Raw genomic sequence first — 57,671 nt, 5'->3', positions numbered from 1 at the left:
GCGCGTACGACTTTCTAGAAAAACCGTTTTCAACGGAACAGCTCATGAAATCGCTCAACAATGCCAGCGATAAACTGAACTTGTTGCAAGAAAACATCTGGCTTAAGAAAGAGCTCGACATGCAAACTCATGTTGGTCCGAAAATGATTGGTCACAGTAAGGCCATGGTGAGCATTCGTCGCGCCTTGATCAGTGCGCCCACAAGCCAGCCGCTCATTTTTGTAGGTCAAGATGGTACGGGTCGGCGACTCGCTGCACAATTTGCCCACGATATACATGCAACACCGGATAGTGAGCTAATCGCCGCTTCTGGTGAAGACCTCTATGAGCTTTCATTAGAAGCGCTCGACAAAGCCATACACCGCTTAAGTGAAGGAAAACGCCACTGCAGTTTGTACTTACATAGCGCAGAGCATGTATCATTTGAGCAATGGGAATACTTATTCAAGCACCCAAAACTTGAGCGTGTTTTTGGCGCGACCACCCAAGCCGAGCCACCTCTAAAATCCCTGGCGACTCTAATTCACTTACCGACGCTCGATGAAAGAAAGGAAGATATAGGGCCTTTATACAAGCACTTTGTGCGCCACACCGCGAGTCGATATCAGTTACAGCCGCCACATATCAGCCTAGAAGAGGTCAAACACCTCACCAGTCTCGAATGGCCAGAAAACGTTAAGCAGCTACGCCAATTTGCTGAACTTCGTGCCCTCAAGCCAGATACTTTTAGAATGGAAGATTGGAACAGTGAGAAAAGTCTTGAAATTCAGAGTATGACTCAGCGCACAGAATACTTTGAATATTGCTTGTTATTCGATGCATTGCAAAGACATCGCGGCAGACTCAAAGAGGTTCAACTAGAATTACAGGTATCACGCAAAACCTTGTACGACAAACTAAAAAAACATCAGTTGGATAAAGCCAAGTTCAAGGCGTAATAGCTATACTCCGGCGCTAATTATGCTTTTGTTTGATTTAGAAAGTGTAAGAAAGCTCATTTGAAGAGAGAATAACCCTCTTCTCATATTTTATTAGCCGAGCATGCTGACATGATCGGTTAATAATAATAAGATCAAAAAGATAATCCGTAATTATATAAGCAGGGACTGTGATGAGCCGAGATAACTACAACAAACTCAACGATGAAGAGTTGGATTTTGTTGATGACAAAACTGCAGCATTGCTCCTCAATACCCCCAACAGCGCGCGTTTTATGCTCTGGGTTATGGTGCTATTTTTCATTGCAGCAATAGGTTGGGCATCTTGGGCTGAAATCGACAAAGTCACGGTTGGTCAAGGCAAAGTGATTCCCTCCTCACAGATACAAGTAGTCCAAAACTTAGAAGGTGGCTTAGTCAAAGAAATCTTGGTCAAAGAAGGCCAGTTGGTTGAAAAAGGCCAACAGTTACTGCTTATCGACGACACCCGCTTTCGCTCAGATTTTCGTGAACGTGAGCAACAAGTTGCCAACCTTACCGCATCTGTGCTGCAACTATCCGCTTCTATTAACAGTGTTGCCGTTAATCGTGATTTTGAAACGGAAAACTGGCGTCAAAGTGTACTACTTGATTACGGTAAACTGACCTTCCCACCAACCTTGGAAGAGACTCGACCTCAACTCACACAGCGTCAAAAAGCAGAATATCGCGAAGATCTAGATAATTTACGCAACCAACTTTCTGTTATTGACCAACAAGTGCAGCAAAAGCAGCAGGACTTGGTAGAGATCCAAGCACGAGTAAGGAACTTGCGTCAAAGCTACCAATACGCGAAAAAAGAACTCGATATCACCAAACCTTTGGCAGACGAGGGCGTTGTTCCTCGTATTGAACTGCTCAAATTACAGCGCCAAGTCAACGATACCCGTCGTGAAATGACGTCCAGTGAGCTCAAGATTCCCGTATTGCAATCAGCGATTCGAGAATCCATGCTCAACCGTATTGATGTTGCACTCAAATTCCGCTCTGAACAGCAAGAGAAACTCAACAGCGCCCAAGACCAGTTATCTGCTTTGGTTGAATCAGCGGTGGGCTTGGAAGATAGAGTAAACCGAACGGTTGTGAATTCGCCAGTAACAGGCAAAATCAAAACACTGAACATCAATACTGTCGGTGGTGTTATCCAACCTGGTATAGATATCGTCGAGATCGTACCAACAGAAGACACACTATTGGTAGAGGCGAAAATTGCGCCAAAAGACATCGCATTTTTACGCCCAGATCTTCATGCTATCGTGAAATTTACAGCTTACGACTTCACAAAGTACGGCGGTTTAGAGGGAGAGTTGGAACATATCAGCGCGGATACCACTCAAGATGAAGAAGGCAACAGCTTCTACATTGTTCGTGTACGCACCGAAAAAACAAACTTTGGTCAAGATGCAGATTTACCAATCATTCCAGGAATGACAGCATCGGTCGATATCATCACAGGGAAGCGAACCGTTTTGGAATATCTACTTAAACCGATTTTAAGTGCCAAAACGAACGCCTTGAAGGAGTAAACCACATTAAGATACTCGCGATAGGGAGTATTGAGCGATAAGTGATTAAATAAAAAGCACTTATTTCTCACTGACGAACTCTCTAGAAGAGTATACTTGTGATACGAGTCGAATATGCGATCCAATTTGCAGCGTAAAGTTACATTATTAATCAGCTTAAGTTGTTTGTCGTTCCAACTTGGTGCGCTGAACAGTAAAGAACAACGATGGGTCAATACGGTCACAGCGGTGTACGGCGAACGTGCGGGATTGCGCGTAAATACATGGCGAAAGAACCTCGACTTATTTAAACAATTAGAGACTCATGAACAGCTCGCTGGCGTTAACGACTTTTTTAATCAGCTGTATTTCGTTGACGACATAAAACTGTGGGGAAAGACAGATTATTGGGCTACGCCACTCGAATTTTTAGGGAGTAACGCAGGAGACTGTGAAGATTTCACTATTGCTAAGTACTTCTCTTTACTCGAGCTAGGAATACCAGATTCAAAGATGCGTTTAATATACGTAAAAGCCATCGAACTGAATCAGTTTCACATGGTATTAGCTTACTACCCTACCCCAAGTTCTGAGCCGCTCATTCTCGATAATATCAATCCTGACATTGTCCGAGCCTCTAAGCGTAGCGACTTGCTACCGATATACAGTTTTAATGGTACAAACCTGTGGTTGATGAAGTCATCTGCTAGCACTGGAGAGCTAGCAGGGAAAGCATCACGGTTGAGCCTTTGGAATGACTTACGCTCGCGCGAACGTAAGTTGCAGTTAAATAAACCTAAAATTAACTATGACGAGTGAGAAACATGACCCTATATAAGAAGCTTGTGGTGGGGATGGTTACGGTCTTTATACTCTTGTTGGCATCAGTATTCGTAATCCAATTCAACACGACTCGAGACAGCTTGGAGCAACAGCAACGTTCAGAGGTCAACAACACTATTAACACCGTAGGTTTGGCACTGGCTCCTTACCTAAAGGACAAAGATAAAGTCGCGGTTGAGTCCGTGATTAATGCTCTATTTGACGGCAGCACCTACTCCGTTGTTCGTCTTACAGCATTAGATTCTGACTACCAGATCGTGCGTACTTACCCAGTTAAACCAAGTACGGTGCCACAATGGTTTATCGACATGAATCTATTTAAAGCGATTCACGATAAGCGTGTTGTGACCAGTGGTTGGATGCAGCTCGCCGAAGTAGAAATCATTAGTCACCCAGGCGCAGCTTACGAGCAGCTCTGGCAAGGTTTTATTGGCTTGCTGTCTGTATTCAGTGTTATTTTTCTAGCTGGTTTAGTGGCAATTTCATACATCCTACGTCGCTCGCTAAAACCATTAACGGCCATCGTAAATAAAATGCATGAAATCGCGAATAACCAATTTGGTGAACCGCTTGCTCGTCCAAGAACCAAAGATCTTATCGCGGTGGTAGATGGCATTAACATGATGTCTGCTCAAATCGAGCTATCATTCAAAGAGCAAGCCAAAGAGGCGCAACGTCTGCGTGCTCAGGCTTACCTCGATCCTATATCTAAATTGGGTAACCGCTCATTCTACATCAACCAAATCGACCAATGGCTTGCAGAGCAAACGCAAGGGGGTATCGCGCTACTCCATGCTGAATACATTGGGGACATTTACGAGACCAAAGATTACCAACGCGCAGATGCCCACGTTAAAGAACTGTCTCAACGTTTGAAAAACACCATTGATGTACCGGGTGCCACTATTGCTCGCTTGTCTAGTGATGAGTTCGGCTTGCTTTTCCCTCATATGGATGAGAGCGAGTTACGCATTTTATCGGACAGCATCGTCAATTGTGTGAACGGCCTAAATACTGACCCAACAGGCTTAGCAAAACCTAAAGCGTCACTAGGGGTTGCACACAGCAAAGATCAGAAAACGCGTTCTGAAATCCTCTCGATGGTGGACAACGCACTATCGAAAGCCAAAGCGCAACCAGACAAGCCATACGGCTTCATTGGCAGTGATACACCTTCTAGTTTGATGGGTAAACAGCAATGGAAAGCGTTGGTTGAAGAAGCCATTCATAGTGATTGGGTTAAATTCCGTTTCCAAGCTGCGAAAAACACATGGGGTAAAGTATTCCACAACGAAGTATTTTCAAGCATCGAAAAAGATGGTGAAACGTATCGTGCGAATCAATACCTATTCGCACTAGAACAGTTAGACGCCACCAACATCTTTGACCAGTATGTCATTGAATCAATGATTAAGATGCTAGAAAATGGTGAACTTAATGACCCAGTCGCGATTAACATCGCGCAAAGCAGCTTGTCTCAACCATCGTTTATTCGCTGGACAACTAGCATGCTAGAGAAACACGCCAAAGTGGCCTCTAAGCTACATTTTGAAATTCCAGAGGAATGCTTTATCGATCAGCCTCACCACACAGCACTGTTATGTAATGCCATTCGCCAATCAGGTGCTGAGTTCGGCGTAGATAACTACGGACGTAACTTCCAATCTTTGGAATACATCCAAGAGTTCCGCCCGAACTATGTGAAGCTCGATTACCTATTCACACACAACTTGCACGACGAAAAACAGAAATTCACGCTAACGTCGATCTCTCGTACTGCCCACAACCTTGGTATTACGACTATCGCATCGCGTATCGAAACTCAGATCCAGTTGGATTTCCTCACTGAACATTTTGTTGAGGTATTCCAAGGATTCATCGTCGACAAGGAATAAAAAGGTTTATCAACGATGAAAGACCCTTTACTGAATTCGCTCATCTACGTTAGCCGTTACTATGGGTTAGCTAACTCGCCAGAAGCGCTAGTCAACGGACTACCGCTATCTGACGGTAAACTGACCCCATTTTTGCTACCAAGAGCAGCGGAAAGGGCCGGATTGGTTGCCAAGGAAAACCGCGCAGAGCTGGAGAGCATCTCCAGCCTAATTCTGCCGGCAATCTTAGTTCTTAAAGGCGGTGACTCTTGCGTTCTCAACAGCATCAATATGGAGAAACGCGAGGCCGAAGTCACCACCCTAGAAAGTGGAATGGTGCCGATCTCTATTCCATTAGAAGACCTACTTGAGCAATACACTGGTCGGTACTTTTTAGTTAAAAAGCAATTCCGTTTCGATGAGCGCTCTCCCGAAGTGCTCAAAACCAACGAAGGCCACTGGTTCTGGTCAACCTTGTGGCAGTCAAAACGCATCTACCGTGATGTTTTAATCGCATCACTTCTCATCAACCTCTTTGCGGTTGCCGCTCCGCTATTCACTCGCTTGGTGTACGACAAAGTGGTTCCGAATCTTGCGTTTGAAACCCTATGGGTACTAGCAAGTGGCATCTTTGTCGTGTTCCTGTTCGACTTCATTCTCAAGTCGCTGAGAAATTACTTCATTGATGTGGCGGGCAAGAAGTCTGACATTCTGATTTCATCCAAACTGTTCAGCAAAGTGATGGGGATTAGAATGGAATCGAAGCCGCCTTCGGTCGGTGCCTTCGCTCGCCATTTACAAGAATTCGAATCTATTCGAGAGTTTTTTACTTCAGCGACCGTCAGTGCTCTCATTGATTTGCCTTTTGCCATTCTGTTCTTAGTGATTATATGGCTAATGGCTGGCGATCTTGTGTATGTTCCAATGGTGGGCGTGGTCATTTTGATTATTCATTCGCTACTGATACAAGGGCCGCTGCGCCGCTCCATTGAGGAGGGTTCACGCCTAGCATCGCAAAAATATGCCAATTTGATAGAGAGCTTGGCTGGGTTAGAAACCGTAAAAATGCTCAGTGCGCAAAGCCAATTCCAATACCGCTGGGAAGAGGCAGTTGCACACATGGCGAACTGGAATATAAAAAGCCGCCGAATTACGGATAGCATTCAAAACGCAGCAGGTTTTGTGCAGCAAAGTAGTAACGTAGGGATGATCATCCTAGGCGTTTACTTGATTGCAGAGGGCGACTTAACCATGGGTGGTTTGATTGCCGCAACCATGCTTAGCGGCCGCGCGATTGGTCCTTTGGTTCAGTTATCCTTACTCTCTACGCGCTACAACCAAGCGAAGTCTTCTATGACAATTATCAATCAAGTCATGGAAATGCCGGATGAACAAGAAGAAGGTAAACGTTACATTCACCGTCCAATAGTACAAGGCAAAATTGAACTTGAACGCGTGACCTTCCACTACCCAGATTCACCGGTGGCGTCGATTCGAGATTTGAGCTTGACCATTAGCCCAGGCGAAAAAGTAGCGATCATAGGCCGTATCGGTTCGGGTAAAACCACGTTAGAGCGTCTCATCATGGGCTTGTATCAGCCGACGGAAGGTCATGTTCGCATTGATGATACCGACATCGCACAGCTGCATCATGTCGACATTCGCCGTAATATTGGTTGTGTGCCGCAAGATTCGAATCTGTTCTTTGGTTCTATCCGCGACAACATTACGCTAGGCCGCCCATTAACCGATGACCGTGACGTACTAGACGCAGCGAATCGTGCCGGTGTTACTGCGTTTACGCAATCTGACCCAGCGGGCTTAGAACGCCAAGTTGGTGAAGGTGGTGCAATGCTTTCGGGGGGTCAACGTCAAGCAGTCACGATCGCTCGTGCATTTTTGGGTCGTCCTCCTGTTCTACTAATGGATGAACCAACCAGTGCGATGGATAATCGCTCAGAGATGCACATTAAACATCAATTAGCACAGTTGAAACCTAGTGAAACGCTGATTCTGATTACGCACAAAACGTCTATGCTCGACATCGTTGATCGCGTAATTGTGATGGAGAAAGGCAGCATCATCGCAGATGGCCCTAAAGCGCAAGTGCTGAACGATTTGAAACAAGGCAAAGTGCGTGCGGTTAGCTAGCCTGAATTCACATTGATAAAAGACAAGGGCCCCGTTTAACTTGTGTTTAACGGGGCTTATTTTATTGGGAGCCCGAGATAATTAAGTTCTTCAAGCGCGACCCAAACGAGTACAAGGCCAACAATCACGAATAAAATCATAATCGCCTTTTCATCTTCTTCCATTTTTCAACGCCCTAAAAGCTATTTCAATTAATACACCTTAGGTTATCAGGACAAAAGTCATATTCAGCTCGTTTATGAGGAACTAGCATCATAGAATGTCGGATATGGGATACAGCTCAAAGATTGCTCTATTCAAAATCACGTCAGCTTTGGTTGAATATAAGTAATAAAGCCAAAGAGTTCGCAATGCTCACTAAGTCTTTGATTAACCAATATAGTACTCTGTGGTACCTCAACACAGAGACAAATGGTGTAAAGAAAAATTGTGATTACTTACAGCAAAAAATCAGCTATAAAAGCCGCTTTCTAGATATCGTCGAGATGAAGAAATGAATGATTGGATCCAATTAGAGCAAGTGAGCCAGTATTTCACTACGGGCTCCCTCGGTTACAAACTATTGATGGGCATTTTTGTCCTGATCGCGTATCGCATCCTGAAGAGGATTGTAAATAGAGCCATCCTAAATTTGGCAACAACGAAAGGTGTAAAAAAGGCTCGTTTGAGTTTTATTCAGCGCTGTTTCAATGTCGCGCTGCTATTTTTGACCGCCTCTATTTTTGCCATTATCACAGGTATTGGCTATGGCGATGTGTCTTTGTTCCTATCGTCCATTTTTGCCGTATTAGGTGTGGCGTTTATTGCGCAGTGGTCAATTCTGAGCAACATCACTGCCAGCTTTTTGATCTTTTTTGTCTTCCCATACCGAGTGGGTGACCGAATTAAAGTCGTAGACAAAGATGAAGACATCTGCGGTGAGATTCAAGAAATCAGCATGTTTCACGTGTTAATTAAGCACGACAACGGTAACTTGATCACTTACCCAAACAACCAGATTTTGCAAAAAGCAGTGCTAAAGCTGGCAAAAAACAAGCCAGAGCCAAGTAAAGCAAAATCTCGGATTTATACTCGCAGAAAGAAATAACCCACTAAAAAGCCGATGTATCTACATCGGCTTTTTTAATGCACTTCTTTTTAAGTTTTAGTGTTGACCTCAACTTATCTTGAGGTTTTAGCCTTAGTCGCACGATTAAAAATCAACAATGAAAAAAGGAACCATTGTGTCCAAAATTGCGATTATTTATTTCTCTAAAACCGACGTTACTGGTCAGCTTGCTCGCGCGATTGCCGCAGGTGTTGAACAACAAGGCATTAAGCAGCAAGATGAATGTGAAATCCTCTCTCACCGAATTGAAGGCAGTGAGATTATTGAGGGACGTTTTGTGAACCCTAAACTAATGGATGAACTTGCTGAGTGTGATGCGATTATCTTTGGCTCACCGACCTATATGGGCGGTGTAGCAGCGCAGTTTAAAGCATTTGCAGATGCAAGCAGTGAATCTTGGTATTACCAAAAATGGGCGAGCAAAATCGCGGCTGGCTTTACCAGTGGTGGGGCAATGAATGGCGACCAATCTTGCACATTACAATATCTACAAACGCTCGCTAACCAACACGGCATGATGTGGGTCGGGTTGGATAAGATCAGCAATTCTGGGGAGCAAAACCTGAATCGTTATGGTGTACAAGGTGGTATTGTTGCACAAGGTGGTGAAGGTGGTCAGTTGCATGCTTCTGATGTTGCAACGGCGGAGTATCTTGGCAAACGAGTCGCTATGCTCGTGAATAAGCTCTCCACTCGCTAACAATAAAAAGAAGCCCCGTAAGATACATCTTCGGGGCTTCATATTTATCGCTTGTTTTGAGCGCTACTTCTTGATGTAGAGGTCTTTCGAGTAGATACGACCTTCTACGTTGTTCTTGGCAAAACCGCCAACCGTAGGACGAACCAAACGCGCTTGCATGTAGTAGTAAATCGGTGCGATTGGCATATCCGCCGCCAACAATTGCTCGGCTTGATCATAGAAACCTTGGCGTGCTTTCTCATTGGTTGCAGCCAATGCACTGTTCATCGCGTTGTCGTACGCTTCACTGCTGTAACGTGCAAAGTTACCCGAGGAACCTGAGCGAAGTAAGCTCAGGAAAGTAGACGCTTCATTGTAATCACCACACCAGGAAGCGCGCATCACATCGAAATTGCCTTGTTTACGCGCCACTAAGTACGACTTCCACTCTTGGTTTTCTAACTCCACGTTTGCACCGAGATTTTTTTGTAGCATCGACGCTATCGCAACCGCGATCGATTTGTTTGCCTCACTGGTGTTGTACAGCAATTTAAAATCGAGCGGCTTGTCTTGGCTGTAACCCGCTTCTTTTAACAACTGACGCGCTTTCTCGTCACGTTGTTGCTGACTCCACTTACTGTATTCAGGCGGCGTCGCATCAAACCCTGCGGTGTACTGATGCGCAAAAGTATAAGCAGGAAGGTTGCCCACTTGCGTGACACCATTCGTAATCACATCGCGCATGATGGAGTACGACACCGCTTGACGCACTCGCACATCATCAAATGGCGGACGAGTGGTATTGAACGCGTAGTAATACGTACACAATAATGGCACCACCGTGTAAGCCTGCTTGTAATCTTGTTTAAGCTTCTGCGCCATATGAGTCGGCACATCTGACGTGATATCCAGCTCTCCTGCCGCAAAGCGATTGATAGACGCGTTTTGGTTTTCAAACGGAATGTAAGTCACTCTGTTTAGATGCGTATCTGCGCTGTCCCAGTAACTTGGACTCTTAACCAGTTCAATGCGTTCATTCACGACCCACTTATCCAATGTGAATGCACCGTTGCTAACAAATTGGTCTGGATCGCTCCACGGCTTGTCGCGGTTTTCCACTGTCGCTTGATGCACTGGCATCATGGACGTGTGCCCAGTCATAGCAACAAAGTACGGCACTTGACTGTCCAACTCAAAACGTAGGGTGTATTTATCCACTGCCTTGATACCGAGATCGTCCAAAGGCTTTTTGCCCTCTGCTACATCGGCGATGTTTTTGATCTTGGTGAGTTTGAGATACCAAACATTTGGAGAAGCGGTCTTCGGGTCCACCGCTCGGCGCAGTGAATAGACAAAATCATCCGCTGTCACAGGCTCGCCATTCGACCATTTCGCGTCTTTGCGCAAGTGAAAAGTAAAGGTTTGGTTATCCTTGGTTTCCCATGATTCTGCCACACCGGGAATAATGTTTCCGTCACGATCTTGAATCACAAGCCCTTCAAATAAGTCACGAATCACATGCATTTCTGGCAGACCTTCGGCTTTCGCTGGGTCAAGTGTCGCCGCCTCTGCGTCATTCGCACGTACTAAATGCTGTTCTGCGGCAAGTTGAATGCCTTTAGGTAAGGTCTCCGCAGCAACTGATGTAGCAAGAAAAGGGGTGAATAAAGAGGAAATCAGCAACGCCGTTGAATGTTTTTTAAAATCCATATCGTTTTTCGTTCTCCTAACGCGTCTTGTGAAGCAAGTGCCACAATTAACATTTCAACCGTTGACGAGTTTAAACGGTTCAGTTTAGCTAGGTGTAATTAGCTTAGATATTGATACTACTTCATCAATCAGGAGATTACGGTGAGTCTAATTCCAAGAACGGAAAGAGCGGCATTTTTAATTCGGCCAACATCATACGGTCAATCCGTGCTTGGTGCGCCATTACTGTATTTTCCGGCTCAAGTCGAAAGTGCTTCACGAGGTTTGATTTTGGCAGGCACTCACGGGGATGAGACAGCCTCGATTGCAGGTTTGTCCTGCGCGCTAAGAAGCTTGCCTGCTGAAAACTTACGACATGATGTGATTCTGTCAATGAATCCTGACGGCAACCAGCTAGGCACACGCGCAAATGCAAACCAAGTGGACCTCAATCGCGCGTTTCCAACCCAAAATTGGACTGAGCATGGCACAGTGTATCGATGGAGTTCTCACACCCCCGTTCGAGACGTACAGGTGAAAACTGGCACTAAAAATCAACTAGAGCCTGAAGTTAGCGCTTTAATTAACTTGATTGAACTGCGCAAGCCAAAGTTTGTGGTGTCGTTTCATGAACCGCTTGCGTTTGTGGATGATCCCAAACATTCCGACCTTGCCAAATGGCTCCGCGAGCAGTTCCAACTGCCAATTGTAGACGATGTCGACTACGAAACACCCGGCTCATTCGGCACTTGGTGTAGTGAACGTGATTTACCTTGCATCACGTTGGAATTACCCGCGATTTCTGCCGATCTCACCATTGAAAAACATCTCTCCGCTTTTATTGCTTTGCTGAGGCACGATCCGGATCTCTAGTCCGCTGTTAAACAAGCGATCATGTGAGGATCTGTTTGATGTCGGTACTAATATCGCTGATCAACTGACGGGCACTGTCGTCTCTTTGCTGAACCAAGATGATAAACAGCAAATCGGTGATCACGTTTTGCGCGGTACGCGAAGCAATGGATGAGCTGCGATGTTCCGTTTCATTGGCAATCGTATCAAACGTAATATCGGCAATACCGCGCAAGCGACTTCTTCCAGGCGCAGATAACGCAATCACCTTCGCGCCCTGCTCTTTTGCCGCTTCTGCCGCGACGAGAATTTCTTTGCGCTCACCCGAAAACGAGATTGCGATCTGAACATCTTCTGGAGAGAGCGTGCGGGCAACAGCAATCTGCACGTGGCTGTCTTGTTCAGAAAGCGCCGTAATACCAAGTTTAAGCAGTTTAAAGCTTAAATCCTTGGCGGTCAGTGCAGAGCCCCCAATCCCGACCACTTGCACTCGACGCGCTTCACTCAACCATTTCACCGCTTGGTGACACGCTTCGTAAGACAGCGTATTGGTGGTTTGAAACATAGCGTCGGTTTTCGCTTTCACCAGTTTCTGTGAAATTACCGCAATGGGGTCGTCAGCCAAAATATCACTGTGCAGCGGTGTCGACTGCATCGCATGCTTACGGCCAATCTCTTCATTCAGAGCTAACTTAAACTCGCTGTAACCTTTAAAGCCGATACGCTGAGTAAATTTCACAATGCTCGATTGACTCACTTTTACTTGCGCCGCAAGTTCTTGGCTGGTGAGCAGCGCCGCCTTTTCTGCGTTTTCAACAATCCAATCGCCAACCAAACGACCACTTTGCGAAAGCTGAGTACGCCTCGCGACTATCTTATTGATAACTGACACAACAAAAACCTCAAAAACTTTAAATAAATTATTCCAAATCAGAAATAATAGGCGTTTGATTTAACCCCCTGATTATTCTAACCAAGACAGTTAATCCCGGACGTAATAGACGTATATTTTCTCTCATTATTCCAAATTTCTCCTGCATAAAGAATAACCTCAAGTGTGATTTTTATCACCAAACCTGAATATTTTATTCCATAAAATCGCCCTCAGATTGAACATTACGAAGAGTGCAAAACATGAAAATTGATTTAAGCAGATTGGTGACAGAAAGCCGTAACCCAGCCAGTGCCGAGATCGATACGCTTTCGACCATCGAGATGCTGCAAGTCATTAATGAAGAGGATCAAAAAGTCCCGCTCGCGGTAAAAGCGGTGCTACCACAAATTGCAGAGACAGTTGACGCAATTACCCAAGCTTTTGCAAATGGTGGCCGTTTAATTTACATGGGAGCTGGTACATCAGGTCGCTTAGGCATTCTTGATGCAAGCGAGTGTCCTCCTACCTACGGCACGCATCCAGATATGGTGATTGGCTTAATTGCTGGTGGACATCAAGCGATTTTAAAAGCGGTAGAAAACGCAGAAGACAACGCGAAAATGGGTCAAGACGACTTAAAAGCACTTCACCTCACCAAGCATGACGTGGTTGTAGGCATTGCAGCGAGTGGCCGTACACCTTATGTACTAGGTGGTTTGGACTACGCTAAATCCATCGGAGCCACGACCGCATCTATCGCCTGTAATCCAGAATGTGCCATGGCAGAAGCGGCCGACATCGCGATTCTGCCGATAGTTGGCGCAGAGGTTGTCACTGGATCTTCTCGCATGAAAGCCGGCACCGCACAAAAACTGGTGCTAAACATGCTCACGACAGGCGCAATGATTCGTAGCGGTAAGGTATTTGGCAACTTAATGGTGGATGTAGAAGCCACTAACGCCAAGCTCATACAACGCCAAACCAACATTGTTGTGGAAGCAACCGACGCATCAAAAGAAGAAGCAGAGCGAGCATTAAATGCCTGCGGTCGCCACTGCAAAACCGCCATCTTAATGATTTTGGCCGATTTGGATGCCGAACAAGCCAAATCACGCCTCGCCGCGCACAACGGCTTTATTCGCGCAGCACTAAATAATAACTAAATAATCCGAGTTCTGAAGGATAGACCCTATGGCAAAAATAACTTCAAACACAGTATCGCAGTTGCTGTCCGCAGTGGGTGGCAGTAGCAACGTAAGCAAATGTGGTAACTGTATGACGCGTTTGCGTTTATCGCTCGCCAACAATGGCTTGGCTGATCAATCAGTTATCAAGCAAATTCCCGGCGTAATGGGTGTGGTGGAAAGCGATGAGCAGTTTCAGATCATTCTCAGTCCCGGAAAAGCTCAACAAGCGGCTGAGATGATGAATCAATTGATCGACAGCTTAACCTCTGGTGACAGTGAAGAAGCAGATATGCCGCAACAAGATCTTTCTGCCGTCGCAGCCGAGCAGAAAAAACAGATGAAGAGTAAGCAAACCAGTGCGGTTCAGCGTTTTTTAAGCAAGTTTGCCACTATCTTTACGCCGTTGATCCCTGGTTTTATTGCCGCTGGTTTGTTGCTAGGTTTTGCGACGTTATTGGAACAAATGTTTGTTCTCGACCAGACACCAAGCCAGTTTATGTTGGATCTGATCGTCTACATGAAAGTCTTTGGTAAGGGTCTGTTTGCTTTCCTAAGTATTCTGATTGGTTACAACGCGCAGCAAGCATTTGGCGGCTCTGGTGTTAATGGTGCCATTCTCGCCTCTTTGTTTGTGCTGGGTTACAACCCAGAGGCGACATCCGGCATTTACTCTGGCATGAACGAGTTTTTCGGCTTTGCGATTGATCCGCGCGGCAACATTATCGGCGTACTTTTAGCAGCGATCATCGGTGCACAAGTCGAGCGTAAGGTTCGTCAATACATGCCAGATGATCTGGACATGATCTTAACGTCCGTTATCACTCTATTGATCATGGGTGCGGTAACCTTCTTGATCATCATGCCGATCGGCGGCGAGCTGTTTAAAGGGATGTCTTGGTTGTTCCTCAACTTGAACGATAACCCATTAGGCGCTGCAATCTTGGCAGGTTTGTTCTTAATTTCTGTGGTATTTGGCATCCACCAGGGTTTTGTTCCAGTGTACTTCGCATTGATGGAAGCACAGGGCTTTAACTCGCTATTCCCTATCCTGGCGATGGCAGGTGGCGGTCAGGTTGGCGCGTCAATGGCGCTGTATTTCAAAGCCAAAAAAGACGCTCTACTGCGCACCCAAGTTAAAGGCGCTATTATTCCGGGTCTTCTAGGCATTGGCGAACCATTGATTTACGGCGTGACATTACCACGCGTAAAACCATTCGTTACCGCTTGTATTGGTGGTGCTGCGGGCGGCTTCTTTATCGGTTTAGTTTCTTACCTTGGCTTACCAGTTGGTCTTAATACGGTGTTTGGCCCGTCCGGTATCGTGGCGATTCCTCTCATGACATCTGAAAATGGCATCTTCCCAGGCATGATGGTGTTTGTTGCCGGCCTGCTTATCTCTTACATCGTCGGCTTCCTCGCGACTTACTTCTTTGGCTGCAAAGACGTCGATTTAAGCTAAATCATTCTTCCCCTATAGGAATGGACTAGCTCGCGCCCTTGGCAAACAAGGGCGCACCCTCTCTCTACTTCACGACAATTTTTCTTATTCCGTTACTCGGAAGGGGCTTTGTCGTATCTAAAACAATAGAAATGAAAGGTCGTTAATCATGAAAAAGCACATTTTGACTCTACTTCTCCCTACATTGATGGCATCAAACGCAATGGCAGCGCAGCTGTATCAAGCAGAAGATGGGTCAGTTTTAAATATTTACTCTCGTCTTGGTTTCAATGTCACCAGTAAAAATGACGAGCACGGCGATGCAAATGGCGAGTTTGATGGCCGTATTGGTTTAAACGGTTCACAAACCATCAACGAGTACGCGTCGATCATCGGCCAAGCGCAATACCAAGTGGGTGCAGCTGAATACGCAAACCAAGTAAACGACAAACCGTCTCTGACCGCGCGTTATGTATGGGCGGGGATTGATGCGAAAAATTATGGTCGCATTACAGGTGGTCGCGTGGCATCTGGATTGATTATGTTTACCGACATTGGTGATGTATTCGCCTCTTCCGATGTTTCTATGGCGCGCCAAGCGAATAAAGTCGACAAAACCGCGACGCAAGTTTTCCGTCAAGATGGCACGCTGCAATACCAAAACAACCTAGGTAATTTCGATTTTTCTGTCGCGTACATTTTAGGAAACAACACTTCTGAGCTCGACTACGGTTACAACACTGCACTGCGTTATACGCTAGACATGGGAAATTTGGGTACCTTGGCACCAGTGGTGGCGATGCAGAAGAATAAAGGTGATGCACGTGAAAGCAACGACACCGATTACACATTCTGGGGTGCAGGTACGCGTTACTACCTAGGTGATTTGATGTTGGGTGCGTTGTACTCGGAAGATGAACTAGAGGGCTATTACTCACAAACCAGTACCGACAAAGTGATGGAACTAACGGCGGTTTACAGTGTAAATGACAAATGGGTACTGCGTGCTGGTTATCGTTCTTTAGAAAACAGTGATGGTGACGAGCTAGAGCTGAAAGATACAACGCTAGAAGTGCAATACAAACTGACGCCTCGTTCTTCTATCTACACAAACTACGTTGATCGTAACGGCTCGCGTGGCTACAGCAATGGACAAGAAGTCTCGTTTGGCGGTGCGCACGCAGACGAAAGCTACTACCACTTAGGTCTGCGTTACGAGCTGTAAGCACGATACTTAATGTAAGTTAGCTGAATCCATGAGCTTCTTCTGTGTCCGGTCAGTAGTTATTGCCTTTAATGCTGATTTGAAGAAGCTCACCCTCGTAATATGTTTTCTTCGTTACCTGTTTTGACCAACACGCCTGCATCAGGAAAACTGGTGACAGTGTTTTCGCATTCCTTTGCTTCCTCAATTGTTGCTAAGTTTGTTGTCGCTATTCGCCGACAGAATATATGTTCCTAAAGTGTTCGATGAACGCTCGCGTTCTTCTTGGTAAGTGCTCACGTTTTGGGTAAAGCAGATAAAGCGGCAAAATCGCATCCGTTTGCCATTCTGGCAGCAAACTCACGAGTTTTTCTTTTTGTGCAGGGTCGAGTTTAGCCAGTGCAAATTCATCTAACATGGCTACACCACAGCCAGCCAAAGTAGCATCCAACATGGACTGGACAAGATTAAAACTCAGCGTACTTTCTAACTCAATGCTGCACTGCTGTTGAGTTTGCTTATGCGTAAACGTCCACTTGTCTAACACCAAGTCACGACTTTTATAAAGGATGTGCTCTAAGTCACCAAGATCCTCTGGCGTACTTACATTTGGTTTATCAGCTAAATACGAGCGATGAGCGATCGGTTTACAGTGTAAAGTGCGTAGCTGATGGCCGACGTATCCCTCTGGGGGAGTATCGGTAAAGTAGAATGCGATATCAAACCCAGCCTCAATCAAGTCGAGAGGTGTCTCTGTGAAGATCACTTCAACACTCACTTGTGGATGTTGCAATCGAAACTCGATCAATGTTTGGCTGAGTAACGCAGCTCCGAAAGAAGCGGACGCCGCTATTCTCAATTTTCCCGATACGATCTCGTTTGCCATGACTTGCTCATTGATCTGCTCAGCGCCTTCGAGCAGTTGCTTTACCTGCTGATAAAACCGCAAACCATCGTAGGTCAAATTAAACTGGCGCGTAGTTCGCTGAATAAGCTGCACCGACAATATGTCTTCAAGCTGTTTAAGTTGCCGACTTACATGCGCATTCGAACAATTCAGTCGCTTTGCTGCACCAGCAATACTTCGTTCCTCACACAAAGCGACGTAAAGTGGTACGTAGCTGAGCCATTTTATTTCCATACAGTAATTCTGAATCTCTAAAATCAAACTACTGGAAATAATAGAAAGCCTCTAAACTCTGTACAACCTAAATTTGAAAGGATGAGTTATGAGTGTTTTCGACACGTGGTTAAAAGGTCAAGTCATTAAAGATCACATCACTAATCCCAATATCATCGTTGGCGATTACAGCTATTACTCGGGCTTCTATCATCAAAAAAGCTTCGAAGAGCAAGCGGTACGCTACTTGTTGGGTGACCCCGTCACACTTCAAGAATGGCAAAGTAGAGAACCCGATAGCATCGACAAATTAATCATTGGCAAGTTTTGTTCCATCGCTTCTGGAGCCACCTTCATGATGGCAGGAAACCAAGGTCATCGCATTGACTGGATTTCGACCTTCCCCTTCTCTCCTGAAGACTTTGGAGAAGGCGTACAAGACGGTTTCGAGCGTGCCGGAGATACAGTGGTGGGGAACGATGTTTGGATTGGCAGCGAGGCGATGATCATGCCCGGAGTAAACATCGGTGATGGAGCCGTCATCGGAGCACGCACCGTAGTGACGAAAGACGTGCAACCTTATTCGGTAGTGGTTGGAAACAACCAAGTCGTACGTCAACGATTCAGCGATAAAGAGATTGAAACTCTACTCAATATCCAATGGTGGAACTGGCCAATAGAACACATTAAACAAGCAATGAAAGTAATGTGTAGCAGCCAAGTCGGTGCGCTTGCGGACTACTATCAAGAGCACATTGTCGATTTGTAGATAAACAAAAGCCCACACATCTTGTTGCGACGTGTGGGCTCAGTGAGTAAGAAAGCTTAAACCGCAGCGACGTCCTCTTCTTCCAAGTTCGCCGAGACTTTAATTTCGTATTGATTGAAACGGAACGAACAACCGCCATGAGTGCGCTTTGTCGTTACCTGCTCGTCGCCAAACTGCACCGTCACGCGAGTGAAGACACGCTCTTTGGCTTCGACAATATTTTCTTCTAACGCGACTTCAAAGTCGTGTTCCGTTTGTTCTAGCTTTTGCTTTATCGCTTCAAGCTGCTCGTTGTTTTGTGTTTTCATCACAGCAATCTGAGCTTGTTCTTCGTCGGTACGTTCGGCTTTAGGACGTTTCTTAAATTCGAGCTCTTTACGAATCACATCCATCGTTCCTTCTTGAGCGTGTTTGTATTGATCTTTGAGCTCTGCTAATCGCTCCTTAAATGCAGAATAGCGTGCGAACGCTTCTACCTTAGTGGCGGTGTCGCCTTCTACGCCCAATTGTAAGCACACCACTTTGCCACCGACTTTTGCATCTCCGCCGCTGAGCGTGCCGTTCCTACCGTTCGCATCTAGCACCGTCAGATTGCGCCCACAAACAATATCGTTATTCATGCTGTGCACCGCCAACTCAATATTTTCGCCGGCTTGCAAATCACAATATTGGGCGTAGCTGGCACGAATCGAACCTTTGGCTTTGACGTGACAACTCTTTGGCTGGCCATCACTCATGGTGTGGCCAATGATCCCTTTACCAACTTGGATGTCGTCTTGCGCTTGTACGTCAGCCGATTCAATGAAGCCGCCTACAGTAATAGAGCCCGTCGCTTTAACAATCATGCCAGATTCAATGTTGCCACCGATAATCACATTCCCTTTGAATTTCACGTGGCCTGTATTCACGCCAACGCTATTGAGGCAGAGTGCGTTATCAACTTCGATGGTTTTGTCTTTAATCAGAGGCGTACCGGATACCGATGCAATCAATAGGTTTGGGTCTTGCTTGCTTATCTCAGTGCCTTTGCCCGGCTTCATTGGGCTGTCTTTTCCGGCTTGCGGAGGAATCACTCGCCCTTGAACAGTAAAACCAGGCGTGCCTTTGGTCGCAGGCGTGCGGCGCATCACCTCATCGCCTACGCCAACCGCGATAGTTTCACCGAGATTACGTAAATCAATTTTGTCGCTAGCAGATTGGCCGTCTTTGGGTTTGAGGATGCGTTTGGTGATGTCTTTAACAAGAGGAGTAAAAAGAGCGTCTTTGCCTTTGATAGGTTGCTTACCAACCGCTACAGGTTGAGAAAAAGTTTCGCCGGGTTTGAGCTGAGTGCTGACAACCAACACTTTCTTCAAAGCCAGTTTGTTGATGCCTTTCGAAACTCGCGCTTGAGCAAGGGCTTGAACAATCTCGGGGCCACGTAAACCTCGGCCTCCGTACGCGCCGACAACGTTCATACTGGCGAGCATGTCATTATTCGATAATTCAACCTCAACTTGCGCGTTGCGTTTTTCCGCAATGACGATGCCTTCGTAGGCCTCGGCTTTACGTTCTTTGGCGCAGTTAATGAATCTCACGACTTCCCCCTCAACAACAAACATCTTTTCAGCGTTCATTGCGACGAGCTGCTCGTTTAATTCATTTTGATTTAGCTCACCACCGAGGTCCACTTCTCCCGGAAGACGGGCTATCACCTTGGTCTTATCTTCAGATAACTCAAGACACAGCTTCCACATACCCTTACCACTTTGCTTCCCATCAACACTTTCAGTCTACCCAAATCCGTTTTCTGAACAAACCTCGCATTTCTTATTATAGGGCTCACGTCACTAAAGAAAGTAATCCATCAATAACGGTTAAACAGATATTAAGAGAGCATTTCGATTTAACCTAAAGCTCAATCAAAATACACGCCGAAATAAAAAGGAGCTGGATTTACAGTGTAAAATCAGCTCCTAATAATTTCATTTACAGTGTAAATTTCCCTTTAGTGTTTACAGTGTAAATCGTTCCAAATGTGTCTTACTTCGTCCCTTAACTGCTGCTCAACTTGTCTTCTTCCAGGTAAACCAAATTGCTGAGCACATTCAGTCCAACTACGGTTAAGAAAAAGCTTACTGATCATCAAGTCGGAAGCAGAGTTCAAACCTAAGTTAAGTAACCACTGCTGAAGCCAAGCAGACACGGACTCATAACTGTTACCACCATCAGCATAGCATTCAATTAGTAATAACTTAGCGGGATGAAGTGGACTCATTCCCAAAGGTTGCGGTAATAGAGCTCGAAAAATAGAGGCTTCTAATTTTGGATAGACGTCAGCCACATTGTTAGACAACATTTCTTCAAATAGCGCCTGAGATTCATCGACCCAAGCCGTCTGTTGGGAATCACAAGGTTTGACCATCAAGACTGAATAACAACCGCTAGCAGCATCGCGCATTGACCCTAAACGAATTGCACGGAAGTTCGATTGTAGCCAGAAATGGACCAACTCTTCCGTCGCACCGAAACTCGTGGATAAGTAAGCAATGTGTTTAGCCGCCATTTGATCAAGTTGCTGCAGCATTTTTTGACCGATGCCTCTTCCTTGCAATTCCGGATGAACAGCAATTCTCATGACTCGCAGCGTCGATAGATTCGCGACATTCGGAAATCCTAGGTGGTTTGCAATCGTAATGGGCGCTAAGTGTCCTTTAGGACGACGCTTACCAAGCTGAATTTCTTCAACCAATTCAGCGTCAAGCCCACCCTCTTCGACCGCTAATATTACCCCCACAACCGCATTATCTTGCTTAGCAAAATAGAGCTGACTGTTGTCGTCTTGCAAAAGGTGAATCAAATCATTCGGCGAGGTCTGATAATGAGCATTAACCAAAAGAGCGAAGCACTCGCGCAGCAAACTAGGCTGCGATATCAAATCGTCCTTATCGGCTTTAGAAAGGGAAATTGAGTCGACCTGGTTAAGTTGATGGTGCGTTAACTCCGCATCCAACAAAAACGCGTCATAGAGCCATGATTCGAGCGCATCATTCATGCTCCAGCGGATGGGCTGTGTCATGTGCCACGTTTTCATTCCCGAACGCTGTTTCTGAAGCCAATCAACAAATTTAATCGTAAAGCCCCGGCCACAACCTTCATAACCGTGAATAGTCGTAGAAAAAACGAGTCGATGATAATGTTCGATAATGCTTTTGAGCATAGGAACTGGAATTGCAGCCGCTTCATCGACAAGTAACAAATCACATTCAGGTCGACTCAATAATAGTTCATCTGGAGCAATAAATTGAATGGCTCCCTGCCCTGATTCTAATCTGTCCTTCTTAATACGCTGTGCGCTAGGGAGTAAACGTAAAGCATGTTGGTAAACAGGCTCAACGGCTTTTATAGATGGTGCCGTAATTAAGATTCTAAGCGGCTTCTGCTGTAATAAGCTCGCACACGCAATTCCGAGGGCACTTGTTTTTCCACGTCCACGATCAGCGGTCAAAATTAATGGTCGCTTTCGATGTCCAGTTACCACCTTTTCAATTAGAGAAATGGCATGTTCTTGTTCCGTGTAGTGACTTTCTTTTTCTGCTTGCTTGATGTCTGGAGCCGTTGGCAATGGTTTGTCTTGCTCAATAACAACGAGCTTCTCCCATTGTTTGTGCATCCATTGCTGAGCAAAATTCGCATTTTGTCGCAGCTCAGTAATGACAATAAGAAAACCGCCGCCAACCAATGAGCCAAGCGCGGCGGTAAAACTATTGGCGTCAAAGCCATTTCGAGCATCAAACAATAGAACGTCACACTCTCTGCCTAGCAACATGTGCCCTTGTTTAGACGAAACACTGGATACGTTTTTCAAACCAAAATCACCAACAGAAAACCAACGTTGATGGCGCTGCGTTTTATGGAACTCTGACATCAACGCATTTTGCCAAGAAGCCTCGCCTTGAATGACAACACCAATCCTTTGGAAAGATTGGTGAGCTTGATGTTGAAGTGATGAAAGGAAATCAGATTGTGTCTGCATTTTGTCTATCCAACGTTGAACTGACGCAATGGTATCACATCTTTAATTTGACGCTTCTCAGATATAAAAAAACCGCCCGGAGGCGGTTGATTCAATCATCATTTGTTATTGCAGTTTGGTTTGTACAAACGCAAGAATCTCTTCCATTAAGCTGTCGTCAACTTTCTTCAAGTTCAACGCCAGGCTGCTACCTTTTCGGCTATAGCTTGCTCGACCTTTAACTAAGTCGACTTTTTCCGTCTTCTTACCAGGTTTTGCTGGTGCAAGTTCAGTAATCCAATTTTCGATGCTTTCCGTGACTTCTTTTGTCAGACGAGCAACGCCTTGAGCAGTGCTTCGCTGCCATAAAAATCCTTCGCTAGAGCGACATTTATCTAACAGCTCTTGCTGCTGCTCTGGCGTTAGCGTTGAAAACTGTTTGTGCAGTTTCACGATTGTTGGGCGACCGAGATCGCCAACATTCGGATACGCTTGAAGCAGTTCTAACGGTAATGCTGCGGCTTTTAAAGCGCCACTTACCAACGCTTCACTGCACTGGAACATTTTTGCCAATGCTTTCTGATCCTCAGCTTCACCACTATCAAGCTTAGCCTGCATCTCTTTACCTTTTTCGTATAAAGAGAGCGGTTTGTGAGCATTTGCCACATCAGACAAAAACTTAGCATGGTCAGTATTGATGTTGTCAGCAACATAAACCAAAAAATCTTGTTCAGCGAGGATACAAGACATGCGACGACGGCTACCATCTAAAACTTCGATCTTGCCATCTTCAGTTCTACGACCCACAGCTGGATATTGTTGGCCACGCTCTTTGAGTGTGACTAAAACATCAGATAAAGCATGTTCGTTTAAGAACGATTGCTCACGAGCGTTATCAACAAATACTGTTGTTTCTGTCGCAACTTTATTTGCAGGAATACGCACAAGTTCAAACTGAACAATATTTTCACCTGCAACTGCTAGTTCAATCGTTTGAGCTTTCTCTTTTGCCGCAGTTTGCGCCTCTTGCGGAGTCACAACACGACGCTTATTCGTTTTGCCAAATAATTTCGCGTTTAATTCAGACGTTTTCAAAGCCATTTACTTATTACCCCTGATTCAATGACGGCCAATTAGAGTGCAGCACACGCTCTAATTCCAGTGCGCTTTTATGAACAGCGTCTTGCGCGGTAGCTAGTGTCTTCTTACCGCCTTCAAAATCGCTTACTGTCAGATCAAATACTGTGCTGTAGGTATCGGCACAGGTTTCAAACGCACGGCTACGAGGAATAGTAGCCATCATAACTTGGTCACCTAGAAGATAGTTCATTTCAGTTAAAACAGAAACTTGCTTCTTATTGTCGTCCTCAAACATGGTTGGCATCAAGCGAACAAACTCAAGACCATTCCAGTCCTCCGGGAACATTTCATATACCGTAGGCAAATGCTGGAAGAAGTTTACTGTTGAAGCCCAGTCCAGACGCTTAGCCGCACAAGGAATTAGCAAGGCATTTGATGCATACATTGCATTCCATACTAATGGGTCAACGTGTGGACCGGTATCAATCATAATGATATCGAAGTCATCAGCAATTTTATCAATCAGTTGCTCTTTCAGCAGACGGACGATATCGAGTGATGGGTCTTCAGATAGCGTTTGCCATGCTTCCGCATTAAACATCGCGTCTTCTGGAAACGCTGAAATCGACTTTAAGTTCGGATATTGCGTTGGCAGCAATACGTTTTTACGTAAAAATTCACTGTCAATTTCCACACCATCAGGCACGTTACCCAACATAATGTCTACCGCAGAATAGATATTATCATGCTCTGCCATGCTGATTTGCGGGTTGAGGAATAAACGTAGCGAGCCTTGTGGGTCTAAGTCGATTAAACAAATACGGTATCGTTTATCCAAATTTAGCGCTAAACATGCCGCTAAATGAACCGCGGTCATTGATTTACCTGTACCGCCCTTTTGGTTCTGCACATTAATAATCCAAGGTTTGTTACCTGAATTCTTTTTACGCTCATGAAATTTAGGCACTTCAGCCGCATCCATGAGCATGTGTGCTTCTTCTAACGTAATTGAATAATGATTCGCGTTGTTTTTAGTAAATTGATGCCCAGCGGCTTCCATTTTACCAATCGCGTCGTCGAGCTTACGGCGAGTTAGACCAGAACGGGTTTCCATCATCGCTTTCGACATTGGTGGGAAGTAGTTATCGCTTCGCTCTTCTAAAACAATTTCAATACGGTCAGCTTGAACCTGCTGAGTCAGCTCCGCTAACTCAAGAAGGTTTTCAATCGTTTTTTCTCTTTTCATGCCAAATTCCGTTGGAAGGATTTATAATTGCAATTGTACAGCAGTAAAGACCAAAAACAACAAAAAGGTGCACGAACATTTTGAATTACCATCACATAAAAAAACACCCAAATCGACGCTTTTATGATTTATGGTCAAAAAGATAACTATTTTTAATCAAATAATCTTCTCATAAGTGGACACCTAAACTTAAAAATAAAAAGTGTTACAGCGTCACTCATTTACAATGTAAATCAATTTTCTACCGGAACGATTATAATCTTAAGCTAAATTACGGATTATGTTAGACCAACCTAATTTAAACGAAAAATAGTAAGTAATATCGGAACAATAAAGACCTGAACACCTTGATCATGTCTCCGAGCAAAATAGGGCAGTTCCAGCGAAACATCTATGGAAGTATGATCAAGGTATGCTTATGATCATGCTTCCGTGTTAATAAGCAAATCCGAAAGCATGATCATGGAAAAATAGAGCAGAGTACGGTGTAAACACGCAAATAAAATAAGATCCATTAATCGGAAATATGATCAAGCCTTAGAATCTCTCGGAAGCATGAGTTTTCTTCTCTGATTTACGGTTGAGTGCAGACAGAATGGGGGATTGAGCAGAAATTGACGTTATAGAAGCCGGAACAATGAAATTGCTCAAGTTGCTATGATAAATCACGCTCTCATGATCATGCTTCCTGTAAATAAGCAGAGACTAGGATTTACTTCTAAATATGAGCGACTTGAATGTATTTTAATCAGATGAGTGATATCTCATCAATATGGGCGCCAGAACGATAGATATATTGGCTCTTGATCATCGATCCGAGTATAAATAACATCACCAATGCACAATATAATCATCGTGAAGATCATTATTAAATACTGCATCTGTGGATAACCTGTAAAAACATCATGATCATCGTTTCAAGACTCTTTTGATCATCTTTTCATAACCTTAATGATCATGCTTACGAATAAATATGATCATGCTTTCAGGTTATTGTTGATCATACTTTCAGACTTCTTATGATCATAGTTCCGAAACACATGGAAATAATAGTCTTATAGAACAAAAGCTTAGCGAGAAATTTCAAGCCAGATCATTAGATCATATAATCAATTAAGATCAGATTAATCAAAAAGATCAGTTATTTAAAAAACAATCTTTTTTCTTTATTTATGATCTGTTTTTCTTTATTCTTCGGAACCATAGCACAACTACGGCTAGTGTGATCTGGATCTAAAATGACGGCTGATGAAAAAATTCTGATTAAAGCACCGAGAAGCCACAAAGATGGCCATCTTTTTGAGGTACATGAATCCTCTGCGGATTGGGTAGAGCAGTACCAACATTTCAAAGGGGTGACCAAAAGCATCTTAGAGTTGCTTAATCTGATCTCATTACGAGGCTTCAGCAGCAAGGATGGTTTGGTTTCAACCACAGAGATTGTGGAAGCAACAGATGGGCAACTCACACGTGCAGCCCTGCAACAACGTTTGCGCGCGGCAGTAAATATTGGTTTATTTACTCAAACACCGGTGCGTTTTGAAGAGGGACTTGCTGGTAAAACGATGCTACATAAATTTGTGAATCCCAATCAGCTTATATCTGTGTTGGGAGCAACAAGTCTTGTTACCGACAAAGTTCGCCAGAACGAAAAACAAAAACGTTCGAAAGCATTGGCTCAGACTCAAGTAAACAAACGTTTGTTGAATGAGCACGGGTTAAACACACCTCCCACGATGAAAGATGAAGCCGATCAATTTGTTGTATCTCCAACAAATTGGGCTGGGATCATTGACCAAGCACTTGCGCCACCAAGAACTCGAAAAAGTTATCAGAAATCCATGGTGTCGATCTCTGGCACAAAAGCCGTTATCGAGACGCGATCATCCAAAAATATCATGACTGTGGATGATCTCATGACCCTGTTCGCTCTCTTCACGTTAACGGTTCAGTATCATGATCATCACAAAGATCAGTATCAGCTTGATGCGGCTCACGTACCAAACAAAACGCCGCTATACATCACTGATATTTTGTCGCTCAGAGGCAAAAAAGACAGTGGCCCAGCTCGTGATTCCATTCGCGATAGCATTGATCGCATTGAATTCACTGATTTTCAGCTCCATGAACTTACTGGACGTTGGCTAAGTGAAAACATGCCAGAGGGCTTCAAAAGTGATCGTTTTCGTTTTCTTGCTCGAACCATCACAGCCTCTGAAGAGGCACCAGTGGAGGGTAGCGATGGTGAAATTCGTATCAAGCCAAACTTATATATTTTAGTTTGGGAACCTTCGTTTTATGAAGAGCTGTTAACGCGCGATTATTTCTTCTTGTTTCCGCCAGAGATCTTGAAACAACATACTTTGGTGTTTCAACTGTACTCTTTCTTCCGTAGTCGCATGGTTCGTCGTCACACGGATTGCATGCTACTGAGTGAGTTAAACCAGAAACTTGCACGTAACATTGAATGGCGACGTTTCTCCATGGATTTGATCCGAGAACTAAAGCGTTTGTCTGATGGAAAAGGAAATGATGATCTATTCGTCGTTAATTTGTGGGGTTATCACCTGACGATCGAAACCATGATCGAAAATGACAAAGTGATGGACTACCAGATCGACATCAAATGTGATGTCGAAGAGGTCTTACGTTACTCGCGAGCGCGAACGACCAACGCAGGAAAGCGTAACATGGCGCCTACGCTGCCAAATCCACTTCGTAATGAGATGGTAACCCGACAACAGCTTGAGGAGCTCTCAGGCATCATAGACGGCGAATTTGAGCCTATTCAACGCAAAGCACCGTCTCCAAGAGGAAATTTAGGGAGACGCGTGAAGCAAAGAAAGCATTTGGTAGAGATCAATGCTGATGAGATCACCATTACTCTATCTAAATACACCTCACCAGAGGCTCTAGAACGCAGTATAACGGCTTTGTCTGCGATGACAGGGCACTCGTATGCCTCAATCAAAGAAGAGTGCTCAGATTACATAGAGAAGCTCGACTGGCTAAGGGTAGGGGATGAGCCGATTCCTTATGAGACATTAAGTAAAACCGTCGAGCTGTTTAACACCCAGAACGATGTTAAGCATCTTACCATCGAGCGCTTGATTGCGGGGTTAGCGGTGCGTCGGAAAGTTTGTCGTCAAATCTTCGATGGTCACATGGATGAAATGGTATTTCGTGCCTTGGATGAAATGGCGATTTAAAAGTGTCGCTTGATATGTATCAAGCTATAGGTGTGATGTATCGGTTTGAAATGTAACAATGTCTTTCGATGATAAAAAACAGACTTAACTCTTACAAACCACTGACATTAGAAGCCAAGCCTAATACTACTATTTATCCCGAATAGACAACCTTTTGTCCTTTCTGATGATTAATAGATTGGCTCATATTGTTACATTCATTCTGAATAGACTTCGCGAGTTTCTCCTCAGGAAACTCGCTTTTTTTTGCCTAAAATTCCGCTAATTAAGCCTTGATCATTTTTCCGGACTAATGAGGTAAACCTTGATCATGCTTCTTGAGTTCATTCCAATGTAATGAACGCATCAACGCAACATGTGATTCGATTAAGCTATGGGCTTGTTCCTGCCACTTGTTTTGATCACACTGCTGATTACAAAACTCTAACGCCACAACGGTGAGATGCTGAAGTCGTCTCAAACACCAATCTTTGATCAGAATATCAGTCGAGACTTGGCATGCTGCTTGTTCAAGCTTTGCACTCGTATAAAGCAAGGTTTGATATGCTTTCTGAGGGTCTTGGTAGCTTGCATGTTGAAACACGCGTAAACATCCATCCAACCAGCAAGCAATCGCTTTACTTTGAAGAGCACTCAATTCGGGTCCAAACACGTCATCAGGCACCTGATATAAGATCGTTTCCAATTTTTCTACTTGATCATGTTTCCGCTGTTCGTACCACGTTGCGATTTGATCTTGCCAAGTACTCAAATCCATTACGCTGCCTCGGTCCATTGTTTTACATAGTGATTTGGCCCTATTTGATCAAATTCGTCGACAATTATGCTGCTACGTTGACGAATTTCATCGGCATCTATCGAATAGTTTGGTTCATTTTTCACTAAGTTACCAAAAGGTAAGTCAGGATCAGGAACGGCAGAAATCAACAGCTTAGTATAAGGATGCTGCGGATTCTTAAGTATTGAATGAGTGTCGCCCCATTCAACGATTTGCCCTTTGTACATTACTGCGGTTTCTTCCGCGATGTAGTGCGCAGTCGCCAGATCATGAGTGATGTATAAAAAACCAATTCCCAGTTCTTGCTTCATTCGTTGCATTAAATTCAACACTCCCAAGCGAATAGAAACATCCAGCATAGACGTAGGCTCATCCGCAAGAATGATTTGCGAACCTACCGCTAAAGCCCTTGCTAAGTTTACTCGCTGACGTTGCCCACCACTGAGTTCGTGAGGGAACTTATTCAATGTCTCTTCAGGTAGTTCCACCAGCTTTAGAAGCTCTTCCAAGCGGGCTGGGATGTCGCGCTCGTTTTTGACTTGTTTATGAATTTTTAAAGGACGTGTTAGGTGATGGCGAATGGTATGAGTTGGATTGAGAGAGCCAAACGGATCTTGAAACACCATTTGTACTTTACTGCGATATTCTTGTAGAGCCGATCGTGACGTGATCTCATTTATGTCAGTGCCATTGAAAAGGATCTCGCCTTCCGTTGCAGGATAGACTTTGGTTATTAAGCGAGCGCAAGTACTCTTACCGCAGCCTGATTCTCCAACCAAAGCCAAGGTTTTTCCTGCGTACAGATCAAAAGTCACTCCTTGAAGCGCACGAAAGGTTTCCTCTTTCGCTAAACCACCGCCCACTTTGAATTCTTTAATCACATTTTTCATTTGGATGATAGGTTGGCTCATGGTTACGCTCCTTGTAACTCTGGTTGTTTGTGGACGTCATGGATGTTTGGGAAAGAAGCCCATAGCTTTTGCGTGTATGGGTGTTGAGGATGATTGCGTATATCGTATGCTCGATTGACTTCGACGATTTCTCCGTGACGCATGATTGCAATTCGATCACATAGTTGGCTCATGAGTGCCAGGTCATGAGTGATAAAGAGGACTGAAAAACCGAACTCATCTCTAAGCTGATAAATTTGCTGTAAAATTTCTCGCTGTACCACTACATCTAATGCTGTTGTGGGCTCATCCATAATGATCAGTTTTGGATTTAGAGACAAAGCAATGGCTATCACCAACCGCTGACGCATTCCTCCTGAAAATTGATGAGGATATTCTGCTAAGCGTTCTCGAGGAATATTGACCAAGTCCAACAACTTTTCTGCTCTATCTTTTGCTTGAGCGTTAGTGAGGCCTTGATGGTGTCGTAATACATCTGCAAATTGCTCTTGTATCGTTAAGACAGGGTTGAGTGAGTTCATCGCGCTCTGGAACACCATGGCGATTTCACTCCACCTTAGAGCGGTCAGTTCAGAGTCTGAGATACTAAGGATATCTTTGCCATCAAACCATATTTTACCGCCAGAAATGAACGCTGGCGGCTTATGAAGACGATTTATTGAGAATGCGATTGTGCTTTTACCACATCCAGATTCACCGGCGAGACCAAATACTTCGCCTTTGCCGATATCAAAGCTGACGGACTTTACCGCATTAAAATCACCATTATCAGTGATGTAATCGACGCACAAATCTCGGATCTGGATGACCGGGTCATTGTGGTATGCATGACTTAAGTTAATACCATCCATATAAACACCTTACCAATCTAAAAGATAATTATTATCATTATCAGGCGTGGCGGTTTTTAGAAAGTATCAAACCATGAATCAGTGAAGTGACTCGAAAGTTAGGTGAAACAGGAAGTGGTGTAATGCGTCGTTGATAAAACTAAAGAAGAGCAGAATTGAGAGCTAGATCAGCACACTTTTCGTAGGGGGAATTACTCAAATTTAATCGTAAATTTGTCCCTTGGCAAAACTTAAATGATGAATCTATTAAGGAGTTAACGAAAGGGCGGGAGGGGTCACATTTCCCTACAGTTTTTCTTACCACCTTGTTCCGGTTTTGCTATAGATTACGCATCGAAAACATGGTGTGTTCGGAGGAAATATGTCCATTAATTCTATCGACCATGACGAGATGACCAACATCGCTCACAAATGGGAATTACCTGATGAGGAAACCGTTGTGAAGCCAGAGAAAACAGTGAAATCAGCAGAAGCCAGAAGACGCATTGAAGCGTTACGTGAGATCCGTGAAAGTGGGTTGACCATTGAAGAAGCAAGGGAGCTTGGCTTGATACACTGATCGCCTCAGGTTGGTTTAGCAACCCATAGGGTAGTCGACGGACTGCCCTTTTTATTTTTTCACTCTATTACTCTCTTATTCAAACTCTCCATTTATCTGTCTTGCGCCTCAAAAGCACGAGTTTCACACTCACGTCCCGTCCCGAAGAAGTTTGACAATCTGACCTTGTGTTACTAGATATATCAGTAGCGATATGCTTTTTGTTGATTATCGCAACCACAAAGCAAGGAGCGCAAGTATGGTTGATCAAATCCTTTTTTATGAGCCCGATGAGCCCCACGGTTTTCTCTCAAATTTTTGCCATGCCCCAGTCAATATCTCCTCCCAAACTTGGCCCACCAGCGAACATTATTACCAAGCCCAAAAGTTTCTCGATGCTCAGTTGCAAAGTAAAATTCAGCACGCAAGCACCCCTGACGAAGCGTTTGCTTTAAGCCGCAAATACGAACACTTTGTCAGAAGCGATTGGGACGATATAAAGTTGGCTGTTATGGCTTTCATCGTTAGGGAAAAGTTTCTACAAAATCCACCATTAGCGCAGCAATTAATGAGAACGGGTAACGCTTGCCTAACAGAGCATTCTCATAAAGATGCCTTTTGGGGAGACGGGGGAGATGGTAAAGGAGAAAATCATCTAGGAGAGATTCTGATGAATGTGCGGGCAGAGCTGAGACATGTTGAGCCTTACAATCTCGTGAAGTTTATCGATAAAGCCAAATTGCCCACCCAGTGGGGCACATTTATGATGTACGGCTTTATTGAAGCCGCGACAAATAAAGAGCATCTTGCTCTGGTCTATGGCGAGCCAACAAAAAGTGCAGCTCCACTTATTCGGTTGCATTCGGAGTGTCTTACCGGAGATGCTCTATTTAGCACGCGTTGTGACTGTGGTTTTCAGCTTAATAGAGCGCTACAAAACATCGTCAAAGAGGGATGTGGCGTGCTGCTTTATTTACGTCAAGAAGGGCGTGGAATCGGCTTGATTAATAAAATTCGTGCCTATCACTTACAAGATGATGGCGCAGATACCGTGGAAGCAAATGAACGTTTAGGTTTTGCCGCTGATATGCGTGATTACGCGTTCTGTAAAGGAATGCTAGAGCATTTGGGGATTGACGCTGTGCGTCTAATGACGAATAACCCACGCAAGCTCGCCGCCTTAAAAGCGGTTGATATTAACGTCATTGAACGAGTGCCATTACAAGAAGGGAATAACCCAAGTAATCAACATTACCTGCAAACCAAGGCGAGTAAATTGGGGCATATGTTTGATCCTAAGTTTGTTAACCACACTAAGTAAGTTCTACAGATTTCTCAGAAACAAAAACGCCAACGTATCATCGTTGGCGTTTTTGTTAATGAGTTGATTCATTGATACTTTTGAATGATTTCATCAATTTCCCCTGAGGTTTTTAATTCAACGAGTCGTGTATTGATGTAATTTTGAGTTTCTGGTTGCATTTGAGGTGAAAAAGCTAGGTAGATTGAGTAGTCAGGAATAACCGAGCTGAAAGGCTGTATCTGAAAATTCTCTAACGGCAAATTGAGTCGCTTTAAGTTGTAAAGGACTCGGGATTCCATCTCGACAAAAGCTGTATCTCCAGGGGTTCGGCTTATCACTCGGTATGCGGCGTTGTAGTCTTTCACACGCATTTCATTGACACTGCCATTTTCAAAGAACGGTGTTAAATTTGGATAATCAAACCCCAGCAGTAATACAATAGAACGACCATGCATCGTATCCATATTTTTGAATTCTAAAGGCTTCTCGCTACTCGACACCAGTACATGTTTTACAGTGTAAATGGGCTCCTCAGATAAATTTTCCGATTGCACCTTGCCCCAGTTCGGGCTGCCATAAGTTAACCAGTTTGGCTCAGCGCCTTCTTCCAATATGGAAATCATACGTTTAAATGGATAAGTATGATAATTCACTTGGTAATCCGACTCCGCGAAGATAGCGCTGACGATATCGGTCACAATTCCGGAGTGCATTTGTCCCTGTTGTTCAATTTGAAATGGTCGAGCTTGTTCAGCAATGACGTAATAGTTCACTTGATTTGCGGTCACATGAGAACTTACAACAATTAAGCTAAAAGCCAATCTAAGTAGAAGTCTTTTCATCGTATCCTCGATTATTATTTGTGCGTAGCTATATTTAGAGTAGCGCAAGTTTATCGGAGCGGTTTCATATGGATGAAAAAGAGCGATCTCAACGTCGTTTTAGTATCGGCAACCAACTTATGTTGGCGGTATTAACGTTGAGTTTAATCTTTACGGTCATCATTTCTACAGTGAGCTTATATCGAGTTTTTCACGAAGATTTAGCCCATTTAGATGTTGAATTAAAGCAGGTTGAGTCTAGCTATTTATCGAGTTTTTCTGCGAGTTTGTGGGTAGAGGATAGGGAGCTGTTGCTGACACAAGCTCAAGGTGCAATGCGTATGCCCTCGGTGGACTACTTACGTATTGCTAGTGAAGACGAAGTTATCATTGAATTAGGTTCGGCGCTTTCTGAGGATGTTGTCGAGAGAAGCTGGCCGATGCAGTATCGGGTCGGCGATAAAACGTATGATCTCGCGATATTAACGGTTCAATCGGATCTTAGCGCGATATATGAAGATCTTTGGCAGCAGTTCTTTTTTCTACTTACGACAGAAGCGATCAAAATTCTTGTCCTCATCATTGGTGTTCTTTGGGTGGCGTTTCGCTTGTTGGTCAATCCGTTACAATTGCTGTCTGGTGCGGTGAGCGATTTTCGTGGCGGTACAGTGCCGAGTAAAGTGACTCTCCCTAAACGATGGTGCTTTGATGAAGTGAGTGTTTTGGCAGAGAAATACAACCGAAGTGTTGAGAAAGTGAAAGAGCACCAGACTGAGTTAGAGGCTGAACGCGATAGGGCAGAAGTCGCTAATCGTAAGAAAAGTGAGTTTCTTGCCACTATGAGTCATGAGATCCGCACACCGATGAATGGCATTATTGGTGTGTCGTCGTTGCTCAATGACACCGACCTCGATCCCCAGCAAAAAGAGTTTGTAGAGATCATTGACAGTTCTTCTCACTCACTAATGACGATCATCGACGACATTTTGGACTTCTCTAAAGTTGAAGCTGGCAAAGTAGAGCTAGAATACACGAGCTATGATCTTCGCGAGCTACTTGACGATGTCATCAGTTTACATAGTGTCAAAGCCAAGCAGAAAAACTTACAGCTGCTCAGCGATATTGATCCTCACTTGCCAACGGAAGTGCAAGGTGATGCCACACGATTGAAACAAGTTCTGAACAATTTGTTGAGCAACGCGATTAAATTTACCGAGCGCGGCCATGTGAAGCTTCTTGTAGCGTTATCTCGACTTGATGGAGAGACCGCTCATATCCGGTTTCGAGTTGTGGATTCTGGTATTGGTATTGCGAAAGAGCACCAACAAGCAATCTTCGAACGCTTCCAACAAGCTGATGGTAGTACCACTAGAAAGTATGGTGGGACAGGGCTTGGTTTGGCGATAGCTGCACAGTTGGTTAACTTGATGGGAGGGGAAATACAACTAACAAGTGAGCTTGGGCTGGGAAGCTGTTTTGAATTTTCGATTCCTGTTGCTGTAATAAATGCGCAATCGACCTATACCGACCAACTTAATGTATTAGATTTCCGGAAAGCGGAAGACAACGAAATCAGCCCTCAAGATAATGATAAACCTTGGGTATTGGTTGTTGAAGATACCATCGTCAATCAGAAGGTAGTTCGCATCATGTTAGAAAAACTGGGTGTGCGAGTGAGTGTCGCCAACCATGGCGAAGAAGCATTGCAGCTGTGTGATCAGCAGCCTTTCGATTTGATTTTTATGGACTGCCAAATGCCTGTGATGGATGGGTTTATTGCTACGGAGCGAATTCGAAAAATGGGAGAGTGGGGGAAACACGTTCCAATTATTGCGCTAAGTGCCAATGTCATTAAAGAGGATCAGCAACATTGCTTCGATGTTGGGATGAACGAGTTCGTGGCTAAACCCGTTACCAAGACTCGATTACAACAAATATTCGAACAGCATTTACCAAAAGCACTGAAAATCAGCGCTGTGCCTAAATAGTTAACTTGAAATCGATCAAGTTAAGTGCGTTTCTATTCTGTAATTGTAACTCTGTGTGATATAGTGCCCGGCTAGTATTTAAAGTACCTTGAGGCTGTGAATGTCGTTTAATCTATCCCTATTGCCGCCTGACGAAAAAAACAAAATCGAACTGGATAAGCAGGCGTCGTTTTTGGTTTGGAAGCTCAGAGAGGCCAAATCTGGTCCTGAAGCAATAGAAGAACAGTTGTCCAAGATTAACGATGCTGATGAAAAGGCGTTTTTCCAGCAATCGGTCGAAAAGTACAAACGAGTAATGGGTGTCGCTTAACGCGAACCGTGGCAATGGTTCAATCCAATGTGACGAATGAGGTAACCTCCCTATTCCTTTGCTAAGCGAAATTGAAAAGGTTTCGCTTTTTGCTAAAATCCTTCGCATTAAATTTGAATTTAGAGAGACATCCCGATGGGAAGAAGTTTTGAAGTGCGCAAAGCCTCTATGGCGAAAACTGCAGGCGCGAAAATTAAAGTTTATTCCAAATACGGTAAAGAAATTTACATGTGCGCGAAAAACGGTGGTGGTGATCCAGACATGAACTTGTCTTTGAAACACCTGATCGCAAAAGCGAAAAAAGACCAAGTTCCTGCGCACGTTATCGATAAAGCGATCGACAAAGCGAACGGTGGCGGTGGTGAAGACTACACTCCAGCACGTTACGAAGGCTTCGGTCCTGGCGGTACTAGCGTTATCGTTGACTGTCTAACAGACAACGGCAACCGTACTTTCCAAGATGTACGCCAATGCTTTGTGAAAGTCGGTGCGAAAATTGGTGTTGAGGGCTCGGTTTCTCACATGTTCGATCACCAAGCGGTATTCCAGTTCAAAGGCGACGATGATGAAATTATTCTAGAAACGCTAATGATGGAAGACGTAGACGTTACTGACGTTGAGCTAGAAGACGGTGTTATCACTGTATTCGCACCTCACACAGAATTCTTCAAAACAAAAACTGCGCTTAACGGTGCATTCCCAGATCTAACGATCGATGTTGAAGAAATCACATTCGTTCCGCAAACTCATACGCCTGTATCGGGTGAAGATGCTGAGAAGTTCCAGAAATTCCTAGATCTTCTAGATGACTGTGATGATGTTCAGCAGGTTTACCACAACGCAGAGCTGTAATTAATTCGCTCATATCGTTGTAAAAAGGCTTCCTCAGGGAAGCCTTTTTTTGATCGCTTTTTCTCAAGCAGAGCTATGCGTTACGATATTTGGAATAACACAGCGACATGATTACACCAAAACAGATACCTTGAGTTAGCATCGCCGTGCCGCCATAGCTAAAGAAGGGAAGTGGGCTACCCATTACTGGCAACAAGCCACTCACCATGCCCGTATTGATAAAAGCATACAGAAAAAAGCTCATCGCTAATGCGCCACTTACCAGCCGACTAAAAAAGTGGTCAGACTGACATGCAAGCAACATAACGCGTGCAGTAATAAACAAGTACAATGCGAGTAAGACTAAACTGCCAACAAAGCCCCATTCTTCCGCATAGGTCGAAAAAATAAAGTCCGTATGACTTTCTGGAATAAACCCAAGTGTTCCTTGCGTAGCATTCATCCAACCTTTGCCTTTCATACCGCCTGAGCCAATCGCAATCAAAGATTGGATGATTTGGTAACCCGAACCCAGTGGATCGGACTCAGGGTGCAAGAACTGTGTTACACGGCTCTTTTGATAGGTTTCCATAACGAAGAACCATAAAATAGGTGCTAACGTTAAAATGCTCGCAATAAACCCGCAGATTATTTTCCAGCTCATGCCAGCCAAAAACAAAACGAACAATGCATAAATGACGGTAAAAACTGCACCGTCTAAATCCGGTTGTAGCGCGATTAACCCGGCAGGAATCATTGTAATAAGTAAGCAAAGCGCAATTTTCCGACTGTCTGGTCGACCTCCTTCAATATGCAGCATCCAGGCGATCATGATTGGAATGGAAAGTTTGATTAGCTCAGACGGTTGAAAGCGGAAGAAGCCGATATCGAGCCAACGTTGAGAGCCATTGGTGCTATCACCAAATAAAGCGACAGCAAGTAGCAGAGCAACCGCAATAATGTAGAGATATGGAGCTGAGCGCTGATAGTTGGACGCTGGAATCGAGGACATGACCAAGATACAAACTAATGTCAGTCCGCAGCGCGCCAAATGTTTGAAGAGCATCGCCTCATTAAAGCTACTGGCACTCCAGAGAGTGAGCGAACTTAACAGCATGATCGGAATGATCGCCATGAGTAGTGGCAAATCAACTCTTGGGAAATAACGCTTATTCATTTTCAACGACCTAATAACGCACCTATTTTGAGTGCGAAAACAACTAAAACCCGAAGAGTTCAAACTATTCCGATGCTAAGAATCTCGATTCGGAAACAACAGACACCATGCAAAGGTGTGTAAGAAAGGAGAGTGCGACACTGTCTGTTATGGGTAGTTGTGAGATGGATAAATACACTAGCCTCAGATTTTAAGCCAGTGTTTTTATTGTGACTGCCGTAAAAATGTAGAGTTACGAATTAACGGAGTTGTATTTTCAGTTTAAGTTAATGTCATTCATCTTCTCTCAATACCATTCACTCCGCATAACTGCCATTGGTCGCATGCAAAAGCAGCGTGCGACCTTCTCCCTTAATCTCAAACCATCAAATCACGTTCAACTAAGGACAGTACATGATGGTTTCTCAATCTCGCTCAATCAAAGCTCTTAAACTGGCAAGTACGTTTATCGCCGCATTTGCACTTAGCAGCAATCTGGCTCTGGCTAACCCAAGCGAGCGCACACTCAGTCAATTCAACCAAGCGGCGCAGGGTGACTCTGGCTTAGTTGATACTGTTTATGGCGAACTATCCAAACAACTCGAAGAGCAGGGCGCAACGCCGGTGACCTTGGTTTACTTGGGCAGTGCTGAGACGTTGCAAGGTCGTGAGGCGTTTATGCCTTGGAACAAGATGAAGTTCACCGAGCGCGGTCTTGCCACAATCCAAAAAGGTTTGGATCTAATGGCGAATCAGCCAGTACCACTGCAAGAGCAACAGCGCTTACAAGGCTTGCCGGAATACCAATTAGCCACCGCCATGGCAGCCACTACGTTTACTTCTCTGCCAGACATGTTCAATCACTTTGAGCGTGGCTACGAGCTGTACCTTTCATTGCTCGATGAGCCGAGTTTTAGCCAACAACCTTTCGCGGCTACTTCGTGGATTTATCGCTACGCCATTGAAGCAGCACTACGCGCTGAAGATGTTCAACAAGCCAAAACATGGTTAGCGCAAATGGAGAAGTTGGGTGACAGCAATTTAGAAACGCAAACCGCGAAAGCGCTGCTAGCGAAATAGTAGGGAGGCGTCATGATCGTTTTTAATCAACTCAGTCGCGATTACGCCCTTGGCAGCCAAACGGTGCGTGCATTGCGAGACGTTTCTGGTGAAGTATTTGCCGGCGAAATGGTGGCATTATGCGGGCCGTCGGGCTCAGGCAAAAGCACCTTACTTAACGTGCTTGGCATGCTGGATACTCAATACCAAGGTCAGGTGACATTTGCAGGCACCCCATACCCAACCGGACAAATGCAGGCTGCGAAAATGCGCCGTGAAAAGCTTGGCTTTGTGTTCCAAAAATTCAACCTTGTCCCCGTGATGACGGCACTAGAGAACGTGGCGTATCCGCTACATCTCAATGGCTTTTCAAAAGTAGAACAAACCGAGCTCGCCACACAAATGTTAGAGCACGTTGGCTTAGGCGAGTTTATTCATCACATGCCCGATAACCTATCAGGCGGCCAGCAGCAGCGTGTGGCAATTGCACGCGCCTTAGTGCACAAACCGGCATTGGTGATTGCCGATGAGCCAACCGCAAGTCTTGATAGTCAAACTGCTAACAAGGTCATCGACATTATGAAAGGGCTCGGACACGAGCTTGGCACCACTTTTATCGTCGCTACACACGACCCTCGTATGGCATCTCGCTGCGATCGCACCATTGAATTGGTGGATGGCAAAATCACCCAAATGCACGCAAGTGTGGAGGAGGTTTCATGGGCAAGCTAATTCCTGTTTCGGTTCGCCTTGCTTGGTTGAACCTGCAACGCAATCGCCGCCGCAGTTTGTTGTCGATGTTGATCATTGCCATTGCCGTGTTTGCATTAACCAGTGCGGGCGGTTTTGGTCTGTACACCTACGACAGTTTGAAAGAATCGACAGCGCGTGACACGGGGCATCTGACGTTAACCACGCCGGGTTATTTCGCCAAAGAAGAAGAGATGCCACTGAGTAACGGTTTAACTCATGCAGACGACATTACCAAGCAATTGATTGGGTTGAATGAAGTGCGAGGTGTGCAGCCACGAGTTGAATTCAGTGGTTTGATTTCCAACGGCAACAAGTCATCGATCTTTATCGGCATTGGCGTGAACGAGCGCGAATTCGATATGAAAGGGCCGTTTTTGGATGTGCGCGAAGGGCAGACGCTGTCCAACATTCATGCATCGCGTTATGACCCAGCAGAGCCAGAAGTGATGCTTGGCATTGATTTAGCGAACAACCTAAGCGTGCACGTTGGTGATTGGATCACTTTGCTGGCGACCACAACCGACGGTGCGTTGAACGCGTATGACTTCAAAGTACGTGGCATCTATTCAACAGGCGTACCAGAGCTTGATAAACGCCAGCTGTACGTGCACATCAACAGCGCGCAATCGCTGCTCGGTTCAGACAAAGTCAGTGCGTTATCTGTCTTCCTGTTCGACACCAGTTTAACTAACCAAGTCGAGCAACAAGTGGCTTCGGTTCTGAGTAAGCAAAAGCAGAACTTTGGTGATCAAGATATTGAGATTACGCCTTGGCAAGAACGCGCGTTCTTCTATCTCAAAGTGAAAGATTTGTACGACCGTATCTTCGGCATCATGGGTGCAGTAATGGCACTGGTGGTATTTGTCGCGCTGTTTAACACCATGACCATGTCGGTAACGGAACGCACCCGTGAAATTGGCACCTTGTCAGCACTTGGTAGCTACCCTCGCGAAATTATTGCTGGGTTCTTGCGCGAAGCAGGGTTACTTGCCGTGATTGGCAGCTTAATCGGTGCTTTGTTTACGGCGCTAGTCACCGTCTTACTGATGGTCGTGGATGTGCAAATGCCGCCACCGCCAGGACGCACAGAAGGTTACCCATTAACGATTTACTTCTCTTGGGAGCTGGTGGCTATAGCTGGACTCGCAGTATTGATGATTTGTTTGGTTGCGGCATTTTTCTCGGCACGCAAAGGGGTGAACAAGCCAATTACGGAGGCTCTGATTTATGTTTAATTTCAAATCACTATTACCAATTGCATTGCTGACGGCAAGCGGCGTTGCAAGCATGAATGCCAGTGCGAATGAAACAGCGCTAGATGCACAGCAAGTCGCGCAATTGATTGAAAAAGCTGACAGCTACCGCTTGCAAGATGATTCCTCCAAAGTGGTGTCATTGGTGCGCTTATATCAAGACCAAGAACTAGATAAAACCCGCCTTTACCACGTGTACACGCGCCCAAATCGTGAATCGCTGGTGGTGTTCAAATCGGCAGTCGAAGCCGGGCAAAAGATGTTGATGATGGGCGACAACTATTGGCTACAAATGCCAAAGAGCCGCCGTCCGATTCGCATTACGCCAATGCAGAAGCTGCTTGGTGAAGCGTCTATCGGCGACATCTCAACCTTGACGTGGAGCTAAGATTATCAAGGTGAATGGAGAGCGACAGAAACTGTTTCGGTGAACGGAGAAAGTGTCGCGGCTTATCACCTTGCGTTAACCGCGAAAACCAAAGGGGCGAGCTATCAGAAGATCGACTTGTGGTTGTCTGAGCAAGATGCGTTTCCAATCAAAGCTGATCTTTACTTGCGCTCTGGCAAACTCGCCAAGCAAGCGCAATATGGGCGTGCAACTGACAACGGTGAAGACTACGTCAGTGAGATGACCTTGCTTGATAGCATTCAGCCGAGCAAAAAGACCGTTATCGAGTATCAAGAGATCGTGCCTTGGCTGCTGGACAACAAGTTCTACAACCCAAGCTATTTGCCGAAAGCCAATACGACTCAGCTTTAGCCTGAACTCCATAAATAGAACCATGAAAACGAGCAAGGAAGTCACATGAAATCGCACCAGCCTAACCTTAACAAAAGCACCAGTTTGTTGATTGCTGCGTCGTTGTGTGTGGGCGCAGCAGCCCCAGTTTTTGCCAATGATGAGCTGAGTTTTGAGTGGGATTGGGCTGTCAGTTACGAAACTGCCAAGCAGCGTGACAGCGCATTTATGCAGGCGCAGGGCAGTTCTCGTGATTCACTGAATGCACTGTTGGATGTGCAGGTGAATTATCAAAACTTCAGTGGCTTGTTTGCTCTGTACAGCCAAGGGTTGTACCTCAACCAACAAGGAGAGAGTGAGTGGTTGAGTGAAGCTGATAACCAACTACTGATTCGAGAGCTTGCTTGGCTAGGAGAGTGGCAAGTCGGTGACACTACACTTGATGTGAGTTTGGGTAAGTTGCGCGTGGATTGGGGCGTGGGTTATGGCTACCGACCTTTGGACCTGTTTAAGCCTTATCGACAAAACCCGGTTGGCTTAGTCGCAGAAGAGGGGGCGGGCGTGTTTTCACTTTCACACTATGATATGGACGGCGAATGGACCGTCATTGCGACCGATTCAAGCTGGGGGCAACAAGACCAAAGTGCACTTGATCAAGCCGCAGAGCAACAAGGTGTTGGTATTCGTCGTTATGCGCTGGTGGGAGACACCGAGTATCAACTTATTGGTTATTACGATGATGTGCGCCGAGGTTTACTCGGAGCCAGTGCCATTGCCGTGTGGGATGAATCCATCGCCATGCACGGTTCCATGCTGTGGCAAAAGCAAAGTGTCGGCTATCAGTTTCAGCAGGATGATCTTTACCAACCCGTTTCAGTTGAGGAGCAGGGAAGCGCATTCCAAGCTTTAGTTGGGGTGAACTGGGCAAACCAAGCTGGACACAACGTGATCGCTGAATATTGGTACGACAGTCGTGCATGGTCGAAAAGCGAATGGCAGCAAGCAATAGAGCGTGGCGAATTACTCTCTCAGCTCCCTGAACCTAACAACTCTCTGTTGGCTAGCAGCGCTCTACTTGCGACAAGCTACGCCCAAGGGTTTCAGCATGCCAATATCGTTCAGCATAACGTAATGCTGCACTGGAGTTGGGATGTGGAAGCATGGGCTGCATGGAACGGCAAAGGGGATATGGGCTGGCTAAGTGATGTAACCCCTACGTTGGATGTGATGTTGGCGCCACAAGATGGTGGTGTGATTGTCACGCAGTGGCTTAACTACCAATGGATTGATACCGGCGATCAAAGTGTAGAAGTGGAAGTTGCCGCACGCTTTTTAACCGGAGACGACCAATCTGCTTACGCACAAATCAATGATAAGCATATGATTGTATTTAACATCAAAGGGAAATTCTAAATGTGTTCAGCAAAATCAGTGGTGAAAAGTGGATGGTCGCGTAGCTTATTAGTGACCACGGCATTTTGTCTCTTTATCGCAGCAATGACGCTTTCTGTTTGGGGCGGCTCATTTTACGTTCATGTTATGGTGAGTTTTGGATTTGGCTATTCGGCTATCTTCTTCTCATGGCTTGTCGACCGCTTGTTTCCTACCATTCCTCGTTTAGCTGAAGTGGCTATCTCGCTGACGGCATGCTTATTGTTTGGTGTGGTGAACGCTCAGCTTTGGCTTGGGGAATACTTCGGTATCTCAAGTATGCTGTCGGTTGGTCTCATGGGATTGTTATTCAGTGCCATGTGCTTTTTCTATTTCTACTCACGCGAGCAACATGCGATCGCTCAGCGAGAGTTGGAAGCCATCAAACGCGAGAAAGCAGAGCAAGATCGTGCGCTGTTGCTGAGTCAGCTTAAGCAGATGCAAAGCCAGATTGAACCGCATTTCTTATTCAATACTTTGGCGAATATCAGCGCGCTCATGTCGCAAGATGTTGATAAAGCCAAGCTGATGCTAGAACAGTTAACCGCACTGCTGCGAGCAACGCTAAAAAGCTCACGCGAAGAACACACCACCATAGACAATGAAACGGCGTTACTTGAGGCTTATTTAGGCATTCAGCAAACCCGTTTAGGTGACCGACTCAGCTACAAGATTGAGGTGGAAGAGGGACTAGGCAGAACCGAATTACCGCCGATGATGCTCCAACCTTTAATCGAAAACGCCATCATCCATGGTATTGAGCCAAAGCGAGAAGGTGGCGAAGTCAGCTTACTCATTAAGCGCGAACAACAGAACTTGAAGATTGAAGTCAGAGACACGGGTGTTGGCTTGAATCACGTGAGTGGGCACATGGGCTCTGGCGTCGGTTTAAGTAATCTCAAGCAGCGAGTTGAAGCTTTGTTCGCAGGGCAAGGAGAGGTTTCTATCAGTGAGTCTGCTCAGGGTGGTGTTTGTGTTCGCCTGAGCTGGCCGATGGAATCGTAATCAAGGAAGAAAGGAATGAATACTGGGTTTACTGCCATTATTGCTGATGATGAACCGCTATTGAGGCGTCATCTTGATAAAAGCCTAGCTGAAGTGTGGCCAGAGCTAGAGGTAATAGCTAAAGTCGCCGATGGTGAACAAGCGTTGCAAGCCATTGAGCAAAACCAACCTGACATTGCGTTTCTTGATATTCGTATGCCAGTTCTGGATGGCATGACACTAGCGCAAAAACTCAATCAACTCGCCAATCCACCTTTGATTGTGTTTGTCACTGCGTACGATGATTACGCCATCAAAGCCTTTGAACAAAATGCCGCCGATTATTTGCTCAAGCCTATCTCGGATGAGCGCCTCCTGACGACGTGTGAAAGAGTGAAAGCACGCCTTGCTAAGCGAGAACAAGAAAGCAGTAATGTGCAGATGAGCAGTCTGTTAGAACAGTTGCAGCAATTATCCGCGCCACAAACGCCGCAATATCTTCAGTGGATCAAAGCGACGCAAGGGGAAGATATTCATCTGATTGCTACGTCTGATGTGTTGTATTTCAAAGCGGAAGAAAAATACGTTTCTGTATATGCCCAACAAGGACAAGGCAAAGTGCAGGAGTATTTGATTCGTACATCGTTGAAAGAGTTGATAGGACAGCTTAACCCAGAACAGTTCTGGCAAGTGCACCGTTCAAGCGTGGTGCAAGTGTGCAAAATTAGCAAAGTAAACAAAGACTTTGCTGGCAGAATGTTTGTGCACGTTGGAGAAACTAAGCTCCCTGTGAGCCGTGCATCTCAAAGTTTGTTCAAAGGGATGTAATCGCTAGAACTGCTCACTCTTTACACTGTAAACTCTCTACTCTTAACCCAAATTATCAAGGAAGATAAATGAGTTATCGCGTAACCCTGTTAAATGCGACGGGAGAGTTGTCCCCAATCTCTGAGTATTTACATCAGAAACTTGATGATCTGAGCTTACAGCTTTCTAGTTACTTTGATTTAAGTAACATTGACCTCACCGTTAGCCCGTTTGATCGCAATGACGTACCGCAGACGGGGATTGGCGGCTATTGCTTAAGTGCCTATCGTGTAGAGATTCTGCTTGATACTCAACGTGCTGATATTAAAAACGTTATTGAGAATGAACTAGCTGCGGTGTTAGCGCATGAGTTGCATCACCTGTTCCGTATGCGAGCCGGAGAGAATGACGTTGCACTTGGTGATGTGCTGATTATGGAAGGGTTAGCTTGTCATTTCGAACGTAAGATGAATGGCGGCGTCACTCCGAGCTTGTTTGAGCAAATCAAAGATCAAGATTGGCGCCCTTTCTATGCTGAGATGAAAGGCAAGTTGACCAGCTTAGATTACAACTTCGACGCTTACTTTCTTGGTAGCGATGAAAGCCGCTGGCCGAAATACATGGGGTATTGGGTTGGGTACAACCTTGTTGCTGAATATCTGGCTGATTTTCAAGGCTCTGAACTGGATTTAGTCGGAGCAAAAGCCGAGCTTTTCTATCAATAACTCCGACACAAGCCAAACTAATAGGCTGAGTCATAAAAACAAAAAGCGCCTAGGTCATAAGACGTTAGGCGCTTTTGTCGTTTTATAGCGACGATTTCTCCGAAGAGGCGAATGGGCTTATTCGCTGATCGTCACTTTCTCAATAATGATTGGATCGCATGGAACATCATCGTGACCAAGTTTAGAGGTCGTTTTAACTTTCGCGATGCGGTTTACGACATCCATACCCGCGGTCACTTTACCAAACACTGCATAGCCCCAACCTAGGTTGGTGGTTGCGGTGTGGTCTAGGAAATCATTGTCTTCCAAGTTAATGAAGAACTGTGCTGTTGCAGAGTGCGGAGCATCGGTACGCGCCATTGCGATAGTGCCAACAAGGTTCTTTAGACCACGGTTTGCTTCGTTCGCGATAGGGGCGCGCGTTGGCTTTTCTGTCATGTCTTCGGTATGACCGCCACCTTGAATCATAAAGCCGTCGATAACGCGGTGGAAAATGGTGCCGTTGTAGAAGCCATCTTCACAGTATTTTTTGAAGTTCTTTGAGCTAACTGGCGCTCGTTCTAGGTTCAGTTCAATCTCGATATCACCGAAATTGGTGGTCATAATAATCATCTGGTTTGCCCTTATGGGTGCTAAGTTGGCGGCATTATAGCTAAGTCGTATGAGGATAGCAGAAATAAAAACAGCGACGTTTTGGCGTCGCTGTTTGCATGGTGAATGGGTGAGGAAAGCTTTAAACCGTAAAGCGACCGACCAAGTCGTACAGCTCGTTAGCTTTGTGGTTAAGGTTGCCACTGCCTGCACGGTTCTGATTCGCAAGGTGCGCCGATTGGCTGCTTTGTTGAGAGATCACCTCAATACGTTGTGAAATCTCTTGCCCAACTTGGCTTTGCTCTTCGGTTGCCGTTGCGATCAAGGTGTTCATGTCCATGATGTTAGCAATTGCGGCTTGGATTTCTTGCAGTGCGGCAGAGGCTGCTCGTGCTTCCTCAACCGTTGCTTCACCACGCGCTTGGCTTGAACCCATGGCTTTCACTGCTGCATCCGAGCCAGACTTCAACTGCTCAATCATTTGGTGAATTTCGCCTGTGCTGTCTTGAGTGCGACTCGCCAGTTTACGGACCTCATCGGCAACGACTGCGAAGCCGCGACCTTGTTCGCCTGCACGCGCTGCTTCAATGGCTGCGTTCAGTGCCAATAGGTTGGTTTGTTCGGCGATGTCTTGAATCACTTCTAGCGAAGAAGAAATGTTCTGTACATCGCTTTCTAAACGAGAAATCACCGTGCTGGCTTCCGACACCTCTAGCGCGAGCGCTTCAACAGAGTTTGCTGCGGAATCAACAATGTGTTTCGCTTGCTGTGAATTTTCGTCGGCGTCTCTGGCTGATTGCGCTGCTTGGTTAGCGTTGTTTGAAATCTCGTGCGCCGTTGCTGTCATCTCGGTCATTGCCGCTGCGACTTGTTCGGTCTCTTCACGTTGACCAGAAGCTAATTCATCCACTTGCGATGCACGCTGTGACATCTCGTTGGTCTCTGAAACCACTTCTTGTCCTACGTGGCTAACGCTCTTGATTATGCCTTGTAGGCTTTCAACGAAGATATTGAAGTTACGGCTAAGTTGGGTGAACTCCGGCACGCTCGATTCTTCCATGCGCGCGGTTAAATCTGCATCGCCTTGTGCGAAAGAGTGAATTGAAGCATCAAACTGCTCAATAGGCTTCATGATGCTGCGGTTAACAAACACGGCAAAGACTGCAACTATCGCTGTAATCGAGGCACAAAACAGGGCTATCGCAGTTAGTGTGGTGTTGAGATCTTCGTGTGCGGCTTTTTCCATGTCTGCCACAATGGCGTCGATATCGTCCGTGTAGAAACCCGTTCCTAACATCAAGTCCCATTCAGGAATAAAGACTGAGTAGCTGAGTTTCGGTAGTGCTTCACTCTGACCGAGTTTCGGGAAGTAATAAGTCGTGAACTCACCAGTTTTGGCATTTTTTAGCAAATCCTGAATCAGGTAATTGCCTTTCTTGTCCTGCAAGTTATAGAAGTTTTCCCCGATGCCTTTGGTGTTTTTACCCACCACGACGCGAACGCCTTTTGAATCATAACCAAAGATGTAGCCGGATTGACCAAACTCTAGTTGTTTCAAGATAGGCAGAGCCTCTTCCAGTGGGGCATTTTGTGCGAGTAGCGGCTCGACAGCGGAACGCGCCATTTGTACGTAACTTTTGAGTTCGGCTTTTTTCATCTCCATCATTCGACTTCGAGTTTGCTCTATCTCGTGCTCGTTGTAGGCCGTGGTTTGTAGGTAGGTGAACCACATCATGCCTATTGCCATAGTTAGAATTGGAATTATTGAAAGGATATATAGTCGTTTTCTGATCGTCAGATTCATAGAGACGTCCTTCTCTCGGCGCAGCGTTACAAGTGACAAGCTGAATAAGCTTGCCTGATAAAAGTGTTAATACTTATTGTTGTAATGCTTAGAGATTAACCGAGTTACTCAATCAGAAGTACTGGAAATTTGTAAATCTAGACGAAGGTCGTAGCATTTTTAAGCGGGATCACAATTAACGTGAACACGACCCACTATTGCAACGAGAAGTCCCTGTTAACCAATATGAGACGCGATACCTATTCTTTGCGAATTTGAGGTAAAGCCAGTCAGCAACAGGTTTAACGAGGCGCCAACGCAGTGGAGCGTAGAGCCAACCGCGACCAACTAATTGCCACGCACGATGAGTCACGTCCAACCCCAGCAGAAGTTCCCCCTTTTCGTTGAGGGCGTGCAAAATGGTGTTGGCTTGTTCAGGATCGATCTGAGGATAATCTGCGAATGCATCACTATAGATATCGACGGTTTTGATTTGCTGCTTGGCATCGCGTTGTTTTAGCGCCTTCATCTCTTTGGCACAAAGCGGGCAGGTTCCGTCATAAAATATGGTGAGTTTTGTCATTGCGGTTTTCTTGTTTGAGATTTTCTAATCGCTTTTACGTGGCGAATTTTCTTTTGGTTCATTGTTTTGCAAGTAATGCAGCCAATTGTTGCGAATGTTGCTGTAATTGAATTGGCAGAACTCTTTGCGATCACGCAGGTAGTCTTTTTCTACTTCATCGAGTAAGGCTTTGTATTGCTCAGGATCACTACCGTACACCAGACATAACGTTGAAAAGTAACGCTGCAAATCAAAGCTGTGTTCGTCAATGTACTCGCCAAAATCGTAGTAGTCCGGTCTGTCGTCGGATTCGAATGCGAACATGTCGGCGGCGCTAATGGCCATATCTGCGCCATCTTCTAGGAAGTCAATCATTAAAATAGTGGCAAAATTATCGACCGCATCTTCTTCTTTTCCGAGAACAGGGATGCTTTGATCTTCGATGTAAGCATGTCCAGCTTCATGAAGTAAAGTGTGCAATAACGTATCTAGCGCCCCTGTTTTTGGAGATTTTCCGAAGCGTTCTTCATACTGATTATTGGAGAAGTAATTGAGCGACTCCAAATAAAAAGTGTAAGGAACGTATATTGTGTGTGTATCAGGATCATACATTGGACCATCTTCTCCGCCGTAAACCAGCGTGAGAGCTTTATCAAATGGAAAGTAGGCCTGAGATAGCTCAGCAAAGATGGTGTTTACATCGCTGCTTTGAATAGATTGTTGGGCTATTTTTTCATGAGTTGTCTCTACGGGAGAATATTGAATACGAATGTTTTCAGATGCTGTAGCTGATGAGGCTATGCTGAGTAATAGCGCAGGGCAAAGCGAATGAATGTTCATGTGGGACTCTTGTTATTGAATAACTTGTATAAAAAATTATACATGTTTTTGTCTGATGCATAGTTGGGGTTGTACTCATTAGCCAAAGTCGGGACGTCGGTCTCGAAAAGCAATCATGATAACATCGCATATTTCGGCTGCTTGGTTCTCTAGGGCGTTTATCAAGACCTCTTGGATAAGAACGGCGGTGAAGTTATTAGCTATGCATCGTATTCTAAGAAGCTTACTGAGTAACTGTGCTTCGATCTTTATCTGTGAAAATGATAATAGGCAGTTAATCATTGCAAGGTTTAACTATGGGGTTGGTGAATGTCACTGAATTGAAGAAAATTATCAGCGATATGTTATAATCCTGCTCCGTTGTGACGAAAACGTTTGTTGCAGCCTGAGAGTTTCCTTGGATTCGGCTCGTTTATACACCATGAGCCAGAGTTGAAAAGCTACGACAGGAACAGGCAAACCCAATTGTTTTGAACGCGCTCTCGGCGTTTAGCGGTTACAACGGGAAGGAACTTTGTTTGATAGTAATTGACACATTCTGTTTAAGTAAGGGAGCCCGAAGTGGTTCAGAAAGTGTCACCCAGAATTTACTCACAACACGACAGCCCAAGCGATAACGCACAGGTATTGCGAGGGGCCATTTGAAGGAGCTGTATCAGCTCCTTTCACATTTAAGGGCTTGCTAACAGCGTAAAAACTGACACATCGCTTAAGGAGCGCCCCTTAAACTAGCCTAAGGCGCATCTACACCAACTTTTTGAGTATTTTCGAAATAATAAAGCGAGAAAATTTGCTATTGAACGAAGGTTAAACTAACACTCATTCATTACGGAGAATGAAGAGAACAATAATAAGAGGCGATATGAATCATTTAATATCTGTAGGTGCACTGGAGTCCTTCTTGGTCGCAATCAGTGTGCTTTTCCTGGGGCATTTTATTAATGCTAAGCTACCGATTTTAAAGAAATTCAACATACCTGAGCCGATTGTAGGTGGTCTTATTGTAGCCTGCATGATTACTGCTCTTCATTTCAACGGCATCGATTTAGAGTTCGACTTGCCATTACAAAATACGTTTATGTTAATGTTTTTTGCGACAGTTGGTTTGGCCGCAAATTACACTCAGTTGATGAAAGGAGGTGCGAAGGTTTTTATCTTCTTAGCTGTCGCATCGTTTTACATCATCATACAAAACGGCGTTGGCGTTTCACTTGCGGCGGCGCTCGGTTTAGATCCTTTGATGGGGTTAATTGCTGGCTCGATTACTCTGTCAGGTGGTCATGGTACAGGTGCTGCGTGGTCACAAACCTTTCAAGACGTGTATGGATTGGATAACGTCTTAGAAATTGCAATGGCATCAGCGACTTTTGGTTTGATCATCGGCGGTATCATTGGTAGCCCTGTAGCGCAGCGTCTGGTGGAAAAGAACAGCATAGAGTCTGAGTATGGTCGTGGTGGTCGAGATGCCAAAACTCACGAGAAGTTCCCGGAGTTGGTGACTTACAATGAATACGAAGAAGATAAAGTAACGGCGAAAAAAGTGGTGGAGAAACTCTTCTTCCTACTGATCTGTGTTACTGGGGCCAAGTATGTCGAGCAATGGGTAAGCACGTATGAAATCTCATGGCTGATGATTCCAGACTTCGTATATGCGCTATTCATTGGTGTGATCATTACGAATTTCTTGGAAGTGACCAAGATTCGTAAGTTAGATGCCGAAACGGTCGATATGTTAGGTACGGTATCGCTATCTCTGTTCTTAGCGATGGCTCTGATGAGCTTGAAGTTATGGAATATCTTCGATCTAGCGATTCCATTCTTGGTTATTTTAGCTGTGCAGTCTGTCGTCTTAGCAATCTTTACGTACTATGTTACGTTCAAAGTGATGGGAAGCAACTACGATGCTGCTGTTATTGCAGGGGGGCACTGCGGTTTTGGCTTGGGTGCAACCCCAACAGCCGTAATGAACATGGGTTCGATCGTTAACCGATTTGGCCCGTCGCCACAAGCATTTATGGTGGTGCCAATTGTGGGCGCTTTCTTTATCGACATCGTCAACTTAATTATCTTGCAAGGCTACATTTCATTCCTTGGTTAAAGTTAAGTGGATGAGCTCCTAGAGGCGAAATAAAAACGGTCACAACACTGGTTGTGACCGTTTTTTTATGACTTGGTTTGGTCGTTTATTGAACGAAGAATTATTGGATAGTTCGGCTGAACTTGAGGCTAGCTGTCCAACCAAGAATACCAATGAAGGCGTAAATGCCAACGTTTAACCAACCCGCTTGAGGAATGGCATTGAATGGGTTTGGTGTAATAATGGCGTGCAGCGGAAGGTAAAGCACTTCGGAGAAAAACTGATCTAGCCCGTAGAAACCAAAAAGTGCGATAGGCATCCAACGCAGCGCATAAATGGCGATAAACAAAATGACCAGTGGTGAGTTCACTTTTTGTGAAATAGCCATCGCAGTTAATGCCAGCGGTAACAGCAGAATACCGGCGAAAAAGATTCTGATTAAAAACTCTCCCCAATGCAGCAGCACGTAACCTAACGAGGCTTGGCGGTACAATAAAGCCAATTGGTGATCAGTAGAGATGTTCAGCAACCACAACATTGAATTTGCAGCGAGTACGAGCACCGAGCAGACGAGCGGAATCACCAATAAGCCAAATCCTAGCTTCACTAAATGGGTTTTTATGTCACTGACAGGCATACTGCGCCAAAACATAATGCTGCCTTCCGCCCGTTCTTTGCGTAGCGTTCTTGGGAAGTACTGAACGGCTAACAATATAGACAGCAGCCCTGCTCCTCCGGAAATCAACATATTGACGTCATCACCAAGCTCTTTGTGAATGTCACTGACATCGCCACCAAAGCTCATTTGGAAAAACATATTGTGTTGTAGAGTGTCGTTACTCATTAAACTCACAAAGAGAATAACTCCACACGCCAACACAAACAGTGGAATACGTAAAACAAGAGGGTTTTCTAACCACTCTTTTTGCAACATCGCGACAACTGAACGCATTACGCTGCCTCCTTCTGCAATGCTAAAAATAGATCCGCTAACTTCACCCCATGGATGGAACCCATTGTTTCTGCTTGTTGGGCATACTGGGCTTTGAGTAACCATTTCGTTGAACCGAGGCCTTTTTGTGACGAGAGTGGGTTCATCGCTTCAATTTGTGTGCGGTGCTCGTCGTTGGCTTCAAGAATGAAATAGTCTTCACTGATACTGTCCATCGAGGTTTGCAGAACGGGGCGACCATGCTTAAGAATCAGAACATCTGTCAGCAAGTGCTCAATCTCTGATACTTCATGACTGGCGATGATCAACACGCGCTCGCCGTCGTGAAACCATTCCAATAAGTGACGATAAAACGTCTCGCGATACACGAGATCTAACCCGAGTGTCGGTTCATCCAATATGAGGATTTGGGTGTTGGTCGCGATCACAATCGCGAGGTGTAATTGCACCTTCATCCCTTTGGATAAAGATTTGATACGCGCACGAGGTTTGATGTCCGTTTGACGAAGTAGCGTATCTGCTTGGGCGCGATTGAACCCTGGATGCACGCCCTCGGTATAGTTAAGCAGTTGAGCAACGGTCATCCAATCTGGCAGAACGTTGACATCCGAGATGTAGGATAAGCTCTGCATTATCTTGTCGCGTTGCATAATGGGTTCAAATCCGTTGATACGAATAGTGCCCTGATATTCATGTGCACCGAGTAGGGCATTAATAAGCGTTGATTTACCTGCGCCATTATGGCCGAGTAAGCCAAGTACTTGTCCTGCATGTAGGTCGAAACTCACTTCATGCAGTGCTTCTCCTTGTTGCTGATATTGCTTGGAGACGTTGTTTACACTGACTAATGCGCTCATTGGTCACCTTTCAAGTGTGGTTTTAGTTGTTGAATGAATTCGTCGAGTGACATATCCAGACGCTGTATTGTGTCGGCTATCTGCGGAATTTGTTGCTGAAGAAAACGTGCCTTCTCGTCTGCGAGTAATTTGAGCTTTGCTCCTGAAGCGACAAACATACCTTGACCGCGTTTTTTCTCCACTAGCCCGTCATCAACAAGCAATTGATAGCCTTTCATAACGGTGAGGTGGTTAATTTTCATATCTGCAGAGATGCTACGGACGGAGGGCAGAGCATCGCCTTCTTGCCAGACACCTTGCAGTATTTGCTGTGTGATCTGGTCTGCCAACTGTCGAAATATCGGTTGGCGATCATGCCAATTAGTCATGAGTGAATCTCTTGGTTGAGATGGTGTTATATATATGTATAACACCTAGTGCATTAGAGAGAAAGTAATAATTTAAAACCTAGTGTATCCGCCTGTCTCATTCGCTCTAAATATCCACCTATGTGGTCGTTGTTTTGAGGTTTTGTTTTATATGGAAATTAATTGCTTCTCATAAGTTGAGAAGTGTTGTTTTTCTCTTCCCATCAATACACTTATCGCCTGTTTTAAATGAATATTCTCACTGAATGATAATTAGCATAATTTTAGGTCTGCCTATTTCTTACTTGATGAGAATTGATGGTCAAAGAGGCCTAGAAAACAAAAGTTTCGAGAGGCAATCTGACTGGCTTAGGCACCTATCTCACGTTGAGCTCGTGCTCAATGAATGAGAAAGAGTAGAGTAAAGAGGTCTCATGAATCAGGTAATATCTATCGGCCCACAGGAGTCGTTCCTCGTCGCAATTTGCGTGTTGTTTTTAGGGCAGTTCATCAATACCAAGTTACCAACCTTAAAAAAATTTAATATTCCAGAGCCAATTGTTGGTGGTCTAGTGGTCGCTTGCGTAATCACGACGATGCACTTAAATGGTGTGGATGTCTCCTTTGATTTACCACTGCAAAACGTCTTTATGCTGATGTTTTTTGCAACCGTTGGCTTAGCGGCAAATTACACCCAACTGATTAAAGGCGGTGCGAAGGTTTTCATCTTCCTAGTTGTGGCATCGGTCTACATTCTTATCCAAAATGCGGTCGGCGTGTCCTTAGCAACAGCGTTGGGGTTAGATCCACTCATGGGGTTGATCGCCGGATCCATTACGCTTTCTGGCGGACATGGAACTGGAGCTGCGTGGTCGCAAACTTTTCAAGAAATGTATGGTTTGCATAATGTTCTAGAGGTGGCAATGGCTTCTGCTACATTTGGCTTGGTGATGGGCGGGATTATTGGCAGCCCTGTTGCACAAAAGCTACTAAACAAACACAACTTGGAATCGGAATACGGACGCACCAATCAAAGTCATCAGAGTTTCCCTGAACTGGTGACGTACAACGAACATGAGGAAGATCGTGTCACAGCGAAAAGAGTCGTTGAAAGCTTGTCCATCATTCTACTTTGCGTGACAGGCGCGAAGTATCTGGAGAGTTGGGTAAGCAGTTTTGACATCAAGTGGTTAATGATTCCCGATTTTGTTTATGCGCTGTTTATTGGTGTTGTTATCACTAACATCATGGAAGTGACGAAGGCGCGCAAGGTTGATTTAGAAACCGTTGATATTCTTGGCACGGTTGCACTATCTCTATTTCTTGCCATGGCCTTGATGAGTTTGAAATTGTGGAATATTTTCGATCTTGCGATCCCATTCCTTATTATTCTTGCTATTCAGTCGGCAGTGTTGGCGATGTTCACTTACTACGTAACATTCCGCATGATGGGAGGCAACTACGATGCGGCGGTGATCGCTAGCGGACACTGCGGTTTTGGGTTAGGTGCTACACCGACTGCGGTCATGAATATGGGCTCCATCGTGAGTCGATATGGTCCATCACCACAAGCATTTATGGTGGTTCCAATTGTCGGTGCATTCTTCATCGACATTGTGAATTTAGTGATTTTGCAAGGATGCATCGCTTTTATTAAATAACATTCGCTTTTTTACCGAAATAACAAAGCCAGCACCTATACGCTGGCTTTGCTATTTGTAACACGAAATCTTGTTTGCCTGACTTCAAGCCGTGAAATCAATGCGTTACTATGACGACATAGTGTTCAATTTTGCAGCAGCATGAGGTACCCACATGTCTGAAAAAATATCGACGTCGGCATTAGCGAAAATGCGCAAGGTAGAAGCTAAGCTGCTGTTTGCCGATCTCAAACGTGCAGGCTACATCGTTCGCCAAGATGAAAAGTGGATTTTGACCGAAGAAGGGGCAAAGTTTGGCGGTGAGTATGTGGATCACCCTAAATTTGGCCAGTTCATCGTCTGGCCGACCAACTTACATATTGAGCTGACTCCCAGCTCAGGGAAAACATTGAGCGCGACACAACTGGGTGAAAAGCTGAAATTGAATGCGAAGCGCATGAACCAGCTTTTGAGTGAACTGGGTTGGTTGACCAAATCCGAAGAGGGATGGAGTGTCACAGAAGCTGGTGTGCGCGCTGGTGGGCAGCAAAGAACCGATAAAGAAACACAAAATACCTTTGTCGTATGGCACGATGTGGTGCTGCGTAACAAGCGTCTTAAGCAGTCTGTCATTGAGTTTTTAGGGCAAGACGCGGAGTCACATTCTACGGATAAATCGTACTCAAGCTTTCGCCAAAAATTTGAAGCCAAGCACCGAACATTAGATGGGCATTACGTGCGCTCTAAGGGTGAGTTGCTCATTGACAACTGGCTGTACTTGGCTGGTGTAGTGCACGCTTATGAGCGTCAGTTGCCGATTGACCAAGATGTCACTAGCGATTTTTACTTACCAGGCGGTAAAGTCTATTTGCAATTTTGGGGAAGTGACGATGGGGAGATGGCTCAGGCCGACCGTGAGACCATTCGTACTGTTTATGAGCAGCATCATTTCAACCTTATCGAAGTCGAACCGAGTGAACTAGACAAGTTGGATGAAGTGCTTCCTAAGCGTCTTCGTCAGTTTGGTATTAAAGCTTATTGACGACTTAAGCCCGCTGTTCAGATAAGAAAAAACCCGTGTTCAACACGGGTTTTGTATTTTTAGTGTGTTTCTAGGCTGCCATCCTATGGGTTAAAAGCCTTTGATGTTTTCTGCTTCTAGCTCAGAGAAGTACTTCACTGTCTTCACTTTCAGTTCTTGTTGAGCTGGTTCGTCGCATACGATCACCGCTTTAGGGTGAAGCTGAAGTGCAGAAACTGTCCATAGATGGTTTACACAACCTTCCACGGCTGCTTCTAGTGCCTGAGCTTTGTTATGACCAGTGACCAAGATCATCACTTCTTCTGAGTCTAGAAGCGTACCAACACCGATAGTCAGCGCGTATTTAGGCACTTGGTTGATATCGCCGTCAAAGAAGCGAGAGTTCGCAATGCGAGTGTCTTCAGTGAGGGTCTTGATGCGAGTACGAGAAGAAAGAGATGACGCTGGCTCGTTGAACGCGATGTGACCGTCGTTACCCACGCCGCCCATGAACAGGTTGATCTTGCCGTAAGACTTAATTTTGTCTTCGTAACGCTTACATTCTGCGTCGTGATCGTCTGTGTTACCGTTCAGTAGGTTGATATTTTCTTCTTGAATATCAATGTGATTAAAGAAGTTGTTGTACATGAACGAGCGGTAAGATTCTGGGTGATCCGCAGGGATGCCAATGTACTCATCCATGTTAAAAGTCACGACGTTTTTGAAGCTCACTTCGCCGGCTTGGTAAAGCTCGATTAAGGCTTTGTAGGTTGCTAGAGGAGTGCCACCAGTTGGTAGACCCAGAACGAATGGACGCTCAGCAGTAGGTTTAAAGTCGTTGATACGCTTAGCGATATGCGCAGCTGCCCACTTACCTACTTGTGCTGCTCGAGTTAACGGGATAAGTCTCATTTTGTGCCCCTAGTTATTGGAATTGACGATGTACTGAAACATTAATTCGCATTATAAAATAAGTAATGGCGAACTGCTATTGTTTTAGGTCAAAATTTTGCTTTTTCTTTAACCAATGTTGGTTTTGTCGACGATTTTTATATCTAAATGCTTTTATAAGACGATTTTTTACAAAGAAATTGCATTATGAAACTGACGAATCAATAGATAAAATTTATGATCTAAATTAAGTTCTGCCTTCGCACTTAACCTTGTTTTTTAACAACCTACAGAGTGCGAAATCGCACACGAACTTCAAATATTATGGGTTAGATATGGCATGGCGCTCATTCTTTAACCATAATTGAAATGTGTAAACCAGTGAGGAATTCGGTATGAAAAATGAGTTAGATCCGAGCAAAGTACTACAGGCTTACGAATGTGTGATGAACAACGGTACGCCAACCGAATTTGGTAAAATGTATGAAGGTGTAGAAGCGTTTTCTGACTACGATGGGTACAACGTTTTCTTGAGAGGAAATGGTGTTGAGCTAAAAATTGGCTTCCACAACACCTATCACTTGGAATATGACCAAGAGCATTTGAAAGAGAGCTTTCTGAAAAAGATTGCGACGCTCGCCAAGTAAACGGTCATCACCCAAATATTAAAAAAGCCCTTGGGAGAATGCCCCCTTGGGCTTTAGGAGAAGAAATGAGCTTGTCTTGCTCGCTCAGTAAAGTCAAACGAGCTTTCGCCTACTGCTAGAAAAAGGCTAGAACTAGGTTATTGGTTATTAATCGTCTTCAACCAAACTCTCTTCAATGTATTCTTCTGTCGCGTCAGGCTTGTTACGACCATTTAGCGTATGGAAGCGCTTGCGACCACGAGCAAGTTGGGTGTACTTTAGCCACGTACGCTCAAGTTTTGTTTTTGCTTTGCCCGGGTTTTCTAACACCTTGATGAAGTGTTTCTCTTCGCTGTTTTCAGGTGTTAATTCGCCTGACTCTAAGCCAAGCATTGTATCCCCATAAATTGTTAGGATTTCCTCTTCTGAAAGAGTAAAATCGCCAGA

Annotated in this window: 50 protein-coding genes and 1 pseudogene (1 of these 51 running past the window's edge); 30 read left to right on the top strand and 21 right to left on the bottom strand. The window is 45.0% G+C overall.

Features of this window, described 5'->3' with window-relative positions; genetic code table 11:
- The 7 genes from R7041_RS08885 to R7041_RS08855 form a co-directional block, all read left to right on the top strand.
- Window positions 1-938, top strand: partial view of a sigma-54-dependent transcriptional regulator gene (locus R7041_RS08885; RefSeq protein WP_005374563.1) — the 3' portion only. It extends 286 nt beyond the left edge of the window; 938 of the gene's 1,224 nt are visible here — the last part of the coding sequence; its start codon lies off the left edge, out of view; its stop codon occupies window positions 936-938.
- Between the two features lie 173 nt (window positions 939-1,111).
- Entirely contained in the window at window positions 1,112-2,503 is a 1,392-nt protein-coding gene (locus R7041_RS08880) for an HlyD family type I secretion periplasmic adaptor subunit (RefSeq protein WP_318114777.1), read from the top strand.
- Between the two features lie 114 nt (window positions 2,504-2,617).
- The gene (locus R7041_RS08875) at window positions 2,618-3,301 is read left to right on the top strand and encodes a transglutaminase-like cysteine peptidase (protein WP_005374561.1); all 684 of its coding nucleotides are present in this window, start codon (window positions 2,618-2,620) and stop codon (window positions 3,299-3,301) included.
- A 5-nt stretch (window positions 3,302-3,306) separates the two neighbouring features.
- Complete coding sequence (locus R7041_RS08870; RefSeq protein WP_005374560.1) at window positions 3,307-5,220, top strand: EAL domain-containing protein; 1,914 nt, start codon at window positions 3,307-3,309, stop codon at window positions 5,218-5,220.
- 15 nt (window positions 5,221-5,235) lie between these two features.
- Complete coding sequence (locus R7041_RS08865) at window positions 5,236-7,350, top strand: type I secretion system permease/ATPase (RefSeq protein WP_206949180.1); 2,115 nt, start codon at window positions 5,236-5,238, stop codon at window positions 7,348-7,350.
- A gap of 493 nt (window positions 7,351-7,843) precedes the next feature.
- On the top strand, window positions 7,844-8,437 hold the full coding sequence (locus tag R7041_RS08860) for a mechanosensitive ion channel family protein (protein WP_017820061.1): 594 nt from the start codon (window positions 7,844-7,846) through the stop codon (window positions 8,435-8,437).
- A 136-nt stretch (window positions 8,438-8,573) separates the two neighbouring features.
- Window positions 8,574-9,158, top strand: a complete 585-nt coding sequence (locus tag R7041_RS08855; protein ID WP_017821885.1) for a flavodoxin family protein — start codon at window positions 8,574-8,576, stop codon at window positions 9,156-9,158.
- Between the two features lie 63 nt (window positions 9,159-9,221).
- Here R7041_RS08855 and R7041_RS08850 read toward each other — a convergent pair whose 3' ends face one another.
- Window positions 9,222-10,847: an ABC transporter substrate-binding protein gene (locus R7041_RS08850; RefSeq protein ID WP_064369550.1), complete on the bottom strand. Its 1,626-nt coding sequence runs from the start codon at window positions 10,845-10,847 to the stop codon at window positions 9,222-9,224.
- A 141-nt stretch (window positions 10,848-10,988) separates the two neighbouring features.
- Between R7041_RS08850 and mpaA the strand changes: the two genes are divergently transcribed.
- Entirely contained in the window at window positions 10,989-11,699 is a 711-nt protein-coding gene (gene mpaA, locus R7041_RS08845; RefSeq protein WP_064354431.1) for a murein tripeptide amidase MpaA, read from the top strand.
- A 19-nt stretch (window positions 11,700-11,718) separates the two neighbouring features.
- On the opposite strand, the gene R7041_RS08840 is transcribed toward mpaA, so the two are convergent.
- Window positions 11,719-12,570: a MurR/RpiR family transcriptional regulator gene (locus R7041_RS08840; RefSeq protein WP_033907250.1), complete on the bottom strand. Its 852-nt coding sequence runs from the start codon at window positions 12,568-12,570 to the stop codon at window positions 11,719-11,721.
- A 242-nt stretch (window positions 12,571-12,812) separates the two neighbouring features.
- Between R7041_RS08840 and murQ the strand changes: the two genes are divergently transcribed.
- The 3 genes from murQ (at window position 12,813) to R7041_RS08825 (ending at window position 16,402) form a co-directional block, all read left to right on the top strand.
- The gene (gene murQ, locus R7041_RS08835) at window positions 12,813-13,715 is read left to right on the top strand and encodes an N-acetylmuramic acid 6-phosphate etherase (protein ID WP_017635657.1); all 903 of its coding nucleotides are present in this window, start codon (window positions 12,813-12,815) and stop codon (window positions 13,713-13,715) included.
- Between the two features lie 28 nt (window positions 13,716-13,743).
- The gene (murP, locus tag R7041_RS08830) at window positions 13,744-15,198 is read left to right on the top strand and encodes a PTS N-acetylmuramic acid transporter subunit IIBC (protein WP_318114774.1); all 1,455 of its coding nucleotides are present in this window, start codon (window positions 13,744-13,746) and stop codon (window positions 15,196-15,198) included.
- 148 nt (window positions 15,199-15,346) lie between these two features.
- A complete protein-coding gene (locus R7041_RS08825; protein WP_054729733.1) occupies window positions 15,347-16,402 on the top strand; it encodes a porin in 1,056 nt (351 codons plus the stop codon).
- A gap of 208 nt (window positions 16,403-16,610) precedes the next feature.
- Here the strand turns inward: R7041_RS08825 and R7041_RS08820 are convergent, their stop codons facing one another.
- Complete coding sequence (locus R7041_RS08820) at window positions 16,611-17,522, bottom strand: LysR family transcriptional regulator (RefSeq protein WP_171344762.1); 912 nt, start codon at window positions 17,520-17,522, stop codon at window positions 16,611-16,613.
- 88 nt (window positions 17,523-17,610) lie between these two features.
- Here R7041_RS08820 and catC point away from each other — a divergent pair, with 88 nt between their 5' ends.
- On the top strand, window positions 17,611-18,270 hold the full coding sequence (catC, locus tag R7041_RS08815; RefSeq protein ID WP_005383592.1) for a type C chloramphenicol O-acetyltransferase: 660 nt from the start codon (window positions 17,611-17,613) through the stop codon (window positions 18,268-18,270).
- Window positions 18,271-18,326: 56 nt separating this feature from the next.
- Here the strand turns inward: catC and R7041_RS08810 are convergent, their stop codons facing one another.
- The 4 genes from R7041_RS08810 to R7041_RS08795 all read right to left on the bottom strand — a co-directional run bounded on the left by R7041_RS08810 (window position 18,327) and on the right by R7041_RS08795 (window position 24,590).
- The gene (locus tag R7041_RS08810) at window positions 18,327-20,006 is read right to left on the bottom strand and encodes a DUF342 domain-containing protein (protein ID WP_206949181.1); all 1,680 of its coding nucleotides are present in this window, start codon (window positions 20,004-20,006) and stop codon (window positions 18,327-18,329) included.
- A gap of 251 nt (window positions 20,007-20,257) precedes the next feature.
- Window positions 20,258-22,285, bottom strand: a complete 2,028-nt coding sequence (locus tag R7041_RS08805; RefSeq protein ID WP_318114772.1) for a tRNA(Met) cytidine acetyltransferase TmcA — start codon at window positions 22,283-22,285, stop codon at window positions 20,258-20,260.
- A gap of 105 nt (window positions 22,286-22,390) precedes the next feature.
- Window positions 22,391-23,365, bottom strand: a complete 975-nt coding sequence (locus R7041_RS08800; protein WP_005374504.1) for a ParB/RepB/Spo0J family partition protein — start codon at window positions 23,363-23,365, stop codon at window positions 22,391-22,393.
- Between the two features lie 7 nt (window positions 23,366-23,372).
- Window positions 23,373-24,590 (bottom strand): AAA family ATPase, encoded by a 1,218-nt coding sequence (locus R7041_RS08795; RefSeq protein WP_005374503.1) that lies wholly within the window; start codon window positions 24,588-24,590, stop codon window positions 23,373-23,375.
- A 1,238-nt stretch (window positions 24,591-25,828) separates the two neighbouring features.
- Between R7041_RS08795 and R7041_RS08790 the strand changes: the two genes are divergently transcribed.
- Window positions 25,829-27,799: a replication initiator protein RctB domain-containing protein gene (locus R7041_RS08790; protein ID WP_017635223.1), complete on the top strand. Its 1,971-nt coding sequence runs from the start codon at window positions 25,829-25,831 to the stop codon at window positions 27,797-27,799.
- Between the two features lie 289 nt (window positions 27,800-28,088).
- On the opposite strand, the gene R7041_RS08785 is transcribed toward R7041_RS08790, so the two are convergent.
- From R7041_RS08785 to R7041_RS08775, 3 genes are read right to left on the bottom strand one after another with little or no spacing between them, the layout of a single operon-like run.
- Complete coding sequence (locus R7041_RS08785) at window positions 28,089-28,556, bottom strand: transcriptional regulator (protein WP_181881331.1); 468 nt, start codon at window positions 28,554-28,556, stop codon at window positions 28,089-28,091.
- On the bottom strand, window positions 28,556-29,488 hold the full coding sequence (locus R7041_RS08780; RefSeq protein WP_017821873.1) for an ATP-binding cassette domain-containing protein: 933 nt from the start codon (window positions 29,486-29,488) through the stop codon (window positions 28,556-28,558). The genes R7041_RS08785 and R7041_RS08780 overlap by 1 nt, the downstream gene beginning before the upstream one ends.
- A 2-nt stretch (window positions 29,489-29,490) precedes the next feature.
- Window positions 29,491-30,339: an ABC transporter ATP-binding protein gene (locus R7041_RS08775; protein WP_005374497.1), complete on the bottom strand. Its 849-nt coding sequence runs from the start codon at window positions 30,337-30,339 to the stop codon at window positions 29,491-29,493.
- A 361-nt stretch (window positions 30,340-30,700) separates the two neighbouring features.
- Between R7041_RS08775 and R7041_RS08770 the strand changes: the two genes are divergently transcribed.
- The gene (locus R7041_RS08770) at window positions 30,701-30,898 is read left to right on the top strand and encodes a PA3496 family putative envelope integrity protein (RefSeq protein ID WP_005374493.1); all 198 of its coding nucleotides are present in this window, start codon (window positions 30,701-30,703) and stop codon (window positions 30,896-30,898) included.
- Between the two features lie 238 nt (window positions 30,899-31,136).
- Window positions 31,137-32,198, top strand: coding sequence for a GTP cyclohydrolase II (gene ribA, locus R7041_RS08765; protein ID WP_017635221.1), 1,062 nt, complete (start codon window positions 31,137-31,139; stop codon window positions 32,196-32,198).
- A 68-nt stretch (window positions 32,199-32,266) separates the two neighbouring features.
- Here ribA and R7041_RS08760 read toward each other — a convergent pair whose 3' ends face one another.
- Complete coding sequence (locus R7041_RS08760) at window positions 32,267-33,022, bottom strand: substrate-binding periplasmic protein (protein ID WP_005383196.1); 756 nt, start codon at window positions 33,020-33,022, stop codon at window positions 32,267-32,269.
- A gap of 68 nt (window positions 33,023-33,090) precedes the next feature.
- On the opposite strand from R7041_RS08760, the gene R7041_RS08755 reads away from it, so the two are divergent.
- The 3 genes from R7041_RS08755 to R7041_RS08745 all read left to right on the top strand — a co-directional run bounded on the left by R7041_RS08755 (window position 33,091) and on the right by R7041_RS08745 (window position 36,151).
- Window positions 33,091-34,989 carry an ATP-binding protein gene (locus R7041_RS08755; RefSeq protein WP_042522309.1) on the top strand — a complete coding sequence of 633 codons (1,899 nt, stop codon included), beginning with the start codon at window positions 33,091-33,093 and terminating at the stop codon, window positions 34,987-34,989.
- Between the two features lie 100 nt (window positions 34,990-35,089).
- Window positions 35,090-35,299 carry a DUF3283 family protein gene (locus R7041_RS08750; protein WP_005374484.1) on the top strand — a complete coding sequence of 70 codons (210 nt, stop codon included), beginning with the start codon at window positions 35,090-35,092 and terminating at the stop codon, window positions 35,297-35,299.
- 135 nt (window positions 35,300-35,434) lie between these two features.
- Entirely contained in the window at window positions 35,435-36,151 is a 717-nt protein-coding gene (locus tag R7041_RS08745; RefSeq protein WP_005374482.1) for a YebC/PmpR family DNA-binding transcriptional regulator, read from the top strand.
- Between the two features lie 73 nt (window positions 36,152-36,224).
- Here the strand turns inward: R7041_RS08745 and rodA are convergent, their stop codons facing one another.
- Window positions 36,225-37,307, bottom strand: coding sequence for a rod shape-determining protein RodA (gene rodA / locus R7041_RS08740; RefSeq protein ID WP_206949183.1), 1,083 nt, complete (start codon window positions 37,305-37,307; stop codon window positions 36,225-36,227).
- A gap of 393 nt (window positions 37,308-37,700) precedes the next feature.
- Here rodA and R7041_RS08735 point away from each other — a divergent pair, with 393 nt between their 5' ends.
- From R7041_RS08735 to R7041_RS08700, 8 genes and pseudogenes are all read left to right on the top strand, one after another.
- A complete protein-coding gene (locus R7041_RS08735; RefSeq protein WP_053303974.1) occupies window positions 37,701-38,366 on the top strand; it encodes a hypothetical protein in 666 nt (221 codons plus the stop codon).
- Window positions 38,367-38,378: 12 nt separating this feature from the next.
- On the top strand, window positions 38,379-39,077 hold the full coding sequence (locus R7041_RS08730; RefSeq protein ID WP_206949184.1) for an ABC transporter ATP-binding protein: 699 nt from the start codon (window positions 38,379-38,381) through the stop codon (window positions 39,075-39,077).
- Window positions 39,065-40,333: an ABC transporter permease gene (locus R7041_RS08725; protein ID WP_206949185.1), complete on the top strand. Its 1,269-nt coding sequence runs from the start codon at window positions 39,065-39,067 to the stop codon at window positions 40,331-40,333. The genes R7041_RS08730 and R7041_RS08725 overlap by 13 nt, the downstream gene beginning before the upstream one ends.
- Window positions 40,326-41,111 (top strand): annotated as a pseudogene (locus tag R7041_RS08720) (outer membrane lipoprotein-sorting protein). The gene R7041_RS08725 and the pseudogene R7041_RS08720 overlap by 8 nt, the downstream one beginning before the upstream one ends.
- A gap of 45 nt (window positions 41,112-41,156) precedes the next feature.
- Entirely contained in the window at window positions 41,157-42,503 is a 1,347-nt protein-coding gene (locus tag R7041_RS08715) for a hypothetical protein (protein ID WP_206949186.1), read from the top strand.
- Window positions 42,504-43,526 carry a sensor histidine kinase gene (locus tag R7041_RS08710; RefSeq protein WP_206949187.1) on the top strand — a complete coding sequence of 341 codons (1,023 nt, stop codon included), beginning with the start codon at window positions 42,504-42,506 and terminating at the stop codon, window positions 43,524-43,526.
- A gap of 15 nt (window positions 43,527-43,541) precedes the next feature.
- A complete protein-coding gene (locus R7041_RS08705) occupies window positions 43,542-44,333 on the top strand; it encodes a LytR/AlgR family response regulator transcription factor (protein ID WP_038869875.1) in 792 nt (263 codons plus the stop codon).
- A 68-nt stretch (window positions 44,334-44,401) separates the two neighbouring features.
- Window positions 44,402-45,037 carry a DUF2268 domain-containing putative Zn-dependent protease gene (locus tag R7041_RS08700; protein ID WP_206949188.1) on the top strand — a complete coding sequence of 212 codons (636 nt, stop codon included), beginning with the start codon at window positions 44,402-44,404 and terminating at the stop codon, window positions 45,035-45,037.
- A gap of 117 nt (window positions 45,038-45,154) precedes the next feature.
- On the opposite strand, the gene R7041_RS08695 is transcribed toward R7041_RS08700, so the two are convergent.
- The 4 genes from R7041_RS08695 to R7041_RS08680 all read right to left on the bottom strand — a co-directional run bounded on the left by R7041_RS08695 (window position 45,155) and on the right by R7041_RS08680 (window position 48,813).
- Window positions 45,155-45,649 carry a peptidylprolyl isomerase gene (locus R7041_RS08695; RefSeq protein WP_033006985.1) on the bottom strand — a complete coding sequence of 165 codons (495 nt, stop codon included), beginning with the start codon at window positions 45,647-45,649 and terminating at the stop codon, window positions 45,155-45,157.
- A 121-nt stretch (window positions 45,650-45,770) separates the two neighbouring features.
- Window positions 45,771-47,432 carry a methyl-accepting chemotaxis protein gene (locus R7041_RS08690; RefSeq protein ID WP_053303981.1) on the bottom strand — a complete coding sequence of 554 codons (1,662 nt, stop codon included), beginning with the start codon at window positions 47,430-47,432 and terminating at the stop codon, window positions 45,771-45,773.
- Window positions 47,433-47,607: 175 nt separating this feature from the next.
- On the bottom strand, window positions 47,608-47,994 hold the full coding sequence (locus tag R7041_RS08685; protein WP_031780806.1) for a thiol-disulfide oxidoreductase DCC family protein: 387 nt from the start codon (window positions 47,992-47,994) through the stop codon (window positions 47,608-47,610).
- Window positions 47,995-48,018: 24 nt separating this feature from the next.
- Complete coding sequence (locus R7041_RS08680) at window positions 48,019-48,813, bottom strand: DUF4344 domain-containing metallopeptidase (protein ID WP_206949189.1); 795 nt, start codon at window positions 48,811-48,813, stop codon at window positions 48,019-48,021.
- 862 nt (window positions 48,814-49,675) lie between these two features.
- On the opposite strand from R7041_RS08680, the gene gltS (R7041_RS08675) reads away from it, so the two are divergent.
- Window positions 49,676-50,911: a sodium/glutamate symporter gene (gltS, locus tag R7041_RS08675; RefSeq protein WP_005374448.1), complete on the top strand. Its 1,236-nt coding sequence runs from the start codon at window positions 49,676-49,678 to the stop codon at window positions 50,909-50,911.
- Window positions 50,912-51,011: 100 nt separating this feature from the next.
- Here the strand turns inward: gltS (R7041_RS08675) and R7041_RS08670 are convergent, their stop codons facing one another.
- From R7041_RS08670 to R7041_RS08660, 3 genes are read right to left on the bottom strand one after another with little or no spacing between them, the layout of a single operon-like run.
- Window positions 51,012-51,842, bottom strand: a complete 831-nt coding sequence (locus tag R7041_RS08670; protein WP_206949190.1) for a hypothetical protein — start codon at window positions 51,840-51,842, stop codon at window positions 51,012-51,014.
- A complete protein-coding gene (locus R7041_RS08665) occupies window positions 51,842-52,699 on the bottom strand; it encodes an ABC transporter ATP-binding protein (protein WP_005383221.1) in 858 nt (285 codons plus the stop codon). The genes R7041_RS08670 and R7041_RS08665 overlap by 1 nt, the downstream gene beginning before the upstream one ends.
- Window positions 52,696-53,067 carry a GntR family transcriptional regulator gene (locus R7041_RS08660; RefSeq protein WP_005374444.1) on the bottom strand — a complete coding sequence of 124 codons (372 nt, stop codon included), beginning with the start codon at window positions 53,065-53,067 and terminating at the stop codon, window positions 52,696-52,698. The genes R7041_RS08665 and R7041_RS08660 overlap by 4 nt, the downstream gene beginning before the upstream one ends.
- Window positions 53,068-53,480: 413 nt before the next feature.
- Here R7041_RS08660 and gltS (R7041_RS08655) point away from each other — a divergent pair, with 413 nt between their 5' ends.
- Together gltS (R7041_RS08655) and R7041_RS08650 are read left to right on the top strand one after the other, a co-directional pair.
- Entirely contained in the window at window positions 53,481-54,707 is a 1,227-nt protein-coding gene (gene gltS, locus R7041_RS08655; RefSeq protein ID WP_025768732.1) for a sodium/glutamate symporter, read from the top strand.
- Between the two features lie 154 nt (window positions 54,708-54,861).
- Window positions 54,862-55,728 carry a hypothetical protein gene (locus tag R7041_RS08650; RefSeq protein WP_005374442.1) on the top strand — a complete coding sequence of 289 codons (867 nt, stop codon included), beginning with the start codon at window positions 54,862-54,864 and terminating at the stop codon, window positions 55,726-55,728.
- A 90-nt stretch (window positions 55,729-55,818) separates the two neighbouring features.
- Here R7041_RS08650 and nagB read toward each other — a convergent pair whose 3' ends face one another.
- Window positions 55,819-56,619 (bottom strand): glucosamine-6-phosphate deaminase, encoded by an 801-nt coding sequence (nagB, locus tag R7041_RS08645; protein WP_005374441.1) that lies wholly within the window; start codon window positions 56,617-56,619, stop codon window positions 55,819-55,821.
- Between the two features lie 374 nt (window positions 56,620-56,993).
- Here nagB and R7041_RS08640 point away from each other — a divergent pair, with 374 nt between their 5' ends.
- Window positions 56,994-57,245 carry a DUF3081 domain-containing protein gene (locus tag R7041_RS08640; RefSeq protein WP_005374440.1) on the top strand — a complete coding sequence of 84 codons (252 nt, stop codon included), beginning with the start codon at window positions 56,994-56,996 and terminating at the stop codon, window positions 57,243-57,245.
- A 147-nt stretch (window positions 57,246-57,392) separates the two neighbouring features.
- Here the strand turns inward: R7041_RS08640 and R7041_RS08635 are convergent.
- Window positions 57,393-57,671, bottom strand: a 279-nt coding sequence (locus R7041_RS08635) for a DUF413 domain-containing protein (RefSeq protein WP_318128612.1), incomplete at its 5' end; no start/stop codon positions are given.

This window comes from Vibrio sp. 1751 (assembly GCF_033339895.1).
GTDB lineage: Bacteria > Pseudomonadota > Gammaproteobacteria > Enterobacterales > Vibrionaceae > Vibrio > Vibrio alginolyticus.
The sequence above is the reverse complement of the archived record's forward strand: the minus strand, read 5'-3'. Positions and strand labels throughout refer to the sequence as shown.

Coding starts and splice junctions, on each gene's coding strand:
- R7041_RS08755 (WP_042522309.1), top strand. CDS start 33,091: ATGGATGAAAAAGAGCGATCTCAACGTCGTTTTAGTATCGGCAACCAA.
- R7041_RS08805 (WP_318114772.1), bottom strand. CDS start 22,285: ATGCAGACACAATCTGATTTCCTTTCATCACTTCAACATCAAGCTCAC.
- R7041_RS08785 (WP_181881331.1), bottom strand. CDS start 28,556: ATGGATTTGAGTACTTGGCAAGATCAAATCGCAACGTGGTACGAACAG.
- R7041_RS08705 (WP_038869875.1), top strand. CDS start 43,542: ATGAATACTGGGTTTACTGCCATTATTGCTGATGATGAACCGCTATTG.
- R7041_RS08780 (WP_017821873.1), bottom strand. CDS start 29,488: ATGAGCCAACCTATCATCCAAATGAAAAATGTGATTAAAGAATTCAAA.
- rodA (WP_206949183.1), bottom strand. CDS start 37,307: ATGAATAAGCGTTATTTCCCAAGAGTTGATTTGCCACTACTCATGGCG.
- R7041_RS08825 (WP_054729733.1), top strand. CDS start 15,347: ATGAAAAAGCACATTTTGACTCTACTTCTCCCTACATTGATGGCATCA.
- R7041_RS08685 (WP_031780806.1), bottom strand. CDS start 47,994: ATGACAAAACTCACCATATTTTATGACGGAACCTGCCCGCTTTGTGCC.
- R7041_RS08800 (WP_005374504.1), bottom strand. CDS start 23,365: ATGGCTTTGAAAACGTCTGAATTAAACGCGAAATTATTTGGCAAAACG.
- R7041_RS08850 (WP_064369550.1), bottom strand. CDS start 10,847: ATGGATTTTAAAAAACATTCAACGGCGTTGCTGATTTCCTCTTTATTC.
- gltS (WP_025768732.1), top strand. CDS start 53,481: ATGAATCAGGTAATATCTATCGGCCCACAGGAGTCGTTCCTCGTCGCA.
- R7041_RS08695 (WP_033006985.1), bottom strand. CDS start 45,649: ATGATTATTATGACCACCAATTTCGGTGATATCGAGATTGAACTGAAC.
- R7041_RS08770 (WP_005374493.1), top strand. CDS start 30,701: ATGTCCATTAATTCTATCGACCATGACGAGATGACCAACATCGCTCAC.
- R7041_RS08820 (WP_171344762.1), bottom strand. CDS start 17,522: ATGGAAATAAAATGGCTCAGCTACGTACCACTTTACGTCGCTTTGTGT.
- R7041_RS08775 (WP_005374497.1), bottom strand. CDS start 30,339: ATGGATGGTATTAACTTAAGTCATGCATACCACAATGACCCGGTCATC.
- R7041_RS08760 (WP_005383196.1), bottom strand. CDS start 33,022: ATGAAAAGACTTCTACTTAGATTGGCTTTTAGCTTAATTGTTGTAAGT.
- R7041_RS08735 (WP_053303974.1), top strand. CDS start 37,701: ATGATGGTTTCTCAATCTCGCTCAATCAAAGCTCTTAAACTGGCAAGT.
- nagB (WP_005374441.1), bottom strand. CDS start 56,619: ATGAGACTTATCCCGTTAACTCGAGCAGCACAAGTAGGTAAGTGGGCA.
- R7041_RS08810 (WP_206949181.1), bottom strand. CDS start 20,006: ATGTGGAAGCTGTGTCTTGAGTTATCTGAAGATAAGACCAAGGTGATA.
- R7041_RS08875 (WP_005374561.1), top strand. CDS start 2,618: ATGCGATCCAATTTGCAGCGTAAAGTTACATTATTAATCAGCTTAAGT.
- R7041_RS08715 (WP_206949186.1), top strand. CDS start 41,157: ATGAAATCGCACCAGCCTAACCTTAACAAAAGCACCAGTTTGTTGATT.
- R7041_RS08795 (WP_005374503.1), bottom strand. CDS start 24,590: ATGAAAAGAGAAAAAACGATTGAAAACCTTCTTGAGTTAGCGGAGCTG.
- gltS (WP_005374448.1), top strand. CDS start 49,676: ATGAATCATTTAATATCTGTAGGTGCACTGGAGTCCTTCTTGGTCGCA.
- R7041_RS08690 (WP_053303981.1), bottom strand. CDS start 47,432: ATGAATCTGACGATCAGAAAACGACTATATATCCTTTCAATAATTCCA.
- R7041_RS08745 (WP_005374482.1), top strand. CDS start 35,435: ATGGGAAGAAGTTTTGAAGTGCGCAAAGCCTCTATGGCGAAAACTGCA.
- R7041_RS08860 (WP_017820061.1), top strand. CDS start 7,844: ATGAATGATTGGATCCAATTAGAGCAAGTGAGCCAGTATTTCACTACG.
- R7041_RS08750 (WP_005374484.1), top strand. CDS start 35,090: ATGTCGTTTAATCTATCCCTATTGCCGCCTGACGAAAAAAACAAAATC.
- murQ (WP_017635657.1), top strand. CDS start 12,813: ATGAAAATTGATTTAAGCAGATTGGTGACAGAAAGCCGTAACCCAGCC.
- R7041_RS08730 (WP_206949184.1), top strand. CDS start 38,379: ATGATCGTTTTTAATCAACTCAGTCGCGATTACGCCCTTGGCAGCCAA.
- R7041_RS08650 (WP_005374442.1), top strand. CDS start 54,862: ATGTCTGAAAAAATATCGACGTCGGCATTAGCGAAAATGCGCAAGGTA.
- R7041_RS08700 (WP_206949188.1), top strand. CDS start 44,402: ATGAGTTATCGCGTAACCCTGTTAAATGCGACGGGAGAGTTGTCCCCA.
- R7041_RS08665 (WP_005383221.1), bottom strand. CDS start 52,699: ATGAGCGCATTAGTCAGTGTAAACAACGTCTCCAAGCAATATCAGCAA.
- R7041_RS08870 (WP_005374560.1), top strand. CDS start 3,307: ATGACCCTATATAAGAAGCTTGTGGTGGGGATGGTTACGGTCTTTATA.
- R7041_RS08660 (WP_005374444.1), bottom strand. CDS start 53,067: ATGACTAATTGGCATGATCGCCAACCGATATTTCGACAGTTGGCAGAC.
- R7041_RS08865 (WP_206949180.1), top strand. CDS start 5,236: ATGAAAGACCCTTTACTGAATTCGCTCATCTACGTTAGCCGTTACTAT.
- R7041_RS08880 (WP_318114777.1), top strand. CDS start 1,112: ATGAGCCGAGATAACTACAACAAACTCAACGATGAAGAGTTGGATTTT.
- R7041_RS08640 (WP_005374440.1), top strand. CDS start 56,994: ATGAAAAATGAGTTAGATCCGAGCAAAGTACTACAGGCTTACGAATGT.
- R7041_RS08790 (WP_017635223.1), top strand. CDS start 25,829: ATGACGGCTGATGAAAAAATTCTGATTAAAGCACCGAGAAGCCACAAA.
- R7041_RS08670 (WP_206949190.1), bottom strand. CDS start 51,842: ATGCGTTCAGTTGTCGCGATGTTGCAAAAAGAGTGGTTAGAAAACCCT.
- catC (WP_005383592.1), top strand. CDS start 17,611: ATGAGTGTTTTCGACACGTGGTTAAAAGGTCAAGTCATTAAAGATCAC.
- R7041_RS08725 (WP_206949185.1), top strand. CDS start 39,065: ATGGGCAAGCTAATTCCTGTTTCGGTTCGCCTTGCTTGGTTGAACCTG.
- ribA (WP_017635221.1), top strand. CDS start 31,137: ATGGTTGATCAAATCCTTTTTTATGAGCCCGATGAGCCCCACGGTTTT.
- R7041_RS08680 (WP_206949189.1), bottom strand. CDS start 48,813: ATGAACATTCATTCGCTTTGCCCTGCGCTATTACTCAGCATAGCCTCA.
- murP (WP_318114774.1), top strand. CDS start 13,744: ATGGCAAAAATAACTTCAAACACAGTATCGCAGTTGCTGTCCGCAGTG.
- R7041_RS08710 (WP_206949187.1), top strand. CDS start 42,504: ATGTGTTCAGCAAAATCAGTGGTGAAAAGTGGATGGTCGCGTAGCTTA.